The organism is Salinisphaera sp. PC39, assembly GCF_040361335.1.
Taxonomy (GTDB): Bacteria; Pseudomonadota; Gammaproteobacteria; order Nevskiales; family Salinisphaeraceae; genus APNM01.
The window spans coordinates 1-53,796 of record NZ_APNM01000021.1; the positions used below are offsets into that span (position 1 = coordinate 1).

Genomic DNA, 53,796 nt, shown 5'->3' on the forward strand with positions numbered 1-53,796 from the left:
CGATGTTATAGGTGCCGACCTTGTTGGCGACGTCGCCGTTGGCGGCGATGCGATCGGCGCCAACGATCACCTTGTCGACCTCGCCCGCCGCCATCAGCGAGCCCACGGTGCTGTCGGTGATCAGGCGGTAGGGGACGCCGATGCGGCCCAGTTCCCAGGCGGTGAGCCGGCCGCCCTGCAGCAGCGGCCGGGTCTCGCCGACCCAGACCGAGATCCGCTTGCCGCGTTCGTGGGCGCGGCGGATCACGCCCAGGGCCGTGCCCACCCCGGCGGTGGCGAGGCCGCCGGTGTTGCAGTGGGTGAGGATGCGGTCGCCGTCCGCGATCAGCGGCTCGCCGTGGTCGGCGATGGCATCGCACAGGGCCCGGTCCTCGTCGAACACGGCGTAGGCCTCGGCGATCGTGCGCTCGCGCCAGTCGTCGCCGGCCAGGCAGGCCCGCAACCGGTCCATGGCATGGGTCAGGTTGACCGCCGTGGGACGGGCCTCGCGCAGCCGTTCGACGGCCGTTTCCAGCTCGGCCCGGCTATCGCCGGCGGCCGCCCGCCGGGCCACCAGCAGGGCCGCGGCGATGGCGATCATGGGGGCGCCGCGCACGCGCAGGGCACGCACCTGCTCGATCAGGGTGTCAACGTCGTCGCAGGCCAGCCAGCGCTCCTCGCCGGGCAGCAGGGTCTGGTCTAGCAGGGACAGGCGCCCGCTCTCGATTCGCAGGCTGGTGGCGGTCAGGTCGCGCATATGCTCGTATCGATCATGGGACGGGTATTGTCCCGCCAACACCCCGCCATTCTCTATAACGCTGGACGTTATATAACGCGACACGTTATGGTTGGCCGATGATAAAGGATTTCGCCGGCAAGGAGACACGGAAGGTCTGGGACGGTCGGGTATCCACCAAGCTGCCGCGGGACATCCAGGCGGCCGCGCGGCGGAAGCTGCGCATGCTCCACAATGCGCAGAACCTGGACGACCTGCGGATTCCGCCGGCGAATCGGCTGGAGGCACTGAAAGGCCGCCGTAAAGGGCAATACAGCATCCGGATCAACGACCAGTGGCGCATCTGTTTCCGTTGGGACAACGGCGTGGCCCACGGTGTCGAGATCGTGGACTATCACTGAGGGACAGGCCGCCATGAGCGAACGACTGCCGAACATCCACCCGGGCGAGGTGCTCCTGGAGGAGTTCCTGCGGCCCATGGAACTGAGCCAGAACCGCCTGGCCCGGGACATTCACGTGCCGCCGCGGCGCATCAACGAGATCATCCACGGCCAGCGGGCGATCACGGCGGATACCGCGTTACGTCTGGGCCGCTACTTCGGCACCAGCGCCAAGTTCTGGCTGGGGCTGCAGGAAGACTACGAACTCGAGGAGGCGCGCCGTCGTCTCGGCGGGCGTATCGAATCCGAGATCGAGCCGTACGCCGCCTGACGCTAGGACGTAGGCCGGGATAAGCGAAGTGTTCCCGGCACCCCTGGCGATTCGCCGGAAACGGGCCTGGCGGCCTTTATTCCGGCCTACGTCTGGTCCGGATCGCTTACAGCCTGATCAAGAACGACCAAGCTTACGACGCCAGCCGGGTCAAGGCCGCTTGACCCGAGACATAGAATCTCTCCCCCTGGCCAGGGGGAGAGGGGATGAGAAAGAGCGGCGGTTAGCCGCCCCGTGATTGCAGGAAGGCCAACAGCTCGTCGGTCTTGGCCCGCATCAGGGCGGCGTCGCCGCGGGATTCGACATTGAGCCGGACCACGGGCTCGGTGTTGGACTTGCGCAGGTTGAAGCGCCAGTCGCCGAAGTCCAGGGACAGGCCGTCGACGTGCTCGACCGATTCGGCCGCCTTGCCGTAATGGGCCTCGACCGCGGCGAGGGCGGCGTCGGGGTCGGCGATCTCGCGGTTGATCTCGCCGGAGGCCGGGTACTTCGCCACGCGCTCCTCGACCAGCTCGGACAGCGGCTTGCCGGTCTCGCTCATGAGTTGGGCGATCACCAGCCAGGGCAGGTGGCCGTTGTCGCAGTAGGCGAAGTCCTTGAAGTAGTGGTGGGCACTCATCTCGCCGCCGTAGATCGCGTCCTCGGCGCGCATGCGCTCCTTCATGAAGGAATGGCCGGCCTTGGTCTGCACGGGCACGCCGCCGGCCTCGGTGACGATGTCGATGGTGTTCCAGGTCAGGCGCGGATCGTGCACGATCTTGGCGCCCGGGTGCATGGCCAGCAGCATGCGCGCGATCAGGCCGACGATGTAATAGCCCTCGATGAACTCGCCGCGCTCGTCGAACAGGAAGCAACGGTCGAAGTCGCCGTCCCAGGCCAGGCCCAGGTCGGCACCGCTGGCGCGCACCGCGTCGACGGTGGCGGCGCGGTTCTCCGGCAGCAGCGGGTTGGGGATGCCGTTGGGCAGCTCGCCGTCCGGCTCGTAGTTCACCCGCACCACCTCGAACGGCAGGCGCTTCTCCAGCTCTTCCATCACCAGCCCGGCGCAGCCGTTGCCGGGGTTGGCGACGATCTTGAGCGGCTTCATCTTCCCCGGTTCGATCCGCGCCATCAGGAAGTCGATGTAGCCGGGGCGGTGGTCCAGCGACCGGCGCTCGCCGGTACGGCCGGCCGCCGGGTAGCTGCCGTCGTGGACCATCTTTTCGATGTCGAACAGGCCCGAGTCGGCGGAGATCGGGCGCGCCCCCTCGCGCACGAACTTCATGCCGTTGTAATCGCGGGGGTTGTGGCTGGCGGTGACCATGATCCCGCCGTCGGCATCCTCGCTGAAGGTGGCGTAGTAGACCTCCTCGGTGCCGCACAGGCCGATGTCCAGGACGTCCGAGCCGCCCTCGGTCAACCCTTTCGCGAGGGCATCCGCCAGGGCCTCGCTGGACAGCCGCATGTCGCGCCCGACCACGACGCGGCGGGCGTCGAGCTGGGCCGCGAAGGCACGACCGATGCGGTAGGCCATGTCCTCGTCGAGCTCGTCCGGAACGCGCGCGCGGATGTCGTATGCCTTGAAGAAGGGATAATAGCTGCCCATCGGTCGTTATCCTTTGTCGGCGCGTCCGTAGACATCGTCGAGACGCACGATGTCGTCCTCGCCCAGGTAGCCGCCGGACTGGACCTCGATCAGTATCAGGTCGATGTTGCCGGGATTTTCCAGCCGGTGGGTCGTGCCCAGCGGGATGTAGGTCGACTGGTCCTCGGTCAGCAGCATCTCCTCGTCGCCGCGCGTGACCTTGGCCGTACCCTGCACCACCACCCAGTGCTCGGCGCGGTGGTGATGCATCTGCAGCGACAGCCGACCGCCGGGCGAGACGATGATCCGCTTGACCTGGAAACGGTCACCGCTGGCGATGGACTCGTAGCTGCCCCAGGGCCGGTAGACCTTGCGGTGCTCGCTGGCCTCGCTGCGTCCGGCCGCCTCCAGGCGCCGGACCAGGGTCTTGATCTCCTGCTCGCGGCCGCGGTCGGCGACCAGCACGGCATCGGTGGTCTCCACGATCACCTGATCGCGCACCCCGAGCGTGGCGATCAGGCGGCCGTCGCTGTAGACCACGCTGTCGCGCGTGTCCTCGAGCAACACGTCACCGCGGGCGACGTTGCCGTCGGCGTCCGCCGGCAGGACCTCGGCCAGTGCGGACCAACTGCCGAGATCGCTCCAGGTCGCGCTCAGCGGCACGACCGCGGCGTCCCGGGTCTTTTCCATCACGGCGTAGTCGATCGACTCCGAGCGGCAGGCGGCGAACGCCTCGGCGTCCAGGCGCAGGAAGTCGGCGTCGCGCGTCGCCCCCTCGTGGGCCGCCCGCGCCGCCTCCAGGATATCCGGGGCATGGGTCGCCAGCGCCGCCAGGTAGGCACCGGCGGGGAACAGGAACATGCCGCTGTTCCAATAATAGCCGCCCGCATCCAGATAGCTCCGAGCGGTCGCCTCGTCGGGTTTCTCCACGAATGCCTCGATCCGGCAGGTGTCCCCCGCCACCGGCGCGCCGGCACGGATGTAGCCGTAGCCGGTCTCGGGCCGGGTCGGCTCCACGCCGAAAGTCACCAGCAGTCCCTGTGCCGCCGCTTCCCGGCCCGCGGCCACGGCCGTCGCGAAGCGACCGGCATCGCCGATCACGTGATCCGAGGGCAGCACCAGCAGCATGGCGTCGTCGTCCCGCGCCAGGGCCTCGAGCGCGGCGACGGCGACGGCGGGGGCGGTATTGCGGGCGGCGGGCTCCAGGATCACCCGGCCGTCGACGCCGGCGCGGCGCATGTGCTCCGCGATCATGAAGCGATGGGCCTCGCGTCCGACGACCAGCGGATCGCCGACGCCCTCGATCCGGGTCGCCCTCTCGATCGCGCCCTGCAGCAGGCTTTCGCCGTCGGTGACCGCGAGAAACTGCTTGGGCCGGGCTTCGCGGGACAGCGGCCACAGGCGCGTCCCCGATCCGCCGGCCAGAAGAACCGGTACCAGCATCGGCATATCCGTTTTGAGTTGCGCAGATTGTGCGTATTTGTGCCCGAAAAGGCCAATATGCCGCGAGGCGCGGGCAAGCGGGACCGGTTCCCCGGCACGACCCGAGAGCGGGCCTGTAGGAAAATGCAGTCCACGGACGTGCGATTCAGGCCGTTCTCCGCGTGTTCCCCGGCCGTAACCGGCCGCTGCACCATGCGGTCGCCGACGCCGGACGAAGCGGTGCCGCGTGTTATATACTGGCCGGGCTTCGACGACGCGGCGGTGTACGCCCGGGATCGCGTGACGTTCGCGCCGGGGCGCCCGCACCGCAGCCACTTCTTACAAGGGAAGGGATGGACGTGACCCGGTCGCCGCTTACCCGCAGCCAGCGCGCCCTGTTGGCCCTGGCCTGCTCGCTCGCCGTCGCCGCGCCCGCGGCGGCGCAATCCCCGGACGCGATCCAGACGCTGCTGGAGCGGGGGCAATACGACAAGGCCGCGGAGACCAGCGCCGCGTACCTGGAGGATCATCCGGACGCCACCCGGGTCCGTTTCCAGCGCGGTCTCGCCCTGGCCGAGCTCGGTCGCCGCGAGGAGGCGATCGAGGCGTTCGGCGAACTCGCGCGCGCCTATCCACAGGCCCCCGAGCCGGCCAACAACCTCGCCGTGCTCTACGCGCAGCAGGGCGACTACGAGAAGGCCCGGCGCTGGCTCGAGGCGGCAATGGCCACCCATCCCGCCTACGCCACGGCCCACAAGAACCTGGGCGACGTCTATACCGCCCTGGCCGCCGCCGCCTACAGCAAGGCCCTGGACGAACAGGACCGCGCCGACCTGGGCGTGGAACTGGAATACGTGGGCGAGATGGGTGTCGAGCAGGACGACGGCGGCGACGGCACCCGGCTGGCCGCCTCGGACGGCGAGGGCCGCATGCGCTCGGTCCCGGCGCCCGAGCCGGCGCCGGAGCCGGCGCGTCCACCGCAACCCGAGCCGGCGCAGCCGGAGCCCGCCCCACAGCCCGCCTCGGAACCGGCTTCAGAGGATGGGGCTCCGGCCGGCGGCGGCGATGCCGCGACCCCGGCGCCCGCCGCACCGGATGACACCGACGCCGGTGGTGGTCCCGTGGGTCCCACCAGCGGTCGCGCGGGCGAGGTCATGCGCGCGGTGCGCGCCTGGGCCCGGGCCTGGGAAGCGCAGGACGTGGCCGGCTATCTCGACGCCTATGCCGAGAACTTCTACCCCGGCGACGGGCTGACGCTGGCCGAATGGCGCGCCCAGCGCCGGGACCGCGTGGGCTCACCGGCCGACATCGCGATCGAGATCTCCGAGCCGAGCGTGACCTTCCCGGAGCCCGGCCGCGCCGAGGTCGTGTTCCAGCAGGCCTATAGCTCCGAAACCTACAGCGACCGGGTCCGCAAGCGGCTGGTGCTGGAGCGCAAGGACGACGCCTGGCGCATCGTGCGGGAGATCTCCGAATAGTGGCGACGAGCATCGCCTTCCGGTCGCGACGGGCCGCGACCACGCTCGGCCGGGCCGCCGCGATCCTGTCGCTGCTGGCGGCACCCGCCTTCGCCGGCCCGCGCCTGAGCGCGAGCAGCGACGCCCTGCACGCCAACCCCGAGGACCGCCTGATCGCGGCCCTGGCCGACATGCGCCGGGGCGCGTTCGATGCCGCCCTCGACGACCTGGAACAACTGATCTCCCAGGAACCCGATTTCCGGCTCGCGCATTATCTCCAGGGGGAATTGCTACTGGCGCGGGCGGGGCGGCCGCTGGACGTGGCGGTGGCCCGCGGTGACAACGAGCGCAGCCGGGAGCTGGTCGACGAGGCCCTGGCGCGCTGGTCCCACCGCCTGTCGTCGCCTCCCCCCGGCGCCGTGCCCGACGCCGTGCTCCAGCTCGCGCCGCAGTTCGAGCATGTGGTGGTGGTGGACCTGCTCCGGCATCGCCTGTATCTGTGGCGCAACACCGGTCAGCGGCTGGAGCTCGTGGCCGATTTCTACGCCAGCATCGGCCGTGCCGGCGTCGGCAAGGAGAAGGAGGGCGACCTGCGCACGCCGGTGGGCGTCTATCGCGTCACCGAGTACAAGCCCGACAGCGAGCTGCCGGAGCTCTACGGCGACGGCGCCTTCCCCGTGAACTACCCCAACAGCCTGGACCAGATCCGCGGGCGGACCGGCTACGGCATCTGGGTGCACGGCGTCCCCCGCGACACCTACAGCCGGGCGCCGCGCGCCAGCGAGGGTTGCGTGGTGGTGGCCAACGAGGACCTGCAGATGCTGCGCCGCTACCTGCGCCCCGGCCGCACGCCCGTGGTGTTCTCCGACCGGCTGGAATGGCTGACCCCGGACGAGGCCGAGGCGCGGCGCCGGACGCTCATGGCGCGGCTCGACGCCTGGCGTTCGAGCTGGGAAAGCCTGGACACCGGCGCCTACCTGTCCTACTACGCCGATGACTTCATCTCCGCCACCGGCATGGACAAGGACGCGTTCGCGGCCTACAAGCGCGAGGTCAACGCCGACAAGACCCGTATCGACGTCAGCCTGGAGGACGTGAGCATCTACCGCTATCCGGGCGAGGACGACCTGGCCCTGATCAGCTTCCTGCAGCGTTATTCCAGCAACAACTTCCAGGCGGTGTCGCGCAAGCAGCAGTTCTGGCGCAAGGACCCGTCGTCCGGCTGGCAGATCGTGCACGAATCCCGGGTCGAGTAACCCTCGCCGGCGGCGATCCGCTGCGGCGGCTCCTCGCCCGAGGGTCGTTCGTCGGGCGGATTGCGCACGTGCCGGCTCAGCCAGGCCACCAGATCCCGCCACACCGCCGCACTCTCGGCATGGCTGGGCATGATGCCCGCGTGCGGCAGCTCCAGCGTGAGCACCGGAATCCCGCGGTTGAGGCCGGCGAAGTTGCCGAGCGAGCCGGGGTAGGCCCCGAGCCGGTGCAGGTCGAGATACCCCAGGCGGCGCGGCGGCGTCTTGGGCCCGTCGAAGTCGACCACGCCCAGCGGCGCGTGCACCGTGACGATCGCGTCCGGCCGGAACGCCTCGATCTGCGAGAACAGCCACTGGCTCTCGGGTTCCGACAGCGGCGCCTCCCCCGGATAGCGCCGCGGATCGCGACCCGTGCGCTCCACCCAGTATTCCTGCTGGTGCTCGTGCCAGTTGGGCGTCGGGAAATTGCGGTTGAGATCGATGCCGTTGGCGTTGGTGCGCACCGCCGGCCCGGCATTCAGCCCGTCGAGGTTCAGGCCCGGCACGACCCGCCAGTGGAACAACCCCGAGTGGTGGACATCGAGGGTCCGCATCCAGCGGAAGATCACCGAGAACGACGAGTACTCGTCGCCGTGGATACCGCCCAGCAGCAGGACGCGTCCCTGCGGCTCGCGGGGTGCCAGCGGCGGATATTCGCGCATCAGGATGGGCCGGCCCTGGACGGTACGGCCGCCGGCGGGCTCCAGGCCGGCCTCCAGGCAGTCGGCCATGCTCACGCTGCCCAGAACCCCCGCCAGCGCGCGGCAGCCGGCCGCGACCTCCGGTGCCGGCTCGGCGACCGCCACGGACGCGGCCAGCATCAGGCCCAGGACAGCGGGGCCCGGGCGGCGGATCACCGCGCGGTGCGCTCCTGCGCGATCAGGTATTCGGCCACGCCCAGCATGCGCTCCTGACCGCCGGCCATGGGTCCGGAGATCCAGTAGCGGCCGTTCACGCCCAGGCTGGGCACGGACATGACACCGTAGGCGCGCATGAGGGCGTCGGCGCGCTCGACCCGTTCCGCCACCTCGTCGCTGTCGAAGGCGGCATCGAAGGCCTCGCCCTCGACGCCATGCTCGACGAAGAAGGCCCGGATCGCCGCGCGATTCGTCAGGCGGCGGCCGTCTTCATGGATCGCGGCGAAGACCTCGCCGTGCAGCTCGTCGAGCACGCCCAGCCGCTCGGCGGTATAGAACAGCCGGGCGTAGATCGGACCGGGCCCGCCGAAGGTGACCGGCACGCGGCGCACCGTGGTACCGGCCGGCGGCTCCGCGGCCCAGGCCTCGAAAGCCGGCTCGAAGGCACGGCAATGCGGACACGAGTAGAGGAAGAATTCCACGACCTCGACGCTGTCGCCCGCGGCGGTGGGTGCGCGCTCGTCCAGGGCCCGGTAGTGCTCGCCGGGCAGGAAGCGGGCCGGAAACGACCCCTGGCCCAGCGCCGGCGCCGCGACCGCCGCCAGCAGGGCGAGCAGCAGGCCGCGCCGGGCGATCATTCCGTCTCCGCGCCGGACGCCGGCCGCAGGCCGTTCACGAAGCTGGACACGGCCTCGATATCGGCGTCGCTCAGGCCCTCGGCCACCCCGGTCATGATCGCCGCGTGCGCCGTCTCGGGCACGTCGCCGTCGCGATAGGCCTTGAGCCGGCTCGCGACGTACTCGGCGTGCTGGCCCGAGAGGCTGGGATAACCGGCGGCGGCGTTACCCTGCCCGGCCGGACCGTGGCAGCCCGCGCAGGCCGGCACCTCGTCCTCGGCGTCGCCGCCGAAGTAGAGCTTCTGGCCGGCCTCGACCAGGGACTCGTCGGCCACGCCGGGCTTGGGCTGCTGCCGCGCGAAGTACACGGCCAGGTCCTTCATGTCCTGCTCGCTGAGCGCGGCGGCCTGGCCCATCATGATGGCGTTGTCGCGCTGGCCGCTCTTGAAGAGCTGCAGTTGTTGCACGATGTAGCGCGCGTTCTGCCCGGCGAGACTGGGCCACTGGGGATTGCTGCTGTTGCCGTTGGGCCCGTGGCAGGAGGCGCACACCGCGGCCTTCTCCGCGCCGGCCTCGGGATCGCCATCGACCAGCGGCTCCGCGCCGAGGGTACCGGCGGCCGCCATCAGGCCGAGCAGAACAAACATGCGCTGAATCATGTCGCGTTAAACTCCGAGGGTCTGTAATCGGGTCGGCCATTCGCCACCGGCTTGCGGCCGGTGATCCGGCGCACCGTCGCGCGGGCCGTAATCCCATTCATTGTATAACAGGCTGACAGCGCCATGCAGGACGAACAGGCCCGCTCGGGTCGCCCGCTCGCGGGCGCGACATTCATCGCGTCGGCGCCACGCGCCGGCGCCTTCCCCCCGGACGACCGCCCGGAGGTGGCTTTCGCCGGCCGCTCCAACGCCGGCAAGTCGAGCGCCCTCAACACGCTCTGCGGGCAGCGCAAGCTGGCCCGGACCAGCAAGACGCCGGGCCGCACGCAGGCGATCAACTTCTTCGCCGCGGGCGACGGCCGCCTGGTCGATCTGCCCGGCTACGGCTTCGCCCGGGTGCCGCCCAAGGTCCGCGCCGCCTGGCAGGGGCTGGTCGAGGGCTACCTGGCGCGGCGGGCCGGCCTGCGTGGCGTGGTGCTGCTCATGGACGCCCGCCATCCCCTGACGACATTCGACCGCCAGCTCCTCGATTGGGGCGCGGCGCGCTCGCTGCCGTTCCACGTCCTGCTCACCAAGGCCGACAAGCTCGGGCACGGAGCGCGCACCGCCACGCTCCGGGACGTGGCGCGGGCATTGCCGGAACACGGGGTGCAACTATTCTCCGCGACCCATCGCATCGGCCTGGACGAGGCGCGGGCGCGCATCGAGGCCTGGCTCGAAGACAACGATTGTAAATAAGAATAATTCGTATTAACTTTGCCCATGGTCGTTCCGGCAAGAGGAGACAACCATGAGCTACGACATCGAGGCCTGGCTGGGAAAGGACGGCACCCCCCGCCTGCACATCATCGACGCGGATTCGGGCAGTGTCCGCCTGGCCTGGGGCGCCGGCGAGCGCGGCGGCGCGGACCCCGCGCTCAAGGGCCTGTTCCGGGAATTGCTGCTGCTGTCCGCCCTGCAACGGCTGGAGCGTCAGCGCTCGCGCTGACGCTACTACATATCAGATTCCAAAGAGGCCTCTGTATAACGTAGCGAGCGAAGGTAGGTCGGCTGCCGCCGGAGCACAGGAAGCGCAGTGTATGTGCGGGTACATGAGCCCTCTTTCGGAAAGAGGGAGCACCGCCGGCGGGCGAGATACCGAGCGCAGAGGGCCTGCTAACCCTTTCCCCCGTGGGCCGCGTTGCAGTCCAAGATCGTGCCAGACAAGGCGCGTGGCGCCGTGCCTTGGCTGAGTGCCAAGGCCAAGCCACGCAACGCCGGATGGCGCGATTTTGGGCGCAACCCGTTCGCCCCGAGAGGCGGAGCGGGGCCCCGCCGCGCAGCGGGGGGGTGCGACCCTCGGCGGGGCGACCTCCGCCCGTACCGGGGCAAACGTCCGCCCGCCGGCGGTCGCATCCCGGCTTGCGCCGGGACCCCTGCTCCGCGCCTCGTGCGGATGGGACGGCGGCCATTTTCCCGCAATCCTGCGTTGCCGCTCGCTCGCGTATGCCCGCTACGCCACGCTCCCGACGCCTTGTCTTGCGAAAAAATGGCCGCCGGTGCGGCGCACGCGGGAAAGGGTTAGCAGGCCCTTTAAAAAGAAGCCCCGGCGGTCGGGGGAGAACCGCCGGGGCAACGTTTCCGGTCTTGGGGGGAACCGGATGGTTACCGCTCAGGGAGAACAAGCGGGCAAGCGCTTGGCTTGCGTCATGTCAGACCGTGGCCGCCGGCGTTTGTTCCCGCCCGAATCGAAAAATTTTTTCCTATGATTTCATGTCCTTGCGCTGCGACGCGCAAAGAAAAGCCCCGGCGGTCGGGGGAGAACCGCCGGGGCACGTTTCCGGTCTTGGGGGAACCGGATTGTCGTTACCGCTCAGGGAGAAAAGCGGGTAAGCAGCGCTTACGTTTGGTATGACAGGCGTGTCCGGGGGGAGTTCCATGCCCGCGAAAAAAATTTTCGCGGGCATGAAAATCGGCGCTAGTGTCCCGTCTCATGAGTTTCTTGTCGCATGAGCGCGAGTCATCGGCGTGTCCGGTAAGGCGCCAAGCCGAGTCGTAGCAGGGACTGCGGCGAGGCTTGGCAACGCCGCCAGGCGCGGCGAGGGCCGCGCGCAATGCAAGGTACCCTGTGAGACGGGATACTAGTGGGCCTCCTGCCAGTTGTCGCCGATGCCGGCCTCGGCGATCAGCGGCACGTCCAGACTGGCGACCCCGCACATGCGCTCGGCGATGTCGCCCGCCAGGCTCTCGGCCTCGGCCGCCGGCACCTCGAAGATCAGTTCGTCGTGGACCTGCATGATCATGCGGGCGCTTTCCGGCAGCCAGCCGGCCAATTCGATCATTGCCTTCTTGATCAGGTCCGCGGCGGTGCCCTGCAGCGGGGCGTTGATCGCGGTGCGCTCGGCGTAGGAGCGGCGCTGATAGTTACGGGACTGGATTTCGGGCAGGTACAGCCGGCGCCCGAACAGGGTCTCGACGTAGCCCTGCTCGTGGGCCAGCCGGCGGGTATCGTCCATGAAGCGCCGCACCCCGGAGAAACGCTCGAAGAAGCGCTCGATGTAGGCTTCGGCCTCCTCCCGCGGGATGCCGAGCTGGCGGCCCAGGCCGAAGGCGGACATGCCGTACATGAGACCGAAGTTGATGGCCTTGGCCGCGCGCCGCTGGTCGGCCGTGACGTCGTCCAGCGGCGTGTCGAAGACCTCGGCCGCGGTCGCGCGATGGATGTCGCGGCCGGCGGCGAAGGCGTCGATCAGGCCGGGATCGCCGGACAGGTGCGCCATGATCCGCAGCTCGATCTGGGAGTAGTCCACCGCCAGCAGCCGGCAGCCTTCCGGGGCGACGAAGGCCTCGCGGATGCGGCGCCCGGCGGCGGTGCGCACGGGGATGTTCTGGAGGTTGGGATCGGACGAGGACAGGCGGCCGGTCGCCGCCACCGCCTGCTGGTAGGAGGTGTGCACACGGCCCGTGTCCGGGTTGACCATGCCGGGCAGCTTGTCGGCGTAGGTCGAACGCAGCTTGGCCATCTCCCGCCACTCCAGTATCAGGCGCGGCAGGGGATGGCGGTCGGCGAGCTCGGCGAGCACGTCCTCGGCGGTGGACGGCGCCCCCTTGGGGGTCTTGCGCAGCACCGGCAGTTCCAGCCGGGTGAACAGGATCTCCTGGAGCTGGTTGGGCGAGCCCAGGTTGAAGGGCCCGCCGGCCTCCTCGTAGGCGGATTTCTGCAGCTCGGCCATGCCCTCGCCCAGCTCGCGGCTGATGCGGCCGAGCAACTCGGTGTCGATGCGCACGCCGGTGCGCTCCATCCCGGCCAGCACCGGCATCAACGGCATCTCGATGTCGTGGAACAGGGCCTTGAGCGGCGCGTCGGCCGCCAGCCGCGGATACAGCACGTGGTGGAGCTGCAGCGTGATGTCCGCGTCCTCGGCGGCGTAGGGCACGGCCTCGTCCAGGCCCACCTGATTGAAGGTGATCTGCTTGGCGCCCTTGCCCGCCACGTCCTCGAACTTGATGGTGCCGCGATCGAGGTACTGCAGGGCCAGCGAGTCCATGTCGTGGCGCGAGGCGGTGCTGTTGAGCACGTACGACTCCAGCATGGTGTCGTAGTCGCAGCCCTTGAGCTCGATGCCGTGGCGCGCCAGTACGTTGAGGTCGTACTTGAGGTGCTGGCCGACCTTGGGGCGCTCGGGGTCCTCCAGGATCGGCCGCAGCGCGTCCAGGACCTCGTCGCGCGGCAGCTGGTCCGGCGCGCCGGGATAATCGTGCGCCACCGGCACGTACCAGGCCTCGCCCGCCGCGACCGCGAACGACAGCCCCACGAGGTTGGCGCGCATCGCCTCCAGGCTGTCGGTCTCGGTGTCCACGCAGATCAGCCCGGCGTCGCGCAGCTTCGCCAGCATGGCATCGAAGGCGTCGCGGTCGAGCACGGCGCGGTAGTCGGCGTTGTCGCGCTGGGCGTCGGCCTGCTCGCGGTCGATCTCGCGCAGCCAGTTCTGGAACTCGAAGCGGCGGTAAAGCTCGCGCAGGGCCTCGGTATCCGCCTCGCCGCGGTCGAGATCGGGCAGGCCCAGGTCCAGTTCCAGCCCGCAGCGGATGGTGGCCAGGTCCTTGTACAGCGGCAGTTGATCCAGGGTGTCGCGCAGGTACTCGCCCACCTTGCCGCCGATCTCGTCGGCGTGGTCGATCACGCCCTCCAGGTCGCCGTAGGCCTGCAGCCACTTGGCGGCGGTCTTGGGCCCGACCTTGGACACGCCCGGGATGTTGTCGCTGTTGTCGCCGACCAGGGCCAGGTAGTCGGGCACGCGTTCCGGCTCGACGCCGAACTTCTCCAGGACCCGCGCGGCGTCGGTGCGCTTGTCCTGCATGGTGTCCAGCAGCGCGACGCGGTCGTCCACGAGCTGGGCCATGTCCTTGTCGCCGGTGACGATCAGCACCGGCTCCTTCGCGCGGCGCGCGAGGGTGCCGATGACATCGTCGGCCTCCACGCCCTCCATCTGCACGAACGGCAGCCCCAGCGCCTTGACGATGTCGCGGATGCCCGCGAACTGGGCGGACAGCTCCTCGGGCACCGGCGGCCGGTTGGCCTTGTAGTCCGCGAACAGGTCATGGCGGAAGGTCTTGCCGCGGGCGTCGAAGATCACGGCGATGCGCTCGGGCTCGTACTCGCGCAGGAGCTTGCGCAGCATGTTGGCCATGCCGTAGATCGCCCCGGTGGGCTCGCCGGCGCTGTTCGACAACGGCGGCAGGGCGTGAAACGCCCTATAGAGCCACGACGACCCGTCGACCAGGATCAGCGGCTTTGCATTCTCGTCGCTCATAGAAGGAAGACTAACCACAGAGTCACAGGGATCACAGAGTGACAAGACTGGAATCCAAACCACAGAGACACTGAGGCACAGGGGGTTCGAAAAGGACAAACAACACTTTGTGCCTCTGTGCCTCTGTGGTTAATGGCTTCTTCCCTCCGTGTTCTCTGTGACTCTGTGGTTCATATCAAATACGTCGTTCGCCGCGCATCAGGTCGGCCAGGGTCTCGCGGGCCCGGACCTCGTGCGCGGCGGTGCCGTCCACCATGACCTCGGGCGGGCGCGGCCGGCTGTTGTAGTTGGAGGCCATCACGAAACCGTAGGCCCCCGCCGAGCGCACCGCCAGCAGGTCGCCCTCGGCCAGGGCCAGGTCGCGGTCGCGGCCGAGGAAGTCGCCGGTCTCGCACACCGGCCCGACCACGTCCCAGACCCGCGTCTCGCCGCCGGCGTCGCGCACCGGCACGATCGCCTGCCAGGCGTCGTACAGGGCCGGCCGCAGCAGGTCGTTCATGGCCGCGTCCACGATCGCGAAGTTCTTGTACGGCCCCGGCTTGAGCAGTTCCACTCGGGTCAACAGCACGCCGGCGTTACCCACGATCACGCGGCCGGGCTCGACCACCAGCTCCAGGTCGCGGTCGGCGACCAGCGTCCGGATCGCGCGCGCGTAGTCGGCCGGCGCCGGCGGGGTCTCGTCGCGGTAGGGAATGCCCAGGCCGCCGCCCACGTCCAGGTGGCGTATCCGGATGCCGCGCTCGGCGAGGCGGTCCACCAGCGCCAGCACCCGCGTCACCGCGTCTTCGAAGGGGCTGGTGCTGGTGAGCTGGGACCCGATGTGGCAGTCGACCCCGACCACCTCGAGATTGGGATACTCGTGGGCCTCGGCGTAGACCGCCTCGGCGCGCGCGATGTCGATGCCGAACTTGTTGTCCTTGAGGCCGGTGGCGATGTAGGGGTGGGTCTTCGCGTCGACGTCGGGATTCACCCGCAGCGACACCGGCGCTTTCCGGCCCAGCCGTTCGGCGACCGCGTCCAGGTGCGCCAGTTCGCGCTCGGATTCCACGTTGAAGCAACGGATGCCGACTTCGAGCGCCCGCGCCATCTCGTCGGCGCGCTTGCCCACCCCCGAGAACACCACCTTGCCGGGATCGCCGCCGGCGGCGAGGACCCGCTCCAACTCGCCCACCGAAACGATGTCGAAGCCGGCACCCAGGTCGGCCAGCAACCCGAGCACGCCCAGGTTGCTGTTGGCCTTGACCGCGTAGCAGATCAGGTGCGGCTGCGGCGCCAGGGCCTCACGGAACACCTGGAAATGCCGGCGGATGGTGGCCGCCGAGTACACGTAACACGGCGTGCCGAAACGGGCGGCGATGTCGGCCAGCGGCACGTCCTCGGCATGCAGGTCCGGCCCCCGGTAGCGGAAATGGTCCATCAGGCGCCGTCCCCGTCCTGTTGCGCCGGCCGTTCCTCGTCGGGCAGGTACAGCGGTCCCTTCTGGCCGCAGCCCGCGGCCGCGGTCAGCACACAGGCGAGCAGCGCCCAGCACGCGGCCCGTCGCATCATCGGTCGCCCTCCGGCGGTGGCATGGCCGCCCAGTTTAGCCCGTATCCGCGCCCCGGCGCAGGCCGGGCGTCACCCGAGCGCGGCGGCGTGGAACCGCAGATGCTCGTCGATGAAACTGGCGATGAAGAAGTAGCTATGGTCGTAGCCGGGCCGGTAGTTGAGGTCCAGGTCGAGCCCGCTCTCGGCGCAGGCCTCGGCCAGCCGCGCCGGCGCCAACTGCTCGGCCAGGAAGCCGTCGGCCTCGCCCTGGTCCACGCGGATCGGCGGCGCGGCGGCCGGATCGGCGGCCGCCGCCAGGACCGAGGCGTCGTACGCCCGCCAGGCCTCGCGGTCGTCGCCCAGGTAGGTCGAGAAGGCCTTCTCGCCCCAGGGCACGCTCGCCGGCGCGCAGATCGGGGCGAAGGCCGAGATCGAACGGTAGCGGTCCGGGTGGCGCAGGCCGATCACCAGGGCGCCGTGGCCGCCCATGGAGTGCCCGCTGATGGCGGCGCGTGCCGCGTCCACCGGCAACTCGGCGGCGACCAGGGCCGGTAACTCCTCGGCCACGTAGTCATACATGCGGTAATGATCCGCCCAGGGCGCGCGGGTGGCGTTGACGTAGAACCCCGCGCCGGTGCCCAGGTCGTAGGCGTCGTCGTCGGCCACGCCCGGACCGCGCGGACTGGTGTCCGGCGCCACCACCGCCAGCCCCAGCTCGGCCGCGGCGCGCTGGGCGCCGGCCTTGTTGACGAAGTTCTCGTCGGTACAGGTCAGCCCGGACAGCCAGTAGACCACCGGCACCGGCCCGGCCTCCGCCGCCGGCGGCAGGTAGACCGCGAAGGTCATGTCGCAGTCGCAGGCCCGCGAGGCGTGCCGGTAGCGCCGCTGCCAGCCGCCGAACGACTTGTGCTCGTCGATGCATTCGATGCTCATGGCGGTCCGGCTCCTAGAACGTGATCACCGAGCGGATGCTCTTGCCCTCGTGCATCAGGTCGAAGGCGTGGTTGATCTCCTCCAGGCCCATGGTGTGGGTCACGAAGTCGTCGATGTTGATCTCCCCGGCCATGTAGCGGTCGACATAGCCCGGCAGCTCGGTGCGGCCCTTGACCCCGCCGAAGGCGCTGCCGCGCCAGACCCGCCCGGTCACCAACTGGAACGGGCGCGTCGAAATAACCTCGCCGGCGCCGGCGACGCCGATGATGGTGGATTCGCCCCAGCCCTTGTGGCAGCACTCCAGGGCGGCGCGCATCACGTCGACGTTGCCGATGCACTCGAAGGAGTAGTCCACGCCGCCGTCCGTCAGGTCGATGATGACCTGCTGGATGGGATCGTCGTACTCCTTGGGGTTCACGCAGTCGGTGGCCCCGAGCTGGCGCGCGAACTCGAACTTGGACGGGTTCAGGTCGATCGCGATGATACGCTCGGCGCCGGCCATCACCGCGCCCTGGATCACCGACAGGCCGATGCCGCCCAGGCCGAACACCGCCACCGTCGAGCCCGGCTCCACCTTGGCGGTGTTGAGCACGGCGCCGATGCCGGTGGTGACGCCGCAGCCGAGCAGGCAGACCTTGTCCAGCGGCGCCTCGGGACTGACCTTGGCGAGCGCGATCTCGGGCACCACCGCGTACTCGGCGAAGGTCGAGGTTCCCATGTAGTGGTAGAGGGTCTCGCCGCGGCAGGACAGGCGCGAGGTGCCGTCCGGCATCAGGCCCTGGCCCTGGGTGTCGCGGATGGCACCACAGAGGTTGGTCTTGCCCGAGGCGCAGAACTTGCACTCGCCGCATTCCGGCGTGTACAGCGGGATCACGTGGTCGCCGGGCGCCAGGCCGGTGACGCCGGGACCCAGCTCCTCGACCACGGCGCCGCCCTCGTGGCCGAGCACGCGCGGGAAGAAGCCCTCCGGATCGGCGCCCGAGAGGGTGTAGGCGTCGGTGTGGCACACGCCGGTGGCCACCATGCGCACCAGTACCTCGCCGGCCTTGGGTCCCTCGATGTCGATCTCTTCGATGGTGAGGGGCTTGCCGGCCTCCCAGGCTACCGCCGCCTTCGCTTTCATGATCCGTCCTCCGGGCAATGTGGAACAGGAGACCGCAGTCTCGTGTCGTTCGTAGGCGCGCCAGCCTAACCCGTCCGGCATGCGCATGCACGGTTTGCGGCGGCGCGCGGGCTACCGCACAATCGCCGCCGAGCCAAAGGGTGGACGACCATGCTGGAAACCGTCGAGATCGATCCCGAGGGCGCCCATCGCGCCAGCGTCATCTGGCTGCACGGCCTGGGCGCGGACGGCAACGACTTCGTGCCGATCGTGCCCGAGCTGCAGTTGCCGGACAGTCTCGGTGTGCGTTTCGTGTTCCCGCACGCGCCGGTGCGCCCGGTGACCATCAACGGCGGCATGGCCATGCGTGCCTGGTACGACATCGCCGGCCTCGATCCCGGCAGCACCGAGGATGCCGAGGGCATCCGCGCCTCGGCGGCCGAGGTGACGGCCCTTGTCGACGCCGAGCGTGAACGCGGGGTGCCGGACAGCCGCATCGTGCTCGCCGGCTTCTCCCAGGGCGGCGCCATCGCGCTGCACACCGGCCTGCGCCATCCCGAACGGCTGGCCGGGATCATGGGCCTGTCGACCTACCTGCCGCTGCGCGACCGGCTGGCCGACGAGGCCGCGGACGCCAACCGCGCCACGCCGATCCTGATGGCCCACGGCAGCCTGGACCCGATGCTGCCGCAACAGCTCGGCGAGACGAGCCGCGATATCCTCCAGGAGGCCGGCCACGCCGTGGAATGGCACAGCTATCCCATGCAGCACCAGGTCTGCCTGGAGGAGATCCGCGATATCGCGGCCTGGCTGCGGCGGGTGCTGGCCGACGGGCCCGCGGCCGCCTGAGCCGGGAACCGGAAACGTCCCGGCGCCGTTCGTGGGATAGCCGCGAACCGGGCCAGCGGGAGACAGTATGCTCGATGAGCTCCGCCCACTGATCGAGACCTACGGCTATCTCGCCGTCGGCGTCGGCTGCTTCTTCGAGGGCGAGACCGCCGTGATCCTGGGCGCCTTCGCCGCCGTGCGCGACTACCTGACCATGCCGGGCATCGTGGCCGCGGCCTTCGTGGGCACGGTGATCGGCGACAACATCTGGTTCTGGTTGGGCCGCCGGCTGGGCCGACCTTTCCTGATGCGTCGCCGGCACTGGCGTCGCAAGTCGCGACGCGTGGAGCTGATGGCTCGCCGCCATTCCACCGTGACCATCCTCTCCGTGCGCTTTCTCTACGGACTGCGCAGCGTCACCCCGTTCGTGCTCGGCGCGTCGCGGGTGCATCCTCTCAAGTTCCTGCTGCTGGAAAGCCTGAGCGCGGCGGTCTGGGCCCTGCTCATGGGCTGGCTCGCCTGGCTGGTCGCGCTCGCCGCCCGCAGCGCCGCGACCGCCGAGAATCTGGAGTGGTACCTGGTGGCCGCGGTGCTGGCCGTCGCGGCGGCCATCTGGATCGGCTACTTCCTCATCGGCTGGCTGCGCACCCGCAACGCTCAGCGCTCGATCGAATAGGTGATGTCGCCGCCGGATTCGGTGCCGGATTCTGTGAGCAGGGTCCAGCGCCGGCTGATCTCGTAGCGCAGCTTGAGCACGTTCACCGGCTCGAACAGGCCGATGCCGTAGCTGACATACAGTTTCGGCGACAGGTACTTGCCGATCACGAACGAGGCCTGATCGCGCGGGCCGCCCGCCTCGCTCTCAACCCCCAGGGTGTCGAGGCCCAGCGTGTCCTGCAGCCGCCGGCCCAGGAAGTCGCCGCCCTTGAGTCCGAGCCCGATCGCGGCCTGCGCCAGCGCCGAGGACTCGCCCCCGGAGGTCTGCTCCAGCGGCCGGCCGAGCACCAGCCAGGACAACTGCGCCGTCTGCGACATCGCCGGCTCCGAGAACAGACGGAAATCCGGTTCCCGCAGGCTGCCGCGCGCCAGTACCCCCACGGTCACGTCCTCGCGCGGACGGCGCACCGCGCGCACGTCCAGGCCCGGATCGTCCACCGGACCGCCGGTGAACAACAGACGCCCGGTCTCGATCTTCAGACCCTGGCCGTAGGCCCGGTACTCGCCCTCCTCCACCTCCAGCTCGCCGACACCCGTGGCCAGCCGGCCGGGCTGCTGGCGGAGCGTCAGCGCGCCGCCGAGATCCGCCTTCAGACCGAAGGCCTCCACCCGGACTTTCTCGCCCAGCTCGATCCGGATCTCGGCGTCGAGCCGCAGCGGCGGCGCGGCCTCGCCTTCCGCCACGATGACCTGGTCGCGCGAGACCGGCACCGCGCCCGAGGCATCGATATCCCGCGGGGTGATCAACGCCTCCGGGATACGCACGAGACCGCGCACCTCGGCCCGGCGCCCGTCCAGGCGCAGCTCGAGGTCCGGGGAGACCGCCACCCGGCCGTCGCGGGTGTCGAAGACGCGGAAATCCTCGCCCGTCACCGAGAGCGCCAGCGACGGCGGCGGCGCCGGATAGAGCCGCCCGGACAGCGTCAACCGACCGTCACCGGACTGCGCGGTACCGCTCAGGGCGAGGCTGTCGCCGTCGCCCGCCAGACGCAGCTCGACCCCGGTCAGGGTCAACCCCGGCCGGGGCAGCGCCGCCCGTCCCTCGACCAGGGCCAGCTCGCCGTCGATCGCGGGTGTGCCGACGGTACCGGCCAGACGCAGGCTGCCGTCCACCCGGCCCGACAGGCTGTCCAGCTCGGGGCTCAGCGCCGCCAGCGGCGACAGATCGGGCAGGCGCACCGCGATCTCGCCGGCCAGGGTGCGCGCGTCGAGGCCGGTACCGGGCCCGAGACGGATGTCGGCGTACAGGCGGCCGGCCGGGCGCAGCCCAAAATCGAAGGCCACGGCGCCGCCGTCCGGGGTCAGGCGCACGCGACCGCCGCCGGGCTCGATGCCGAGGCTGGCCGTCTCCTCCTCGAACGCGGTCGCGCGCACCGTGACGGCGGTGGTCGCGAACGCGAGATCGAGCCGGGGCGCGCCGTCCCGGTAGCCGAAGTCACCCTCCGCGGACACGGTTCCCTCGACCTCGGCCCCGGGCGGCAGCACCAGTTCCGCCAAGGCCAGCGGCAACGCCTCCAGGTCGAAGCGGCCGTCGACCGTCCCGGCCGCGGCGGTCAAGGCGGCACAGGCGCGTGCGTTGTCGGCGGTCAGGCAACCCTGCTCCAGCCGGAACCGGCCCTGGCGATAGTCGAGTCCGGCCGGGTCGGCCAGGGTCCAGACCGGTCCGATGCCGGGCGCCAGGCGCAGCTCCGTCAGCCGGCCGCGCCAGACCGGGCGGCGCCAGTCGCCGGTCACGGTCAGGCGGCCCTCGCGCTCGCCGGTGGCGGCCGTGGCCGCGATCTCGACGCGGTGGTCGGCCGGGCGGCCGCCCCCGTCGAGGCGGATATCCCAGCGGCCGCCGGCGGCACGCACGGCCGCGGCATGCACCGTCACGGACGAGGCGCGCTCCCCGGACAGATCGATGTCGGCGTCCGCGCTCAGGGCATCGGCCGCCCATTCCCGGAAACGCAGGGCCTCGCCGTCCAGTTGCCCGCGCAGCGCCAGCGCCTCGACCCGGCCGCGTACCGTGCCCCGGCCCGACAGCGAGCCGGCGGCCCCCGGCACCAGATCGGCCAGGTCCGGGCTGTCCAGCGACCAGCGCAGATCCCAGCGGCCGCCGACGCGGCCGTCGGCGGTGAGGGTGCTGGCGCCGCTGGCCACTGCCAGGTCGCGTACCAGCAGGCCGCGACCGTCCCATTCGCCGGCGCCGCGCGCCCGCAGGTCGCGCCCGCGCAGGCGGCCCTCCACCGTCAGGCCGGCGATCCGCGCCCGCCAGACGTCGCCCTCGCGGCGGCCGCTGGCGGCCAGTGTCATATCCAGACGGCCCGGCCAGGCCGTATCGAGACGCCCGGGATCGAGGCCGCGCCCCCGGAGCCGGGCCTCGAACCGCGGCACGGGCCGCCACGCGATCTCGCCCGCGCCGGTCACCACCCCGTCCAGCAACTCGGCGCGAAGATCGGCCACGGCCAGATGCGCGCGATCGCCCCGCCCGCCGAGGGCCAGCCGGAACGCGCCCGTTTGCGCGTGCCGGCCGCGAGCATCGAGCTCGACCCGATAGGCGTCCGGGCGGCCGTCGAAACGCAGCTTGCCCGCCGGGCTGGTCACCGGGCCGGCGACCAGGCCGGTCCATGTCAGGGTGCCGTCCAGGAGTTCGTCGGCGAGGCGGATGTCACCGGTCACGCTGCCCGAGGGCGCCATGGCGGCCCGCAATTCGCCGCGCCAGTCGCCGGGTCCGCCCCGGACCGTGGCCGAGCCCTCGGGACTGGCGACCGCAGCCTCGCCCGTCAGCGGCCAACGCAATCCGGTCCATGCCAGCCGTAGGTCGGTGCCGTCGCCGGCCGTTGCCAGCGGACCGCTGGCCCGCAGGCGGGTACCGCTGTCGCGCTGCGCGAGCTCGGCCCGTTCCAGCACCAGGACGCCGTCGTTCCAGGTACCGGCGGCGTCCAGTTGCAGGCCCAGGGTCTCGGGCAGGCCCTCGGGCCGCTCGCCGAGCCAGGCGGCGGTGTCGGCCCCGCCGGCGTCGAGGACCAGTTCGAAGGCGGGCGCCGCGAATATCTCGCGCACGGTGGCCTCCAGGGTCGCCGAATAGGGCGGTGCCAGGCCGGCATCCAGGCGCAGGTGCTGACGGCTGCCGTCGATGCCGAGGCGACCGGCCAGCGGCGGCCGAGCGGTCGGCCGGAGCTGCCAGTCGGCATGCGCGGATACCGTGCCGTCGACGCCCCGGCCCAGTGCCAGGCCGAAGTCGGCGGTCAGCCGGGCGTCGCGCACGCGCCCGCCGTCCAGGGCCAGACCCGCCGCATCCAGGCGCAGCGCCGTCCAGCCCAGCATCGCGAGGCGGCGCGGCTCGGCAGCCGGCGCGCCGACGTATGCCAGATCGCGCGCCTCGACCCCGGCCACCACGAGCGGCAGCGGCAGCGTCGGCAACTCGAAGGCGGGCGGCGGCGTGGACGTTGCCTCCGCCGGCGTCCCCGACGCGGTGTATTCGAGTCCGTCCAGAACCAGCCGCGATACCATGATTTCGCCGGCGAGCAGGCGCGTCGGCCGCCAGTCGAGCGTCGCCCGCGCCAGGACCAGCCCGCCGTCGTCGCGGTCCACGCGCAGGCCGCGCACCGTGACCGGACCCACCAGCCGGCCCGAGACCGAGTCCACGGATACCGTCGCCGGCAGCATCGGCCGGGCCAGCCGCCACGCCCAGTGCAGGCCGCTCTCCGTCAACACCAGCCAGGCTATCGCCGCCGCCGGCAACAACAGGCTCCAGAGCAGACCGCGTACCGCCGCCCTCACAGGTCCGGTCCCAGGGTGAAATGGATGCGCACGCCGCCGTCGTCGCCGTCCAGCGGGTGGGCCAGGTCCAGCCGCACCGGGCCGATCGGTGAATACCAGCGAACGCCCACGCCCACGCCGCGCTTGAGGTCCATGTCCGGGTCGTCCGCGGCGTTGCCCATGTCGTAGAAGGCGGCCGCCCCCCAGTTGCCATGGACCCGCCAGTCGATCTCCGCGCTGGCCGTGAACAGGTAGCGGCCGCCGATCACCTCGTCCTCGTCGTTGCGCTCGCCCAGGGATTCGTAGTCGTAACCCCGCACGCTGCGGTCGCCGCCCGCGAAGAAGCGCTGCGAGGCGGGCAGCTCGGTGAGACGGTCGGCGAGGTTGGCGCCGATCTCGCTGCGCAGCAGCAGGCGCACCCGGGGCAGCAGCGGCACCACGCCGCGGCCCCGGAGCTGGGCCTGCAGGAACGTGACGTCCGAGACCGGTCCCTCGACGGAACCATGGAGGTCCGCGAACAGGCTCCAGCCGCTACGCGGCACCAGGGGGTCGTCCGCCCGCGTCCGGCTGGCGCTGATGCCCGGCGTGAGCAGGAAGGTCCGCTCGACATCGTCGGCGAAACGCGTGGTCTCGCGCTCGAAGTTCACGTAGGCACTGGCCTGCCAACCGCCAAGCGGCTTGTCGCGCGAGCCGCCGAGCACCAGCAGCTCGCTTTCGCCGTCGCCGGCCTCGTCCTGGTTGACGATCCCCTTGATCGCGTAGCGGTCGTCGCTGGTATTGGACACCGGGATCAGGTACTGACTGCTGAGACGGGTCTGCACGGCCGAGGCGCGCAGGTCGATCTCCGCGCGGTGGCCGCGCCGGTTCAGGCGTCGCCATTCCACGCCGGCCCGGCCGCGGGGGCCGGTGTCGGTGCCGAAGCCCGCGCCGATGGTGTAGCGGCGCTTGGGCCGCGGCTCGGCCACGATCACGATGGGCACGCGATGGTCCTCGCCGGCGCCCGCCTTGTCCACGTCGACCTCGACGCGGGCGAAGTAGCCGCTGTCGTTGAGCGCGTACTGGGCGTCGAGCAACTTCTGGGGATCGAAGGGCTGGCCCGGCCGGATGCCCACGTAGCGCTGCATCAGGCTGTCGCGGAGGATGTCCTGGCGCACCGTCACCTCGCCGAAGCGGTAACGCGGCCCGGAATCCAGGATCAGGCGGATCTCGGCCGAGGCGGCTTCCGGGTCCACCCGGATCTCGTGCTCGGCGAATTCCGCGTCCAGGTAGCCGCCGGCATAGGCCGCCTGCTGCAGCCGCGTCTTGGTGTCCTCGTAGCGGGCGTGCCGCAGCCGCTGGCCTTCGACCAGGCCGCCGCGTTCGATCGCGCGCCGGAAACGGGGATCGTCCGCGCCCGCGCCGGTCACGGCCACGGTCAGGTCCGTGATGGTGGTGGCGGGACCGGGATCGATCCGGTAACGGATGCGCCAGTCGCCCGGCCCGCCGTCGAGTTCCCCCTGGATGGCGGGCCGGTAGTAGCCGAAGGGCTGCAGCGACTTGCGGATCTCGCCGGGCGCGATGCGGTGGGCGCGGCGCACGCGCGCCGGCGCGGCTTCGGCCGGCAGCGAGGTCATGGTCAGAAAGGCTCGGGCGTTGTCCGCCAATTCGCCGCCGATACCCTCAAGATCGACACCGATACCCCATGCCGGCAGGGTCGCCAGCCACAGCGGCAGGCACCAGAGCCAACGAGTGGTCATGCGGTCAGCGGTCCAGGTTGTCGACTTCGAGCGGCGGCGGATCGTCCGCCGGTTCGAAGCCCAGCACCCGGCCGTAGAAGGCGAGCTCGGACGCGATCGCCGTGCGTACGTTGGCGGCGTCGCGGAAGCCGTGGCGTTCGCCCGGAAAGGCGATGTGCGCCACCGGCACACCGCGTTCGCGCAGGGCACCGGCCATGGCCTCGGCCTGATCGGGCGGTACCACCTTGTCCTTCTCCCCCTGCAGGAACAGCACCGGGCAGCTCACGCGATCGGCATGGTTCAGCGGTGAACGTTCCCGTAAAAGGTCTGGATCGTCGCCGATCAGGCGACGAAGATAACGCGATTCGAACTTGTGGGTGCTGGCCATCAACCGTTCCAGGTCGCCGATGCCATAGTAGCTGGCGCCCGCCGCCGCCAGGTCGGTGAAGGCGAGCACACAGAGCACGGTGTAGCCGCCGGCGCTGGAGCCGCTGATCACGACGCGATCGGGATCGATGTCGCCGCGCGCGGCCAGGTGACGCGCCCCGTGCACGCAGTCGGCGACGTCGGCCACGCCCCAGGCGCCGTAGAGCTTCTGCCGGTAGGCACGACCGTAGCCGGTGCTTCCGCGGTAATTGACGTCGAGCACCGCGAAACCGCGCGAGGTCCAGAACTGGATCCGTGGATCGAGCGCGGTGCCGGTGGCGCCCGTGGGACCGCCGTGGCACTTGATCAGCAGCGGGGGACGCTCGTCGGCCGGACCGGCATAGTCGGCGCTGCGCGGCGGGTAATACAGGGCATGGGCGGTATCGCCGTCGGCCGTGGGATAGCTCAGGGACTCGGGCGTGGAGACGGCCGCCGCCGGCAGGGAGCGGTCGGTCGAGGCCCGGAGACGCTGCAGGTCCGTGCCGTCGGCGGCGAGGGTGCACAGCGTCGGCGCCTCGGACGGGGAAGCGCCGATGAAGGCCAGACGGCCGCTTCCGACCCGCAACTGATCGAACTGGGTGAAGGGCAGGTCGAACGTCGCGAGTGCGCCGCTCGCGCGGTCCACCCGCACCAGGGACCAGCGCCCGTCGCGGGTCATGAGCGCGAACAGGGTGCCGTCGTCGTCGAAGGCGTAGGTGCTCTGCCCGAATACCCACTGCGGCAGGCCGAACTCCGTGGTCTCGCGGGTGACGGGCACCAGCGAGTCGCCCTCGACGCGCTGGATGTTCCACCAGCCGTCGCGGTCGGAGACCACGTGCAAGCCGCCGTCGGGCGCGAACACCGGCGCGAACAGGGACTCGCCGGGGCCGCCCGCGATACGCCGGGGCTTGTCGTGGTCGCCGTCCGCGTCCAGCGCGACCTGCCAGAGTTCGGTGGCGTCCCAGGGCATGTCCGGATGATCCCAGGCCAGCCAGACCAGCCGGTCGCCCGCGGGGGACAGGCGCGGGCTGGCATAGAAATCGCGCCCGCCGTGAATCTCGCGGACGACGCCGTCAGCGGCGATCGATACCAGGGAGGCCCGTGGCTCGCCCTCGCCGCCGGCATCCTCGCGCACCGCGAACAGCCGCTCCCGCGCCCGGTCGACCTGGAGGTCGGCGAAGGCGACGCCGGGTCGCGCCCCGGTCACGTCGAGGATGCGCCCGTCCCGCTCGCGGCGCCGGATCGCCTGGTCGGCCGCGTCCACGAACCAGAGCCGGCCGTCGGCCGCGGCGAACGCCCCGCCGCCGTATTCGTGCACCGTCGAGCGGACGTCGCGGCCCGGCAGCAGATCCGTGGCACCGCCGTCGCCGTCCGGGCACGCGACGGTACTGCGCCCGCCCTCGGCGGGCCGGCCCTCCAGCCAATACAGGTCGCCGCCGTCCAGCGCGACCTGGCCGAGTTTGCGGCCCGCGCCGGCGAGGGCGTCGGGGTCGACCGGCGAGGGCCAGGTGCCGTAGGGACGCGTTCGGGTCATACCTGCCTCCGGGTCAGGGTCCGGTCGACGGTGTGCAGCGCGACCCCGTCCGGACCGAAGCCGCGCTCGACCAGCCGCACCGAGTCCGCGTCCCGCAGCACCACCGTCGCCGCGCGGGTACCGTATTGACGGCCGCGGATGAAGATCGGCGACAAGGCGCGCTCCGTGACGGTATCGACCCCCGTGTCCGGGAGATCGCCGTCCGGCGCCTCGGTCTCGTCGTAGAGCAGCGCCTGCAAATCCCGAACCTCGATCTCGTCGTGGGCGAGGACGTCGCCGAGCAGGCGCTCGGCCCGGCGGGTCTTGGGCCAGACGTCGCCGAACACGCCGTTCGACAACGCGTGTACGCCCGGCGGCACCGCCAGGATGCCGCGGTCGTCGCGGTTGCCGACGTAATACAGGCCCTCGCGATCGCCGGCCAGCAGGTTGAAGGCGCCGTAATCGAAGCGTTTCGGCAGCAAGTCGTCGCAGAAGGCGCGGGCACCGGCCTCGCCGGCCAGGAAGTCGGCGACCAGGGCACCGCGCGAGAGCTGGCCGGCTCGTGGCGGATCGGGTTCGCGCACGTTGGTCACGGCGGCGAAGCGGCCGTCCGGGGTCACGCCGCACCAGGTACCGCCCGCGGAACCGTCGCGGCCGGCGAACACCCGCGGCGCGTCCGGCCAGGCGTGGGCCGCCTCGGTCGGGCGGGCATGGAATTCGTCACGGTTGGCCGCGACCACCAGATCGTAACGGGGGTGGGCGCGCCAGGCGAAAGCGATCAAGCACATGGTTCGGGTCACCGGCTGTTGTCGATCGTCCGCCGCCGGCGTTCCGGCCCGGACGATCCTGTCCTCCGGATGCCAGTCTAGAGCGCTTCGCGTCCGGTTACTAAACGCCCGGCCGTTATGCTGCAGCGCACAGTAACCTTGCGTACAATAGCGCGTTTATCCGAACGCGAAGGATGCGCACATGCCCGAGAACAGCCCGGCACAACACCATGTCGCCATCGTCGGCGGGGGCTTCGGCGGGCTGTTCGCGGCACAGGCCCTGGGACGCTCGGGTTACGACGTCACCCTGCTGGACAAGCGCAACTTCCACACGTTCCAGCCGCTGCTCTACCAGGTGGCCTCGGGCATGCTCACCACCGGCGATGTCTGCGTACCGCACCGGGTCCTGTTGCGCCGGCACAAGAATGTCCGGTGCCTGATGTCCACGGCGGTGGACGTGGATCCGGCGCGCCGCGTCCTGATCCACGAGCATGGCGAACTCGGTTACGACACCCTGATCGTGGCCACCGGCGTGAAGCATCACTACTTCGGCAACGACCACTGGGCCGAGAACGCCCCCGGCCTGAAGACCGTCGAGCACGCCCTGCGCATGCGCCGCGAGATCTTCTACGCCTTCGAACGCGCCGAAATGGAATCCGACCCCGAGGCGCGCCGGCGTTGGCTCACTTTCGTGGTGGTCGGCGGCGGCCCCACCGGCGTGGAACTGGCCGGCGCCATCGGCGAGCTGGCCCACCGCACCATGGTGGGCGATTTCCGCCGGATCGACTCGCGCGAGGCACGCATCCACTTGGTCGAGGGCGCCGACCGTATCCTGCCCGGCTATCCGCCGTCCCTGTCCCGGCGCGCCGAGCGCATGCTCAGCGAGCTGGGCGTGACGGTGCATACCCAGACCATGGTGGCGGACGTCGCCGAGGACCACGTGGTCATGCGGGGACCGGAGACCAGCGAACGCCTGGATGCCGAGACCGTGCTATGGGCGGCCGGCGTCCGCGCCTCGGCTTTCGGCGAGATCCTGGCGGCGCGCACCGACGCCGAGCTGGACCGCGGCGGCCGGGTCCGGGTCGAGCCCGACCTGTCGCTGCCGGGCCGGCCGGACATCTTCGTGATCGGCGACCTGGCGCGCTGCCGCGACGGCAAGGGCCGCGAGGTGCCGGGGCTGGCGCCCGCGGCGATCCAGCAGGGCGAGTACGTGGCGCGCCTGCTCAAGCGCCGCGCCCGCGGCCGGGACACCCGTCCATTCGTCTATACCGACAAGGGCACCATGGCGGTGATCGGCCGCAACCGTGCGGTGGCCGACCTCAACTGGTTCAAGATATCCGGCTTCGGCGCCTGGCTGCTGTGGATCTTCGTCCACATCTACGCCCTGATCGGCGGCGAGCGGCGCCTGCGCGTACTGACCCAGTGGATCTGGAAGTACTTCACCCGCCGCACCGGCGATCGCCTGATCACCGGCCGCCCGCCCAAGACCAAGCGTCTCCTCAAGGAACGCGGCATCGACCACGCCGCCTGAAGCCCGCATATCCCGTGGGTCTCACGGAATCTTCGGGCTTTTCAGGTGATCAGCCGTAGGGTGTAGGGGTAGCGGTAACGCTCGCCCTTGCTCGCGGCGACGGCGGCGAGGATGGTCACGATCAACCAGTAGATGCCGAGCGCGATAATCAGCAGGAAGCCGATCAGAACCGCCATCAGGGCGGCGCAGACCAGCGCCGCCAGGGTCATCGTGATCTGGAAGTTGACCGCCTCCCGGCCCTGGTCGTCCACGAAGGGATTGCCTTCGCGCTTGAGCAGCCAGAGCACCAGCGGTCCCAGGATGTTGCCGAAGGGCACGACCAGGCCCAGGAATCCCAGCAGGTGGCAACCGACCGCGAGGTTGCGCTGGGTCTCGTCGACGGCTTCGTCCGGATTCATGGCGCGCTCCCGATGTGACCGCGACCATTATGGCGTTGCCGACGCCGGGGGACCAGCGCCGCTCAGATGTCCATCGCCAGTTCCTTGATCTTGCGGGTCAGGGTATTGCGCCCCCAGCCCAGCAGGCGTGCCGCTTCCTGTCGGTGACCGCCCGAATGGGCCAGGGCGGTGCGGATCAGGACCCGCTCGAAGCGCGGCAATGCCTCGTCGAGAATGTGCTGCCCGCCCTCGGCGAGGGCGCGCTCGGCCCAGCGCGCGAGCTGCTGGTCCCATTCGACGGCCTGCGTCACGCTGGTGCCGCCCGAGGGCGCGGTGGGATCGGCGGCCTCCCCCGGATCGCGGCCCCGCAGTTCCGCCGGCAGGTCTTCGATCAGGACCTCGGCCCCCGGCGCCATCACGGTGAGCCAGCGGCACAGGTTCTCCAACTGCCGGACGTTGCCGGGCCAGTCCAGGGTCGCGAGGTAATCCGTGACGTCCGGATGCAGCCGCTTGCCGTCCATCTGCAGCTCGCGCGCGGCCCGCGCCAGGAAGTGCCGCAACAATAGCGGCACGTCCTCGCGGCGCTCGCGCAGCGGCGGCACCCGCAGCCGGATGACGTTCAACCGGTGGTAGAGATCCTCGCGGAATTCGCCCTTGGCCACCGCCGATTCCAGGTCCTGGTTGGTGGCGGCGATGATGCGCACGTTCACCGTCAAGGGCGTGGTGCCGCCGACCCGATAGAACTGACCGTCCGACAACACCCGCAGCAGGCGGGTCTGCAATTCCGGCGGCATGTCGCCGATCTCGTCCAGGAACAGGGTGCCGCCGTCGGCCTGCTCGAACCGGCCGCGACGCTGGGCCTGGGCACCGGTGAACGCGCCCTTTTCGTGACCGAAGAACTCCGATTCCATCAGGTCCTTGGGGATGGCGGCGGTGTTCACCGCGATGAACGGCTTGCTGGCCCGCGGGCTGTGCTCGTGCAGCGCGCGCGCCACCAGTTCCTTGCCGGTGCCGGACTCGCCCGTGATCAGGACGGTGATGTGCGAGGCCGACAGGCGCCCGATCGCGCGGAAAACCTCCTGCATCGCCGGCGCCTCGCCGATGATGGCGGTGCCGGCCTCGCCGTTCCCCGACTCCGAGCGGCGCTCGCCGCGCAGGTGGGCGGCGCGCCGCACGAGGTCCACCGCTTCGTCGAGGTCGAAGGGCTTGGGCAGGTACTCGAAGGCGCCGCCGCGATAGGCGGCGACCGCGCTGTCCAGGTCGGAATGCGCGGTCATGATGATGATGGGCAGCTTGGGGTGTGCGTCGCAGACGCGGTCCAGGAGGTCGAGCCCGGAGATGCCGGGCATGCGTATGTCGGTCAGCAGGACGTCGGGGGCCGACTCCTCCAGGGCGTCCAGCAGTTCCGCGCCGCCGGGAAAGCTGCGGGCCTGGATGCCGGCGCCGGTCAGGGCACGCTCCAGAACCCAGCGTATGGACGTGTCGTCGTCGACGACCCACGCCGTCAGTTCAGCCATTGTCAGATTCCTCGCTCTCGCCGCCGTCGAGGGGCAGAAATACCGAAAATCGCGTCTCGCCCGGCTTGCTGTCGCACTCGATCAACCCGCCGTGCAGGTGCACCAGGTACTGCGCGATCGGCAGACCCATGCCGGTACCGTCGGCACGCGAGGTGACCATGGGGTGGAATATCTTGGGCAGCAGTTCCTCGGGGATGCCGGGACCGTCGTCGATCACGTCGACCCGGATGACCAACCGGTGCTGGCGGCCGCCGATGGTGAACAGGCGCTGGCTCCGGGTACACAGCGTGACGTGGCCGGAACCGTCTACCGCTTGACCGGCGTTGCCCACCAGATTGAAGAAGACCTGGATCATCTGCTCGCGGTCGGCCCGGATCTCGGGCAGGCTCGGGTCGTAGTCGCGGAGCAGGTGGACGCCCTGGGGCAGGTCGGCTTCCAGGAGCTGGCGCACGTGTTCCAGCGCCTCGTGGATATTCAGCGGCGCCTTTTGCGGCGGGCGCCGCGGCCCGAGCATCCCGTCGACCAGATTCTGTAGCCGGTCGGCCTCGCGGATGATGATATCGGTGTACTCGTGCGCGGCGGGATCGGCGAATTCGCGGGCCAACAATTGCGCCGCCCCGCGCAGCCCGCCCAGGGGATTCTTGATCTCGTGCGCCAGCCCCCGGAGCATCTCGCGGTTGGCGAGATTCTGCGCCCGCATCTGGTCCTCGCGCGAAATCCGGAGCTGCCGGTCCAGGGAAAGCAGTTCCAGCAGCAGTGCCGGATCGCCGTTGCGGTTGGTGAACGGCGTGGCGCTGCAATCGACGGTGATCGGTTCGCCGCCCGAATGCTTGAGCTTGAGCTCACGCTTGGTATAGGCGGCGCCGTCGGCCAGGGCCTGTTGGAAATGACGCTGCTGGCCGGCGAGATGCGGCAACACCTTGTCGAGGCGCTCGCCGCGACAGTGCCGCGCACTCACCCCGAACAGGATTTCACTGGCCGGATTGATATAGCCGACGCACAGGTCGCGGTCCAGGCAGACCACGGCCGTGGTCATGTTGTCGAGAACGGTGTCGGGGCGCACCCCGTTCTGTGGCGGACGACGGTTCATACCTTTTTTCGGTGCAAGAGTCGCGCCAGCGATTGTAGCGCGTCACGCACCATATTGGTGCAAACGAGTCGTCAGGGGTTGCCGCCGGCTCCGGGTCTGGGGGCCGCGGGCGCACCCTGTACGCCCCCGCTGCCGGGGGCGGTCGGTGCGCCCGAATCCGACTCGGAGGTCGGCGACAGGCTGGAAGGCGGCCGCATGTAGAAGGTCACGGCCTCGCTGCGGGCGATCTCCTCGCCGCCCTCGCGTATGGCCACGCTCACGCGATGCTCGCCGCGCGGCACGCCCTGGAGCTGGACGCTCGGGCGGCGTGTCGGATCGAGGGCGGGCCGACCGTCCAGGTAATAGATCAGGACCCGGCCGCTGGCGAGTTCGCCGGACAATCCCACCGACACCGGCACCAGGCCGCGGGGATCGCGGAAGGTCTCGTCCGCGCGCGGACGTTCGATGCGTACCCCGACGGCGGCCGCCCCGGACGAACTCTCGCCCTCGTTTCCGGCGGTTCCGCGGATGCTGTCCATCCGCTGCAGCTCCGGCAGCCGGACCCGCTCGGCCTCGCCCCGGGAACGATCGCTGTAGTGGACCACGCCGTCCTCGTCGACCCAGCGGTAGACGTCCTGGGCATGAGCCTGGGCGGCCATCAGGACGAGCAGGAGCAGAAGCATGTAGGGGGGCATCCGCATGACCCCAACATAGCGCCGCCGTCCGGCTCGGACAAGCGTTTCGGGCATAAAAAAGGCGCCCCTCTCGGGGCGCCTCGGCGAGCGCGACCTGGGTCGCCTCAGATCGAGTAGTACATGTCGAACTCGACCGGGTGCGTGGTCATATGCAGACGCAGCACCTCCTCGGTCTTGAGGTCGATGTAGCCGTCGATCAGGTCGTCGCTGAACACGTCGCCGGCCTTGAGGAACTCGCGGTCGGCGGACAGGGCGTCCAGGGCTTCCTTGAGGGACTGGGCCACGGTCGGGATGGCCTTCTCTTCCTCGGGCGGCAGGTCGTACAGATCCTTGTCCATGGCCTCGCCCGGATGGATCTTGTTCTTGATGCCGTCCAGGCCGGCCATCATCATCGCCGCGAAGGCGAGATAGGGGTTGGCCGTGGAGTCGGGGAAGCGGACCTCGATCCGGCGCGCCTTCGGGCTGGCGACCCACGGGATCCGGATCGACGCCGAGCGGTTGCGCGCGGAGTAGGCCAGCAGCACCGGCGCCTCGAAGCCCTTGACCAGACGCTTGTAGCTGTTGGTCGAGGCGTTGGCGAAGGCGTTGATCGCCTTGGCGTGCTTGATGATGCCGCCGATGTAGTACAGCGCGGTCTCGGACAGGCCGCCGTACTCGTCACCCGCGAACAGGTTCTTGCCGTCCTTGGACAGCGACTGGTGGACGTGCATGCCGGACCCGTTGTCGCCGACCAGCGGCTTGGGCATGAAGGTGGCGGTCTTGCCGAAGCTGTGGGCCACGTTGTGCACGCAGTACTTGTAGACCAGCATCTCGTCAGCCTTCTTCACCAGCGTGTTGAAGCGGGCGCCGATCTCGCCCTGGCCGGCCGTGCCCACCTCGTGGTGATGCACCTCGGTGACCAGACCCATCTCTTCCATCGCCAGGCACATGGCCGAGCGCAGGTCCTGGAAGGCGTCCACCGGCGGCACCGGGAAATAGCCGCCCTTGATGCCCGGACGATGGCCCAGGTTGCCGCCCTCGTACAGGCGCTCGGAGTTCCAGTAGGCCTCCTCGGAGTCGACCGCGTAGCCGGCGCCGCGCATCTCGGTGTGCCAGTTCACCGAATCGAAGATGAAGAACTCGTTCTCCGGACCGAAGAAGGCGGTGTCGGCCACGCCCGTGGAGGCGAGGTAGGCCTCGGCGCGCTTGGCGATGGTGCGCGGATCGCGCTCGTAGCCCTGCAGCGTGTTCGGCTCCAGGACGTCGCAGCGCAGGATCAGGGTGGGCTCCTCGAAGAAGGGATCCATCACCGCCGTTTCGGTGTCCGGCATCAGGATCATGTCGGACTCGTTGATGCCCTTCCAACCGTCGATGGAGGAACCGTCGAACATCTTGCCCTCTTCGAGGGCCTCCTCGTCGATCGCGTGGGCGGGCAGCGTGACGTGCTGCTCCTTGCCGCGCGTGTCGCAGAAACGCAAGTCCACGAACTTGACGTCCCGCTCTTTGATCATCTTCAGTACGTCGGATTTCGACATGGTCCCTCCTGATCGGAAACTGTTTTCGGGTGCGCCGGGTCACGCCCCGGCGATGCGGGCACTATAAAGGCAGATTCCGTGCCAAACCATCACGTCACGGTCTATCAGGCCTTTATGCGTCATTCCCGGGCATGCACCGCCACGATGCGCACCAAAATGGAACAGCAGCAACGCTGTTGCACCATCCGGGGTCAAGGCTGCCGGACGAGGGCCACCGCATTATACGGCCCCGCGGCGGTCCGCTATACTGCGGCGGCTCTCGCACGCCCCAATCCGGTAGCGAATCCCATGGACTTCCAGGAACTCATCCTGACATTGCAGCGCTTCTGGGCCGAACGCGGCTGCGTCGTCGTCCAGCCGTTGGACATGGAAGTCGGCGCGGGTACCTTCCACCCCGCCACCTTCCTGCGCTCGATCGGCCCCGAACCCTGGCGCGCGGCCTACGTGCAGCCGTCGCGGCGGCCCACGGACGGCCGCTACGGCGAGAACCCCAACCGGCTCCAGCATTATTATCAATTTCAGGTGCTGCTCAAGCCGTCGCCGGCGGATATCCAGGAACAGTACCTGGCATCCCTGGCGGCCCTCGGCTTCGATCCGGCGGTGCACGATATCCGTTTCGTGGAGGATAACTGGGAGTCGCCCACGCTGGGGGCCTGGGGGCTCGGCTGGGAAGTCTGGCTCAACGGCATGGAGATCACCCAGTTCACCTACTTCCAGCAGGTGGGCGGCCTCGACTGCCGCCCGGTCTCGGGAGAGATCACCTACGGTCTGGAACGCATCGCCATGTACATCCAGGAGGTCGAGAGCGTCTACGACCTGGTCTGGAACCGCGACTCCGGCGTGACCTACGGCGACGTGTTCCATCAGAACGAGGTGGAGCAATCCACCTACAACTTCGAGATCGCGGACACGGACGCCCTGTTCGACCGCTTCGACCGGCTGGAGGCCGAGTGCCGCGTCCTGGTCGAACGGGCCCTGCCGCTACCGGCCTTCGAACGCATGCTGGATTGCTCCCATACCTTCAATCTCCTGGACGCCCGGCACGCCATATCGGTGACCGAGCGTCAGGGCTACATCCTGCGGGTACGCGGCCTGGCACGGGCCGTGGCCGAGGCGTACTACGCCTCGCGCGAGGCGCTCGGCTTCCCGCTCGGCAAGCGCGAGGCGGCATGACGGCGGCGACCCTGCTACTCGAGATCGGCACCGAGGAGTTGCCGCCGAAGGCGCTGGACCGCCTGGCGCGGGCCCTGGCGGACGGCGTGGCCTCCGGTCTGGACGAGGCCGGCGTGGATCGCGGCAAGGCACGGGCCCTGTCGAGCCCGCGGCGGCTCGCGGTCCTGGTGGAAGCGGTGGCGGAAGCGGCCGCCGACCGGCGGATCGAACGGCTCGGCCCGCCGGTCGCTTCCGCCTACGACGCCGACGGCAATCCGACCAAGGCCGCCGAGGGCTTCGCCCGATCCTGCGGTGTCGATATCGCCGAGCTGGAAACCCGCGACACGGACAAGGGCGAGCGCCTCGCCTATGCCGGCACCGAGGCCGGCCGGGCGCTGTCCGAGCTGCTGCCCGAGATCGCCGCGGGCGCGGCGCGTGCCCTGCCCGTGCCCAAGCGGATGCGTTGGGGCGATTCCGAGACCACGTTCGTGCGTCCCGTGCACTGGGTCACGGCGCTGCACGGCGACCGGGTGATCGAGTTGACTCTGTTCGACTGCCGCGCCGGACGCGTCACCCGCGGACACCGCTTCCATCATCCCGAGCCGATCGAGCTGCCCAACGCCGACGATTACATCGAACGCCTGCGGAATCCGGGTTACGTGCTGGTCGATCCCGAAGCACGGCGCGAGGCCGTGCGCGAGCAGGTCGCGGCCCGCGCCGGCGAAGCCGGCGGCCGTGCGCTGGTCGACGACGACCTACTGGCCGAGGTCTGCGCCCTGGTGGAATGGCCGGTGGCCCTGGCCGGACGCTTCGAGGATCGTTTCCTGGCCCTGCCGCGCGAGGTCCTGATCTCGACCCTCGAGGGGCATCAACGCTATTTCCCGGTCGAGGACGACAACGGCTCGCTGCTACCGGCGTTCGTCACGGTCGCGAACATCGAAAGCCGCGAGCCGCAGCGGGTGATCGCCGGCAACGAGCGGGTGGTCCGCCCGCGGCTCGCGGATGCGCTCTTCTTCTGGGAACAGGATCGTCGCCAGGGCCTCGCCAAGCTGGCCGACGGCCTGGCCCGAGTCACCTTCCAGCGCGATCTGGGTTCCCTGGCCGCCAAGAGCGAACGCGTGGCCGAGTTGGCCGGGCGCCTGGCGGGCGCCGCGAGCGCCGATGCCGACGCGGTCGCCCGTGCCGCCACGCTCGCCAAGGCCGATCTGCTGACCGAAATGGTCGGTGAGTTCCCGGAGCTGCAGGGCACCATGGGGCGTTACTACGCGCTCGAGGCCGGCGAACCCGAGAACGTGGCAATCGCGCTGGAAGAACAATACCTGCCGCGCGCGGCCGGCGGACCCATCCCGGCGACGCCGGCGGGGCGGGCCCTGGCCCTGGCGGACAAGCTGGACACGCTCGCGGGTATTTTCGCCCTGGGCAAACGGCCGAGCGGCGAGAAGGATCCGTTCGCCCTGCGCCGCGCCGCGCTCGGCGTATTGCGGATCAGTATCGAGGGCGGTCTGTCTTTCGGCCTCCGAGACACCCTGGCACACGCGGTGGCGACCCAACCCGTCACGGTGGACGCGGATACGGTCGTGGCCGAGCTCGTCGATTTCCACCGCGACCGGCTTCGCGCCTACTATGCCGAGCGCGGCATCGGCGCCGAGGCATTCGAGGCGGTGGCGGCACACGGCCTGGACGATCCCCGCGATTTCGATCGCCGGCTACAGGCGATCCGTACTTTCATGGCCGAATCCGCCGCCCGGACCCTGTGCGCGGCGCACAAGCGCGTGCGCAATATCCTGAAGGACCGGGCCGACGAAGCGGCTCCGGTGGTGCCCGATCTCCTGGTCGAGCCGGCCGAGCGCGCGCTGCACGCGGATGTGGAGCGCCTGGCGCCCGAGCTGCAGGCCCGCAGTGACGCCGGTGAGTACACCGAGGCCCTGCGCCGCCTGGCCGAGCTGGGGCCCGCGGTCGATGCCTTTTTCGACGATGTCCTGGTCATGGCCGAGGACGACAAGATCCGCGAGAACCGGCTGGCCCTGCTTGCCGCCCTGGACACCCAGTGCCGCGCGGTCGCCGACATCTCGCGATTGCCCGTGGAATCCTGACCGGGGGCCGGCATGCGTCTGATCGTCCTCGACCGCGACGGCGTCATCAACCACGACGACCCGGACCACATCCGCAGCGCCAAGGCGTGGCGCCCGATCGACGGCAGCCTGGAGGCGATCGCACGCTTCACCCATGCCGGCTGGCGGGTGGTGGTGGCGAGCAACCAGTCGGGGATCGGACGCGGCCTGTTCGGGTATGGCGAATTGTTCGCCATCCACGACAAGATGCTGCGCATGGCGGCGGAGCTGGGCGGCCGCATCGACGGCGTCTTCTTCTGTCCCCACGCCCCGGACGCGGATTGTGCCTGCCGCAAGCCCGAGCCCGGTCTCTATCACCAGATCGCGGAACGCCTGGGCACGGACCTGAAAGGCGTACCGGCGGTGGGGGACTCCTGGCGCGATCTCCAGGCGGCGCGTGCCGGCGGCGCCACGCCGGTGCTCGTACGCACCGGCAACGGCCGCGACACGGAAACAGAGCACCGGGCCGAGCTGGCGGACATCGCGATCCACGACGATCTGGCGGCCGCGGCGGCGGCGATCCTGGGTAGCTGATGGACGTATCGGTCTGGGAACTGCTCTGGACCCAGGCCTGGAGCGGCTCGCCGATCTACCTGATGGCGGCGTTCATGCAGGGCCTGTGGCTACACCGGTCCGGCTTCGCACCGGGCTCGGCAGCGGCGGGCGCGCTGGTGAGCACGGTTCTCGCGATCCTGCTGGGCGTCGTGCTCTGGGGGCGCGTCTTCGCGGGCCTGGGCGCCGGCATCATGGCCTGGGATGTCCTCAACATCCCCGCCGCGGTCGCTTCGATCCTGGTCTATCCCGTAACCGCGCCGCTGATCCGGCACGGCTTCGAGAGATAATATAACTAACTGATTTTATTGGTTATTAAACGTCCAGATTGGACACCTGGAGCGCATTCCTCTCGATGAATTCGCGGCGCGGCTCGACATGGTCGCCCATCAGCGTGGTGAATATCTGATCCGCGGCCACCGCATCATCGATCTTGACCTGCATCAGACGCCGGCTATCCGGGTCCATGGTGGTTTCCCAGAGCTGCTCCGGGTTCATTTCCCCCAGACCCTTGTAGCGCTGGATGTGCTGGCCGCGCTTGGCCTCCTCCAACAGCCATTCATAGGCCTGCTCGAAGCTCTCCACGGGCTGGGTACGCTCGCCGCGCTTGATCTCCGCCCCGTCGCCGAACAATTCGAGCAATTCCTGGCCGAGCCCGGCCATGCGCTGATATTCGCGGCCGTTGAAGAAATCCTCGTGCCAAACGAATATATGCGGGATACCATGGCTGCGGCGGGTCACCTGGAGATGCATCGGATGCTCCCCGTCGGCCGGGTTGATCTGCACCTCGTACTGATGACGGTTGTCCCCGAGGGCGTCGAGGCGCGCCTGTAGCTGACTCGCCCAATCCCGCATGCCTTCGGCGTCGGCGAAACGCTCGGGGGTGACCTGCGGCAGATAGCTCATCTGACGCAAGCTGGTCTCGTCGTAACGCCGTGCGAGTCGGTGGATATCGGCCAGCATCGCCGAATAGTCGCGCGCCAGCCGCTCCAGGGCCTCGGCGCTGATCGGCGGTGCGTCGGCGTCCACCCGCAGTTCGGCCTTGTCGAGGGCGATACGCAGCAGGTAGTCGTTGAGTTCACGGTCGTCCTTGACGTAGTACTCCTGCTTCCCGCTCTTGACCTTGTAAAGCGGCGGCTGGGCGATATAGACGTTGCCGGCCTCGATCAAGGGGAACATCTGGCGGTAGAAAAACGTGAGAAGCAGCGTACGGATGTGGGAGCCGTCCACGTCCGCGTCGGTCATGATAATGATCCGGTGGTAGCGCAGCTTCTCCGGGTCGAACTCGTCGCGCCCGATGCCGCAGCCGAGCGCGGTGATCAGCGTTCCCACCTCGACCGACGACAGCATCTTGTCGAAACGCGCCTTCTCCACGTTCAGGATCTTGCCCTTCAACGGCAGGATCGCCTGGTAATGGCGATCCCGGCCCTGCTTCGCGGAACCGCCGGCGGAGTCGCCCTCCACCAGGAACAGCTCCGACTTGGCCGGATCCTTCTCCTGGCAGTCGGCCAGCTTGCCGGGGAGCCCGGCGATATCCAGCGCCCCCTTGCGGCGTGTCATCTCGCGGGCGCGACGGGCGGCGTCCCGGGCGCGGGCGGCATCCACCACCTTCGCCGCGATCACGCGCGATTCGCGCGGGTGCTCCAGCAGGAACTCGGACAGTTTCTCGCTGGTGACCGATTCCACCACGCCCTTGACCTCGGAGGACACCAGCTTGTCCTTGGTCTGCGAGGAGAACTTAGGGTCCGGCACCTTGACCGAGACCACCGCGGTCAACCCTTCGCGCGCATCGTCACCCGACGGACTGACCTTTTCCTTCTTGGCCAGACCCTCGCTTTCGATATAGCCGTTGATGGTGCGGGTCAGCGCGGCCCGGAAGCCCGCCAGGTGCGTGCCGCCGTCGCGCTGGGGAATGTTGTTGGTATAGCAGAACACGGACTCCTGATAGGAGTCGTTCCACTGCATCGCGACCTCGACCACGATGCCTTCACGCTCGAACGAGAAGTAGCAGACGGATTCGTGGAGAGGGGTCTTGTTCTCATTGAGGTGCTCGACGAAGGCGCGGATACCGCCCTCGTACTCGAACACAACGTCGCGTTCGCTCGCCTCTTCGGTCAGGCGGATGCGCACACCGGAATTCAGGAAGGACAGCTCGCGCAATCGCTTGGCGAGCGTGTCGTAATTGAATTCGATGTTGCTGAAGGTTTCCGGACTCGGGTGGAAGTGGATATGCGTGCCGCTCACCCCGGTTTCGCCGACAACCTCCAGCGGCCCGAGGGGTTCGCCCATGCTGTAGCGTTGGCTGTAAACCTTGCCGTCGCGGTGGATGGTCAATTCGAGCTTGTCGGACAACGCATTGACCACGGAGACGCCCACGCCGTGCAGGCCGCCCGACACCTTGTACGAGTTGTCGTCGAACTTGCCGCCGGCATGCAGCATGGTCATGATCACCTCGGCCGCCGACTTGCCCTCTTCTTCGTGCATGTCGACCGGAATCCCGCGACCGTCGTCCGAGACGGTGACGCTCTGGTCCGAGTGGATCGTGACCTGGATTTCCTGACAGTGACCGGCCAGCGCCTCGTCGATGGCGTTGTCGACGACCTCGAACACCATGTGGTGCAGGCCGGTGCCGTCGTCGGTATCGCCGATGTACATACCCGGCCGTTTGCGCACGGCCTCGAGGCCCTTCAGGACCTTGATGCTCTTGGAATCGTAGCCCTTGGAATCCGCCATGAAGCTTGCCCGTCGCGGAGGAAGGAGAGCCGGCTGGCGCCGTGGTGGCGTGCCGGATTTATAAAAGGGAAATTATAGCACGAGCGTGTTCACGCCCCGCGTCGCACCCGACCATGTTCCACGTGGAACATCGCGCACTCGCCCGTCCCCTCCGGCACCAGGGCCTCATCCAGAAACGTCAGGAAGCATTGCCCCCGCAGCCGCCCGATGGCCCGCATGACCGCCGCACGGTAAGTACCCCCCAGCTCGGCGGCCAGATCGTCGATCAACAACACCGGCCGAATGCCGCGGCGACGATCGAGCAACGCCGCCTGGGCAAGCAGCAGCGCGGCCGTCAGAACCTTCTGCTGACCGCGCGAAACCCAATCCCGGGCCGTCATGCTGGCGACCCGCACCCGCAGATCCGCTCGATGCGGGCCGTGCTGGGTAAAACCCATCCTGCGGTCCCGTTCCAGGCTGTGCAGAAGCGCCGAGCCGTAATCCTCGTCCAGCGGCCATCCCGGATGATAATCGAGCACCACCTCGCCCTCGCCCAGGATCTCGCCGACCATCTCGGGCAATACCCGTTCGAGTGCATGCAGGTAACTCCGGCGGCAGGCATCCACATCCTTCGCCGCGTGCACGAGCTCGCTGTCCCAGACAATCACGTCGGTCTTGGGCAATCCGCGACGAAGGGCGCCGTTGCGCTGCCGCAGGGCACGACGATATCGCCGCCAGGCCGGAAAGAAGCCATGTTCCACGTGGAACACTCCCCAATCGAGATAGCGTCGCCGGTGCCGTGGCCCCTCTTCGAGGAGACGATGAATGTTCGGGTCGATGACCTGTACCGGCAAGGCACTGACCAGATCGAGGAGCGGGACATCCTCGCGCCCGTCCAGACGGAGACGGGTATTGCCGGGTTTGCGCTCGATGCCGATGCGCAGCGGCCGGCGATCCTCGGACACCACCTCCGCATTCAGATTGAATGCGTCCGCGCCACGTCGTATCAGCCGGTTCGGCGGGGTTTGACGAAAGGAACGGGCCCGTCCCAGGAAGTAGATCGCTTCGAGCAAACTCGTCTTGCCCGAGGCATTCTCGCCGATGATGAGGTTCAGCCCCGATGCCGGATCGATCCGGCATCGCTCCCAGCAACGGAAGTTCCGGATATCGACCCGGCGCAGGTACATGCGTCGCGGCGGGCGGCCTTTCCCGCCTAGAGACGCATCGGCATGACGACGTACTGACTGCTCTCGTCGCCCTTCTCGCGCAACAGGCCGCTGCTGTCCGGGCCGGTCAGCTCGAGGGTGAACTGATCAGCCTCCATCACGGAAAGCGCATCCACCAGGTAGTTCACGTTGAAGCCGATCTCGATCGGCGCATCCCCGTACTCCACTTCGATCTCGTCCTCGGCCTCTTCCTGATCCGGATTCTGGGCCTGGAGTCGCAGGCGGTTTTCGTCCAGAGAGAGACGCACGCCCTTGAACTTCTCGTTGGAGAGGATGGCGGTCCGGGTCAGGGCCTGACGCACGGCTTCCCGGTCGCCGGTCAGGAGCTTGTCCCCGGCGTCCGGGATCACCCGTTGGTAATCCGGGAAGCGACCGTCGATAAGCTTGCTGGTGAACCGTATATCCGGCAGGTGTACCTGGATGTGGTTATCCGACAGGGTCAGGCGGACCTCGTCGTCGCTGGCAGCCAGCATCCGTTGCAGCTCGACGATCGCCTTGCGCGGCACGATCACCTGCCGCGTCTCGGACAGACCGGTTTCGCACTCGACATCCGCCAGTGCCAGACGATGGCCGTCGGTGGCCACGGCACGGACCCCGTTGCTGCCGATCACCAGGAGCAGACCGTTCAGGTAATAACGGACATCCTGGTGCGCCATGGCGAATTGCGTTCGTTCCAGCAAACGCTTGAGCGCATTCTGCGGCAGGGCCACGCTGTCGCCGGCCGTGATCTCGTCCAGGAACGGGAACTCCGTCGCCGGCAACGACGACAACACGAAGCGGCTGCGTCCGGAGGCGATGCGGACACGTTGCTCGCGAACCTCCAGCTCGATATCCGCCGATTCCGGCAGACCGCGGCAGATATCCAGGAGCTTTCGCGCCGGCACCGTGATCGCCCCCGGCTGCTGAACCTGGACGGCCACGTGCGTCACCAGCTCCAGCTCGAGGTCCGTGGCCGTGATCGATAGGGTGTCGTTCTCCGCCTTGAGCAGCAGATTCGACAGGATGGGCATGGTCTGCCGGCGCTCGACCACGCCGATAACGGCCTGGAGGGCGCCGAGCAGGTCGTTGCGCTGCGTCTGCAGTTTCATTCTGATCCCCTTGTCACACGCTCCGTCCGCGATCCCTTACGATAAACCTATAAGAATAAAAGACAGTCGTAGTCGTAACAGGCCGCTGCGTTTTCTGGTGAAAAGACACTAAATCCCTTTAAAAACAAGGCATTGGGATAACAACAACCCTGTTGTCGAATCCTGTAGGGGCGGTCGGTATCCTGTGGATTACATGTGGGCCGATAGCCGGCGGCGCAATCCGCGCCGAGTTGTAACCGGCCTGAACACCGTTTGTCCACAGGTTGTTCTCCGGGGTTCCGCTCATCGCGTCAGCGTCCGGAACAGGTTGGTGTAATCCTCGTCGATGCGGGCGTCCGTCTCGCGCAGCGACTTCACCTTGCGGCAGGCATGCAGGACCGTCGTGTGGTCGCGGCCGCCGAAGGCCTCGCCGATCTCCGGCAGGCTGTGGTTGGTCAACTCCTTGGCCAGGGCCATGGCCACTTGGCGCGGGCGTGCCACCGACCGGGTCCGCTTCTTGGCGTTCAGGTCGTTGAGCCTGATCTTGTAATACTCGGCGACCGTCTTCTGGATGTTCTCCAGGGTCACGAGCCGATCGTAGACGGCGAGCATGTCCTGCAACGCCTGTTTGGCGAAATCGATGGTGATCGGCGCGCCCGAGAACTTGGCGGTCGCGGTCAGCCGGTGCAGGGCGGACTCCAGGTCACGGACATTGGAGCGCACCCGCTTGGCGACGAAGAAGGCCACTTCCTGCGGCAGCATCACCTCGTGCTGCTCCGCCTTGGAGAGCAGGATCGCCACGCGCGTTTCCAGTTCGGGCGGTTCCACCGCCACCGACAGGCCCCAGGCGAACCGGGACTTGAGGCGATCCTCCAGGCCCTCGACCTCCTTGGGGAATCGGTCGCAGGTCAGGATGATCCGCTGCTTGCTTTCCAGCAGGGCGTTGAACGTGTGGAAGAACTCCTCCTGGGACCGATCCTTGCCCGCGAAGAACTGGATATCATCGATCAGCAGGGCGTCCACCGAGCGATAGTGGCCCTTGAAGTCGTCCATCCGGTTGTGGCGGATGGCCGTGATCAGCTCGTTGACGAAATGCTCCGAGCGCACGTAGACGACCTTGGCGCGGGGATTGCCGTCGAGCAGCCGGTTGCCGATGCCGTGCATCAGGTGGGTTTTGCCGAGGCCCACGCCGCCGTAGATCAGCAGCGGGTTGTAGGCCAGGTTCTCGGTACTCGCCGCCTGTTCGGCCGCGGCCCGCGCGATCTGGTTGGACTTGCCCTCGACGAAGGTTTCGAAGGTATAGCGCGGGTCCAGGTTGCTGCGGTAGCCGCCGAGCCGGCGGCCTTCCTCGCGGCGGGGCTGTCCGCCGCCGCCGACGGTGACCCGGACCTGCGCGGCACTGCCGATTTCTCCGAGGGTACTCTCGATCAGCGGGCGGAACTGCTGGTCGACCTGGTCGCGCACGACCTCGTTCGGTGCGAACAGATCCAGGCCGCGCTCGGTGACTACCGCCTGGAGAGGACGCAGCCAGAGATTGACGTCCTTCTCCGCCAGTCGCCCCTCCAGTTGGGACAGGCATTCCTGCCACAACGCATCCGCCAAGGCATGACCTCCGCCGCGTGGAAAATCCGGTGCTTCACCCCGTGTTCGGCGACGCCATTGCGGCATCGCCATGCGACACTACAACAGTTGCGGCGAGTTATCCACAACCGTCCCTCATTAGTTGCAAAGCGGCAAGGCAGCCGGCTAAAATCCGCGCCCTTCCAATTACCGAGGTCGGCGGAGCCCGCCTGACGGCGCCGGAAACGCGATGAAGAGAACTTTTCAACCGAGCAACCTGCGACGCAAGCGGACCCACGGCTTTCGCGCCCGCATGTCCACCAAGGGCGGCCGTGGCGTTGTCGCCAGCCGCCGCGCCAAGGGGCGCAAGCGGCTCACGCCATAAGGCGGGGCCTGCACGGGCCCCACGTGCGGCGTGACGGAGCGGGATTCCCGGGAACCGCGCGGCTGCGCCGCGCCGCGGATTTCCACCGTGTGTTCGCGCAGGGCCGCCGCCGCGCCGACGGCTGCTTCGTGGTAATCGCCGCCGCCAACGGCGGTACCATGCCACGTCTCGGCCTCGCGATCGCCAAGCGGCGGCTGGGCCGGGCCGTCGACCGCAATCGCATCAAGCGCATCGTGCGCGAGAGTTTTCGCCATCATGCCGCCGAATTGCCGGCGGTCGACATTGTCGTGCTGGCCCGCTCCGGGCTCGCGGAACGCGACAATGCGCGCTTGTTCGACAGTCTCGCCGGGCACTGGCGGCGACTGGCCACCGATGCCACCAGAGGGTAGCCCCGGTTATGGATCGCGACCATGGATAACGTCCGCTTCGCCCTGCTCTGCGCACTGGGTGTCATCGGCTTCTTCCTCTGGCAGGCCTGGCAGGCGGATTACGCCGAGCCGGCCCCGCGGGAGCAGGTTGCGGAGCGCGGCGAGCTGGCATCCGCCGCCGCCGACGATGTCCCCAGTATCGATGCCGCGCCCGGCGAAGGTAGCGGCGAAGACACGCAAGCGCAGGACGATACCCGTCCCGAGATGGGGCCGGCCACAGACGGCGATACCCTGCCCGGCGGCGAGCGCATCCGCGTCGTCACCGACAAGTTCGTGGCCGAGATCGATACCCGCGGCGGCGATCTGCGCCGCCTCGAATTGCGTGGCGTGCCGGTATCACAGGATCGGCCCGACAACGACCTGCGGTTGCTCAACGACCGCATACCCAACTTCTTCATCGCCCAGAACGGGCTGATCGGGGCCGAGCATGCGGCCCCCAATCACAACGACGATTTCGAGAGCGCCCGCGACGAGTACCGGCTCGCCGAGGGCGAAGAGCGGCTCGAGGTCCCGCTGACCTGGACCGACGATGCCGGCCGCCGCGTGACCAAGACCTACGTGTTCACGCGCGGCAGCTACGAGATCGGTCTGCGTCACGAGGTCACCAACGGCTCGGATTCGGACTGGACCGTCAGCCCGTATGCCCGTCTCTGGCGCACGCCTTACGAGCACAGTGAGGACGCGCCGTTCGCCCAGAGCTTCATGGGCGTGGCCTGGTACCAGGCCAAGCAGGACGAGAAGGGCGAATACCGTTTCGAGAAGCTCGATTTCGGCGACGTGGCCGAGCAGCCGCTGAAGGCCCAGCAGACCGGCGGCTGGATCGCGATGATGCAGCACTATTTCCTGGGTGCCCTGGTGCCGGCCCCGGATACCACGGTCAGCTATTTCGCCCGTCCCAAGAACATCCCGGGGTCGCGGCTGTCGGGCTACGAGAGCGGCTATGTCGGCGGCCGTACCCGCATCGCCGCCGGCGAGACCGCGGTCCTGGAATCCGACCTGTTCCTGGGGCCCAAGCTGCGCGACCAACTCGACGCCGCCGCCCGGGGTCTGCCGCTGACCGTCGACTACGGCCTGTTGACCGTGATCGCCGAGCCCCTGTTCTGGGTCCTGGACGCGCTGCACTCGCTGGTCGGCAACTGGGGCTGGGCGATCGTGCTGCTCACGGTCCTGATCAAGCTCGCGTTCTACAAGCTCTCCGAAACGCAGTTCCGCGCGATGGCGCGCATGCGCAAGTTCGCGCCGCGCATCCAGCAGCTCAAGGAACAGTACGGCGACGACCGCCAGAAGCTGCAGTCCAAGATGATGGATCTGTACAAGAAGGAGGGCTTCAATCCCCTGGGCGGCTGCTGGCCGCTGCTGGTCCAGATGCCGGTATTCATCGCCCTGTACTGGGTGCTGCGGGAGTCGGTGGAACTGCGCCACGCCGACTTCATGCTCTGGATCAACGACCTGTCGAGCCCGGACCCCTTCTACATCCTGCCGGTGGCCTTCGGCATCACCATGTTCGCGCAGCAGAAGCTGTCGTCGTCGAGCATGACCATGGACCCGATGCAGCAGCGCATGATGCAGATCATGCCGGTCGCGCTGGCGGTCTTCTTCGCCTTCTTCCCGGCGGGTCTGGTGCTGTACTGGTTCACCAACAACCTGTTGTCGATCGCCCAGCAGTGGTACATCTACCGCAAGCTCGACAACGAAGGCCTGAGCCACAAGTCGGCTTCGAGCTGACCCGCCTTCGGCCCTTTCGGCAGTGACCGGACAGGTCGACACCATCGCCGCCATCGCCACGCCGCCCGGTCGCGGCGGCATCGGCGTGGTCCGGATCTCCGGGCCCGGCGCGGCCGGAATCGCGACCGCGATCGTCGGCGCCCCACCCGCGCCCCGCACGGCGGGGCTCCGGACCTTCCGCGACAGTGCCGGCAATCCCATCGATCGCGGCATCGTCCTGTTTTTCCCCGGTCCGCACTCGTATACCGGCGAGGACGTTCTGGAGTTGCAGGGACATGGCGGTCCGGCGGTGCTGGACGCGGTCCTGCAGGCGGCGCTCGCCGCCGGCGCGCGCCCGGCCCGGCCCGGCGAATTCACCGAGCGCGCGTTTCTCAATGACCGTCTGGATTTGGCCCAGGCCGAGGCGGTGGCGGACCTGATCGAGGCGGACACCGACGCGGCGGCATCCGCGGCGCTGCGGTCCCTGGAAGGCGCATTCTCGGCGCGGGTCCACGCCCTGGCCGATTCGCTCACCGAACTGCGGGTCTATGTCGAGGCCGCCATCGATTTCTCCGACGAGGACATCGATTTCCTGAGCGAGGGCGGCGTCCTGGAACGGTTGGACGGGGTACGCGAAGCCCTGTCGGCACTGCGTCGCGAGGCCGGCCGCGGTGCCGCGCTGCGCGAGGGTCTGCGCGTGGCGATAGCGGGCGCGCCCAACGTGGGAAAATCCAGTTTGCTCAACCGCCTGGCCGGTCGCGATACCGCCATCGTCACCGCCATCGCCGGTACCACCCGCGACGTGCTTCGCGAGGCGATCAGCCTCGACGGCCTGCCCCTGCACGTGGCCGATACCGCCGGTCTCAGGGAGACCGGCGATCCCGTGGAAGTGGAGGGGGTGCGTCGGGCGCGCGCGGAGATCACGGACGCCGATCGCATCCTGCTCGTCGTGGACGACCGGATCGGGCCGACGGCCGAGGACCGGCGCCTGCTAAACGACCTGGCGGCGGAACGGGTGATCCTGATCCGGAACAAGTGCGATCTCAGCGGGGCGTCGCCGGGGCGCGACGACAGCGGCGATCTGCGCTTGTCCGCCACCACGGGCGCCGGATTCGAGACCCTGGTGGAACGGCTCAAGGACTGCGCCGGCTATCGTTCGGCCGAGGCCGGCGGTTTCAGCGCCAGGCGGCGTCATCTGGACGCGCTGGATCGTGCCGGCGCGGCACTCGACTCCGGGCGTGAGCGGCTCGTGGCGGAGCAGGCGGGCGAATTGCTGGCGGAAGAGCTGCGTCTGGCCCAGGAGGCACTGGGAACGATCACGGGAACAGTGAGCAGCGACGACCTGCTGGGCGAGATATTCGCCTCCTTCTGCATCGGCAAGTGACCCCGTCGCGTCCAGGTCAGTCGCTGCTTGCCGCACGCAAACGAATCTCGAACAGCCGCGGCCACCACTTCCCGGTGAGGAACAGGCGGTCGGTCTCCGGGTCGTGGGCGATACCGTTGAGCACGTCCACGCGATAGCCGGCGGGCAGCGCCGAACGCAGTCTGCGGGCATCGATAATGCCGATGACCCGGCCGTCGTCCGGATCGATGCGCGCGATCAGGTCCGTGGTCCAGACGTTGGCCCAGATCTCGCCGTCTATGTATTCCAGTTCGTTGAGCCGGGGCACCGGCTGTCCGCGGTGGGTCACGGCGAGGGTCCCGATGCGGCTGTAGTCGTCCGGGTCGAGAAAGCGCAGCACGTCGCTGCCGTCGCTCATGATCAGGCGCTCGCCGTCGTACGCCAGGCCCCAGCCTTCGCCCTCGTACTCGAACGTGGCGATGCGTTCGAGGTTCGCACGGTCATAGACGAAGCCTTGCCCCGCCTTCCAGGTGAGCTGGATCAGGCGCTCGCCGACCAGGGCCAGGCCCTCCGCGAAATAATCGTCGGCGAGACGGCGCTCGGCCAGGACCTCGCCGGTTTCCGGGTCCACCCGGCGCAGCGCGGATTCGCCATAGCGCCCGACGCTCTCGTAGAACACGCCGTCGGCGAACAGCAGGCCCTGGGTGAAAGCGCGCGGATCGTGCGGATGGGCCGCGGCGATCTCGGCCACGTGGCGCGGCGCCGCGGCGGCGGTTGCCGCCAGCAGGCAGGCCGTGACCAGGCACGCTGCGCGTGCCGCCACCCGCTTCAGGCCGCCGCGCATGCCGTCACCAGGGCGGCGAACAGTCGTGTCTGCTCGTGCCGCAGCAGCAGGTATTCCGGATGCCATTGCACCCCCATGACGGGACCGCCGTCGGTGGCCTCGATCGCCTGGACGATGTTGTCGCGGTCGCGCGCGACCGCCCGCAAACCGCGGCCGAGACCGCGCACCGCCTGCCGATGCAGGCTGTTCACCCGGATGCGGCGCGTGCCCAGGATCGCCGCCAACCGGCTGCCACGCCGGATCGCGACCGGCCGCCGGGCGCGCAATGTCGCCCGGTAGGGCGGATGACGGCGGCGCGTGCGGATATCCGCGTGCAAGGTGCCGCCATGCACCACGTTCAGGAGTTGGGCGCCGCGGCAGATGCCCAGGATCGGCAGGCCGCGTGCCAGTGCCGCGTCCAGTACGCGCAACTCGAAGGCGTCGCGCGCCGGGTCCAGTCGCCGCGCGGGATTCTGCGGGGCCTGATACAGGGCCGGACTGATGTCGTCGCCGCCGCCGATGATCACGGCATCGAGCGGCGCCGGCGGCGTCGGCCGTGTCGCGGTCAGGCGCACCGGCCGCCCTCCGGCGCGCCGTATCGCATGGGCCGCGCACCACCAGCCCGGGCTCCAGACGCCGGCCGGTCCGGTGATCCCCACCAGCGGCCGGTCCCGACTCACGTCCACGCCTCCGCCGCGCTCGCCCAGTCCCCGAGCAGACCGCCCAGGGCACCGTCGAGGTGCTCGCGGTAGGCGGCACAGGCCCGGTCCAGTCGTTCGCGGTCCGCGGCCAGCCGCTCCACCGCGAGCCAGTAGCCCCAGGGCTCGGCCAGGCGCCAGTCCGGGCGCTCGATCTCGCAGTTCGGCAGACGATAGTGCAGCGTCGGCCGGGCCGAGACGAGCTCGTCGTCCACCGCCGCGGCGACCCGTTCCGGCGCCAGGTGGGCGCACAGCGGCAGCAGGTCCAGGGCCCGGTTGCGGGAGGGGTTGTACGCCAGGTAGTCGTCCACCAGACCCTCGATGTCCGGGGCGTAGTCGGGCCGGATCAACCGTGCCACGTAATCCCGCGGCCAGGGCTGGATGTAGGGAAAGATGCGCCGGGAAAGGTCGACGTTCGACTCCCGGCGCAGCCAGTCGAACAGCACCGCATAGGCGCGCAGGTAGGCGAGCACGGTGGCCGCGTCCAGGGCCGGCAGCTCGGGGTTCAGGTGCAGGCCGAAGGCGTAGATCGGCGATTCCGCGGTGCCCTTGGCGCCGGCCTCGCGCAGGCCCGCGATCAACGGCTCCAGCTCGCCGAGCCGGGACACCGGCACCGGCGGCGACACGATCTCGAAGGGCACCACCCGCTTGGCCACCGCCGCCAGCATGTCCTCGGACAGGCGTTCGAGCTCGCCGGGGGCGTCGTCGCCGTCGTCACCGCGCCGGCCCAGGCGCTTCAGATAGGCGTAGTCCAGTTCGATGCGGAACTCGCCCAGGGCGGTGTTGCGTACCGACTGCTCGTAGGGCGTGTGCGGATGGATCTCGCCGCCCAGACTGCGGCGCACGATCTCGCCGATGCGCTCGATCCCCAGGCCGGTGAACTCCAGCTCGACACCCACGCAGCGTTCCCCGCCCGCATGGCCGCGGACGGCGGGCGGCAACAGCAGCCGCGGCGCCGAGCGACGGCGACGCCGTTGATGTAGCCATGAGCGGATCATGCCGGGAAGCATGCCAGGGTGGGATTGGTCCGGCCACTGCCCGCCGGACCACACTTTAGGGTATTTCTCTTGCGGCGACCGTACCGGTACTATCCGATGCGGCATATACCGGGCCGCGTGGTCCGCAAACAGAGGTGTTCCATGAGCCAGTCGGAGGAGGCACGGCTAGCCCCTGCCCGGAACGGTGACGTCGATGCCGAGGAGACTCGGGAGTGGCTTGACGCGCTGGAAGCGGTACTCGAGCACGAGGGACCGGAGCGGGCCCATTTCCTGCTCGAGGCGCTGATCGAGAAATCCCGTCGCTCGGGCGCCTATATTCCTTTCTCGCCGTATACGGCCTACGTCAACACCATCCCGTCGGAGGCCGAGGCGCGTTCGCCCGGCGATCCCGCCATCGAGTGGCGCATCCGATCGATCATCCGCTGGAACGCCATGGCCATGGTGGTCCAGGCCAATCGCCACCACGAGGGGGTCGGCGGGCACATCGCCAGCTTCGCGTCGGCGGCGACGCTGTACGATGTCGGCTTCAACCACTTCTTCCATGCCCCGAGCGAGGATCACGACGGCGACCTGGTCTATATCCAGGGCCACTCCGCGCCGGGTATCTACGCCCGCTCCTACCTGGAGGGGCGTCTCGACGAAAAGCAGCTCTACAACTTCCGCGCCGAGGTGGGCGGCAAGGGCCTGTCGTCCTATCCGCACGCCTGGCTGATGCCGGATTACTGGCAGTTCGCCACCGTGTCCATGGGCATCGGCCCGATCTCCGCCATCTACCAGGCGCGTTTCATGCGCTATCTGGAGAACCGCGGCGTGCGTCCCACAGACGGCCGTAAGGTCTGGTGCTTCTGCGGCGACGGCGAGATGGACGAGCCGGAATCGCTGGGCGCGATCGACGTCGCCTCGCGCGAGAAACTGGATAACCTCGTCTTCGTGGTCAACTGCAACCTGCAGCGCCTGGACGGACCCGTGCGGGGCGACTCCAAGATCATCCAGGAACTCGAGGGCGCCTTCCGCGGCGCCGGCTGGAACGTGATCAAGGTGATCTGGGGCGCGCTCTGGGACGGCCTGCTCGCCCAGGACCACGACGGCCTGCTGGTCAAGCGCATGAACGAATGCGTGGACGGCGAGTACCAGGCGTTCAAGGCCAAGGGCGGGGCCTACACGCGCAAGCATTTCTTCGGCAAGTATCCCGAGCTGGAGCGGATGGTGGCCTCGCTCTCGGACGAGGACATCTCGCGCCTGAACCGCGGCGGCCACGATCCGCACAAGATCTATGCCGCCTACCACCGCGCCGTGAACCTCAACAACGGCCGTCCGACCGTGATCCTGGCCAAGACCGTCAAGGGCTACGGCATGGGCGAGGCCGGCGAGGGCCAGAACATCACCCATCAGCAGAAGAAGATGGGCGAGGAGGCGCTCAAGGAATTCCGCGACCGTTTCGAGATCCCGGTGGACGACGACAAGATCGGCGAGGCGCCGTTCTACAAGCCGCCGGAGGACTCCGAGGAGATCCAGTACCTCAAGGCCCGCCGCGAGGAGCTGGGCGGCTACCTGCCGAAGCGCCGCCAGGACTGGGAGAGCCTGACGATCCCGGAACTCAAGGCCTTTGACCGGCTGCTGGCGGACTCCGGCGACCGCGAGTACTCGACCACCATGGCCTTCGTGCGCATCCTGCAGATGCTGACGCGGGACAAGAACATCGGCGAGCGCGTCGTGCCGATCGTGCCCGACGAGGCCCGCACCTTCGGCATGGAGGGCCTGTTCCGGTCGTTGGGCATCTACTCGCCCGTGGGCCAGCTCTTCGAGCCCGAGGACTCGGACCAACTCGCCTACTACAAGGAGGCGATCAACGGCCAGATCCTGGAGGAAGGCATCACCGAGGCCGGCTCCATGTCCTCGTTCATCGCCGCCGGCACGTCCTACTACAACCACGGGGTCGCCATGATCCCGTTCTACAGCTTCTACTCGATGTTCGGCCACCAACGGGTGGGCGACCTCTGCTGGGCCGCCGGCGACATGCGTACCCGCGGCTTCCTCATGGCCGGCACCGCCGGGCGCACCACCCTCAACGGCGAGGGCCTGCAGCACCAGGACGGACACAGCCTGCTGCTGATGCACACCATCCCCAACTGCCGGGCCTACGACCCCACCTTCGCCTACGAACTGGCGGTGATCGTGCAGGACGGCCTGCGGCGCATGTACGCCGAGCACGAGGATGTCTACTACTACATCACCATGATGAACGAGAACTACGCCCACCCGGCGATGCCGGAGGGCGCGGCCGAGGGCATCGTCCGCGGCATGTACCGGTTCTCGGAAGGCGACGGCCGGCTCAAGAAGCGGGTGCAGTTGCTCGGCTCGGGCACCATCCTGCGCGAGTCGATCGCGGCGGTGGACCTGCTGGCCGAGGACTGGAAGGTGGCCGCCGACGTCTGGAGCGTGCCCAGTTTCGGCGAGCTGCGCCGCGACGGTCTTTCGGCCGAACGCTGGAACACCCTGCACCCGGAGGCCGAGCCGCGGGTGTCCTACGTCGCGCAGTGCCTGGGCGACGCGCAGGGCCCGGTGATCGCCGCCACCGACTACATGCGGGCCTACGCCGACCTGATCCGGGCCTTCGTGCCGGCGCCCTACTACACCCTGGGCACCGACGGCTTCGGCCGCTCCGACACCCGCGAGAGCCTGCGCGACTTCTTCGAGGTCGACCGCTACTGGATCACGGTCGCGGCCCTCAAGGCCCTGGCCGACGCCGGCGAGATCAAGCCGAAGACGGTTTCCGAGGCGATCGAGAAATACGGCATCGATCCGGAGAAGCCGGAGCCGCTGTATGTTTGATTTGATTGATCAACCACAGAGACACAGGGCACACAGAGTGAATCGTATTAGTGCTCTGTGCCCTCTGTGCCTCTGTGGTTAGAAAATAAGGCGATCTTATGACGACTGAGATCAAGGTACCGGACATAGGCGACTTCGACGCGGTCGAGGTGATCGAGGTGCTGGTGT

The 53,796-nt window shown here is 69.0% G+C and carries 45 protein-coding genes; 18 read left to right on the forward strand and 27 right to left on the reverse strand.

Going from position 1 to position 53,796, the window contains the following annotated elements:
* On the reverse strand, positions 1-736 hold a 736-nt coding region (locus tag PC39_RS15535; RefSeq protein WP_353254327.1), incomplete at its 3' end, for an S-methyl-5-thioribose-1-phosphate isomerase.
* 98 nt (positions 737-834) lie between these two features.
* Here PC39_RS15535 and PC39_RS15540 point away from each other — a divergent pair.
* Entirely contained in the window at positions 835-1,116 is a 282-nt protein-coding gene (locus PC39_RS15540; protein WP_353254328.1) for a type II toxin-antitoxin system RelE/ParE family toxin, read from the forward strand.
* 13 nt (positions 1,117-1,129) lie between these two features.
* Positions 1,130-1,426 carry a HigA family addiction module antitoxin gene (locus PC39_RS15545; RefSeq protein ID WP_353254329.1) on the forward strand — a complete coding sequence of 99 codons (297 nt, stop codon included), beginning with the start codon at positions 1,130-1,132 and terminating at the stop codon, positions 1,424-1,426.
* 223 nt (positions 1,427-1,649) lie between these two features.
* On the opposite strand, the gene PC39_RS15550 is transcribed toward PC39_RS15545, so the two are convergent.
* Together PC39_RS15550 and PC39_RS15555 are read right to left on the reverse strand one after the other, a co-directional pair.
* The gene (locus PC39_RS15550; RefSeq protein ID WP_353254330.1) at positions 1,650-3,011 is read right to left on the reverse strand and encodes a phosphohexomutase domain-containing protein; all 1,362 of its coding nucleotides are present in this window, start codon (positions 3,009-3,011) and stop codon (positions 1,650-1,652) included.
* 6 nt (positions 3,012-3,017) lie between these two features.
* Positions 3,018-4,433 carry a mannose-1-phosphate guanylyltransferase/mannose-6-phosphate isomerase gene (locus PC39_RS15555; protein WP_353254331.1) on the reverse strand — a complete coding sequence of 472 codons (1,416 nt, stop codon included), beginning with the start codon at positions 4,431-4,433 and terminating at the stop codon, positions 3,018-3,020.
* A 332-nt stretch (positions 4,434-4,765) separates the two neighbouring features.
* Here PC39_RS15555 and PC39_RS15560 point away from each other — a divergent pair, with 332 nt between their 5' ends.
* Both PC39_RS15560 and PC39_RS15565 read left to right on the forward strand, forming a co-directional pair.
* A complete protein-coding gene (locus tag PC39_RS15560; protein ID WP_353254332.1) occupies positions 4,766-5,890 on the forward strand; it encodes a L,D-transpeptidase Cds6 family protein in 1,125 nt (374 codons plus the stop codon).
* Positions 5,890-7,125, forward strand: a complete 1,236-nt coding sequence (locus tag PC39_RS15565; RefSeq protein WP_353254333.1) for a L,D-transpeptidase Cds6 family protein — start codon at positions 5,890-5,892, stop codon at positions 7,123-7,125. The genes PC39_RS15560 and PC39_RS15565 overlap by 1 nt, the downstream gene beginning before the upstream one ends.
* Here PC39_RS15565 and PC39_RS15570 read toward each other — a convergent pair.
* Genes PC39_RS15570 through PC39_RS15580 form a run of 3 tightly spaced genes read right to left on the reverse strand, consistent with a single transcriptional unit; the run spans position 7,023 to position 9,282 of the window.
* Entirely contained in the window at positions 7,023-8,018 is a 996-nt protein-coding gene (locus tag PC39_RS15570; RefSeq protein WP_353254334.1) for a M14 family murein peptide amidase A, read from the reverse strand. The genes PC39_RS15565 and PC39_RS15570 overlap by 103 nt on opposite strands.
* On the reverse strand, positions 8,015-8,656 hold the full coding sequence (locus PC39_RS15575) for a thiol:disulfide interchange protein DsbA/DsbL (RefSeq protein WP_353254335.1): 642 nt from the start codon (positions 8,654-8,656) through the stop codon (positions 8,015-8,017). Before PC39_RS15575 ends, PC39_RS15570 begins: the two co-directional genes overlap by 4 nt.
* Positions 8,653-9,282 (reverse strand): c-type cytochrome, encoded by a 630-nt coding sequence (locus PC39_RS15580; protein ID WP_353254336.1) that lies wholly within the window; start codon positions 9,280-9,282, stop codon positions 8,653-8,655. The genes PC39_RS15575 and PC39_RS15580 overlap by 4 nt, the downstream gene beginning before the upstream one ends.
* A gap of 135 nt (positions 9,283-9,417) precedes the next feature.
* Here PC39_RS15580 and yihA point away from each other — a divergent pair, with 135 nt between their 5' ends.
* A complete protein-coding gene (gene yihA / locus PC39_RS15585) occupies positions 9,418-10,032 on the forward strand; it encodes a ribosome biogenesis GTP-binding protein YihA/YsxC (protein WP_353254337.1) in 615 nt (204 codons plus the stop codon).
* Between the two features lie 52 nt (positions 10,033-10,084).
* Entirely contained in the window at positions 10,085-10,282 is a 198-nt protein-coding gene (locus tag PC39_RS15590; RefSeq protein ID WP_353254338.1) for a hypothetical protein, read from the forward strand.
* Between the two features lie 1,132 nt (positions 10,283-11,414).
* Here PC39_RS15590 and polA read toward each other — a convergent pair.
* The 5 genes from polA to PC39_RS15615 form a co-directional block, all read right to left on the reverse strand.
* The gene (gene polA / locus PC39_RS15595; protein ID WP_353254339.1) at positions 11,415-14,087 is read right to left on the reverse strand and encodes a DNA polymerase I; all 2,673 of its coding nucleotides are present in this window, start codon (positions 14,085-14,087) and stop codon (positions 11,415-11,417) included.
* A gap of 175 nt (positions 14,088-14,262) precedes the next feature.
* Positions 14,263-15,504: a diaminopimelate decarboxylase gene (gene lysA, locus PC39_RS15600; protein WP_353254340.1), complete on the reverse strand. Its 1,242-nt coding sequence runs from the start codon at positions 15,502-15,504 to the stop codon at positions 14,263-14,265.
* On the reverse strand, positions 15,504-15,635 hold the full coding sequence (gene lptM, locus PC39_RS15605; RefSeq protein WP_353254341.1) for an LPS translocon maturation chaperone LptM: 132 nt from the start codon (positions 15,633-15,635) through the stop codon (positions 15,504-15,506). The genes lysA and lptM overlap by 1 nt, the downstream gene beginning before the upstream one ends.
* Positions 15,636-15,704: 69 nt before the next feature.
* The gene (gene fghA, locus PC39_RS15610; protein ID WP_353254342.1) at positions 15,705-16,547 is read right to left on the reverse strand and encodes an S-formylglutathione hydrolase; all 843 of its coding nucleotides are present in this window, start codon (positions 16,545-16,547) and stop codon (positions 15,705-15,707) included.
* 13 nt (positions 16,548-16,560) lie between these two features.
* On the reverse strand, positions 16,561-17,670 hold the full coding sequence (locus PC39_RS15615) for an S-(hydroxymethyl)glutathione dehydrogenase/class III alcohol dehydrogenase (protein ID WP_353254343.1): 1,110 nt from the start codon (positions 17,668-17,670) through the stop codon (positions 16,561-16,563).
* Positions 17,671-17,820: 150 nt separating this feature from the next.
* On the opposite strand from PC39_RS15615, the gene PC39_RS15620 reads away from it, so the two are divergent.
* Both PC39_RS15620 and PC39_RS15625 read left to right on the forward strand, forming a co-directional pair.
* Complete coding sequence (locus PC39_RS15620) at positions 17,821-18,498, forward strand: alpha/beta hydrolase (protein ID WP_353254344.1); 678 nt, start codon at positions 17,821-17,823, stop codon at positions 18,496-18,498.
* A gap of 67 nt (positions 18,499-18,565) precedes the next feature.
* Entirely contained in the window at positions 18,566-19,153 is a 588-nt protein-coding gene (locus PC39_RS15625; protein ID WP_353254345.1) for a DedA family protein, read from the forward strand.
* Here PC39_RS15625 and PC39_RS15630 read toward each other — a convergent pair.
* From PC39_RS15630 to PC39_RS15645, 4 genes are read right to left on the reverse strand one after another with little or no spacing between them, the layout of a single operon-like run.
* Positions 19,135-22,956, reverse strand: a complete 3,822-nt coding sequence (locus tag PC39_RS15630; RefSeq protein WP_353254346.1) for a translocation/assembly module TamB domain-containing protein — start codon at positions 22,954-22,956, stop codon at positions 19,135-19,137. The genes PC39_RS15625 and PC39_RS15630 overlap by 19 nt on opposite strands.
* Positions 22,953-24,671 carry an autotransporter assembly complex protein TamA gene (locus PC39_RS15635; RefSeq protein ID WP_353254347.1) on the reverse strand — a complete coding sequence of 573 codons (1,719 nt, stop codon included), beginning with the start codon at positions 24,669-24,671 and terminating at the stop codon, positions 22,953-22,955. Before PC39_RS15635 ends, PC39_RS15630 begins: the two co-directional genes overlap by 4 nt.
* Positions 24,672-24,675: 4 nt before the next feature.
* Positions 24,676-26,589, reverse strand: a complete 1,914-nt coding sequence (locus PC39_RS15640; protein WP_353254348.1) for a S9 family peptidase — start codon at positions 26,587-26,589, stop codon at positions 24,676-24,678.
* A complete protein-coding gene (locus PC39_RS15645) occupies positions 26,586-27,356 on the reverse strand; it encodes an NRDE family protein (protein ID WP_353254349.1) in 771 nt (256 codons plus the stop codon). Before PC39_RS15645 ends, PC39_RS15640 begins: the two co-directional genes overlap by 4 nt.
* 181 nt (positions 27,357-27,537) lie before the next feature.
* Here PC39_RS15645 and PC39_RS15650 point away from each other — a divergent pair, with 181 nt between their 5' ends.
* Positions 27,538-28,866 (forward strand): NAD(P)/FAD-dependent oxidoreductase, encoded by a 1,329-nt coding sequence (locus tag PC39_RS15650; RefSeq protein ID WP_353254350.1) that lies wholly within the window; start codon positions 27,538-27,540, stop codon positions 28,864-28,866.
* A gap of 41 nt (positions 28,867-28,907) precedes the next feature.
* Here the strand turns inward: PC39_RS15650 and PC39_RS15655 are convergent, their stop codons facing one another.
* The 5 genes from PC39_RS15655 to glnA all read right to left on the reverse strand — a co-directional run bounded on the left by PC39_RS15655 (position 28,908) and on the right by glnA (position 34,038).
* Complete coding sequence (locus PC39_RS15655) at positions 28,908-29,264, reverse strand: DUF4870 domain-containing protein (RefSeq protein ID WP_353254351.1); 357 nt, start codon at positions 29,262-29,264, stop codon at positions 28,908-28,910.
* A gap of 62 nt (positions 29,265-29,326) precedes the next feature.
* Positions 29,327-30,760 (reverse strand): nitrogen regulation protein NR(I), encoded by a 1,434-nt coding sequence (gene glnG, locus PC39_RS15660; protein WP_353254352.1) that lies wholly within the window; start codon positions 30,758-30,760, stop codon positions 29,327-29,329.
* The gene (gene glnL / locus PC39_RS15665; protein ID WP_353254353.1) at positions 30,753-31,850 is read right to left on the reverse strand and encodes a nitrogen regulation protein NR(II); all 1,098 of its coding nucleotides are present in this window, start codon (positions 31,848-31,850) and stop codon (positions 30,753-30,755) included. Before glnL ends, glnG begins: the two co-directional genes overlap by 8 nt.
* A 71-nt stretch (positions 31,851-31,921) precedes the next feature.
* On the reverse strand, positions 31,922-32,512 hold the full coding sequence (locus PC39_RS15670; RefSeq protein ID WP_353254354.1) for a DUF4124 domain-containing protein: 591 nt from the start codon (positions 32,510-32,512) through the stop codon (positions 31,922-31,924).
* A 116-nt stretch (positions 32,513-32,628) separates the two neighbouring features.
* Positions 32,629-34,038 carry a glutamate--ammonia ligase gene (gene glnA / locus PC39_RS15675; RefSeq protein WP_353254355.1) on the reverse strand — a complete coding sequence of 470 codons (1,410 nt, stop codon included), beginning with the start codon at positions 34,036-34,038 and terminating at the stop codon, positions 32,629-32,631.
* Between the two features lie 288 nt (positions 34,039-34,326).
* Between glnA and glyQ the strand changes: the two genes are divergently transcribed.
* Genes glyQ through PC39_RS15695 form a run of 4 tightly spaced genes read left to right on the forward strand, consistent with a single transcriptional unit; the run spans position 34,327 to position 38,143 of the window.
* On the forward strand, positions 34,327-35,211 hold the full coding sequence (glyQ, locus tag PC39_RS15680) for a glycine--tRNA ligase subunit alpha (protein WP_353254356.1): 885 nt from the start codon (positions 34,327-34,329) through the stop codon (positions 35,209-35,211).
* Complete coding sequence (glyS, locus tag PC39_RS15685; protein WP_353254357.1) at positions 35,208-37,283, forward strand: glycine--tRNA ligase subunit beta; 2,076 nt, start codon at positions 35,208-35,210, stop codon at positions 37,281-37,283. Before glyQ ends, glyS begins: the two co-directional genes overlap by 4 nt.
* 12 nt (positions 37,284-37,295) lie before the next feature.
* On the forward strand, positions 37,296-37,835 hold the full coding sequence (gene gmhB, locus PC39_RS15690; RefSeq protein ID WP_353254358.1) for a D-glycero-beta-D-manno-heptose 1,7-bisphosphate 7-phosphatase: 540 nt from the start codon (positions 37,296-37,298) through the stop codon (positions 37,833-37,835).
* Positions 37,835-38,143, forward strand: coding sequence for a hypothetical protein (locus tag PC39_RS15695; protein WP_353254359.1), 309 nt, complete (start codon positions 37,835-37,837; stop codon positions 38,141-38,143). Before gmhB ends, PC39_RS15695 begins: the two co-directional genes overlap by 1 nt.
* Positions 38,144-38,168: 25 nt before the next feature.
* Here the strand turns inward: PC39_RS15695 and gyrB are convergent, their stop codons facing one another.
* The 4 genes from gyrB to dnaA all read right to left on the reverse strand — a co-directional run bounded on the left by gyrB (position 38,169) and on the right by dnaA (position 44,460).
* Positions 38,169-40,586, reverse strand: a complete 2,418-nt coding sequence (gyrB, locus tag PC39_RS15700; RefSeq protein WP_353254360.1) for a DNA topoisomerase (ATP-hydrolyzing) subunit B — start codon at positions 40,584-40,586, stop codon at positions 38,169-38,171.
* A gap of 89 nt (positions 40,587-40,675) precedes the next feature.
* The gene (gene recF, locus PC39_RS15705; protein WP_353254361.1) at positions 40,676-41,752 is read right to left on the reverse strand and encodes a DNA replication/repair protein RecF; all 1,077 of its coding nucleotides are present in this window, start codon (positions 41,750-41,752) and stop codon (positions 40,676-40,678) included.
* A 26-nt stretch (positions 41,753-41,778) separates the two neighbouring features.
* Complete coding sequence (gene dnaN, locus PC39_RS15710) at positions 41,779-42,879, reverse strand: DNA polymerase III subunit beta (RefSeq protein WP_353254362.1); 1,101 nt, start codon at positions 42,877-42,879, stop codon at positions 41,779-41,781.
* A 282-nt stretch (positions 42,880-43,161) separates the two neighbouring features.
* A complete protein-coding gene (gene dnaA / locus PC39_RS15715; protein WP_353254363.1) occupies positions 43,162-44,460 on the reverse strand; it encodes a chromosomal replication initiator protein DnaA in 1,299 nt (432 codons plus the stop codon).
* Between the two features lie 208 nt (positions 44,461-44,668).
* Between dnaA and rpmH the strand changes: the two genes are divergently transcribed.
* The 4 genes from rpmH to mnmE are packed head-to-tail and all read left to right on the forward strand — an operon-like array spanning position 44,669 to position 48,319.
* Complete coding sequence (rpmH, locus tag PC39_RS15720; RefSeq protein WP_353254364.1) at positions 44,669-44,803, forward strand: 50S ribosomal protein L34; 135 nt, start codon at positions 44,669-44,671, stop codon at positions 44,801-44,803.
* Positions 44,804-44,826: 23 nt separating this feature from the next.
* A complete protein-coding gene (gene rnpA / locus PC39_RS15725) occupies positions 44,827-45,192 on the forward strand; it encodes a ribonuclease P protein component (protein WP_353254365.1) in 366 nt (121 codons plus the stop codon).
* Between the two features lie 21 nt (positions 45,193-45,213).
* On the forward strand, positions 45,214-46,956 hold the full coding sequence (gene yidC, locus PC39_RS15730; protein ID WP_353254366.1) for a membrane protein insertase YidC: 1,743 nt from the start codon (positions 45,214-45,216) through the stop codon (positions 46,954-46,956).
* 22 nt (positions 46,957-46,978) lie between these two features.
* The gene (gene mnmE / locus PC39_RS15735; RefSeq protein ID WP_353254367.1) at positions 46,979-48,319 is read left to right on the forward strand and encodes a tRNA uridine-5-carboxymethylaminomethyl(34) synthesis GTPase MnmE; all 1,341 of its coding nucleotides are present in this window, start codon (positions 46,979-46,981) and stop codon (positions 48,317-48,319) included.
* Between the two features lie 16 nt (positions 48,320-48,335).
* Here the strand turns inward: mnmE and PC39_RS15740 are convergent, their stop codons facing one another.
* From PC39_RS15740 to PC39_RS15750, 3 genes are read right to left on the reverse strand one after another with little or no spacing between them, the layout of a single operon-like run.
* On the reverse strand, positions 48,336-49,121 hold the full coding sequence (locus PC39_RS15740; RefSeq protein ID WP_353254368.1) for a glutaminyl-peptide cyclotransferase: 786 nt from the start codon (positions 49,119-49,121) through the stop codon (positions 48,336-48,338).
* Positions 49,106-49,780, reverse strand: a complete 675-nt coding sequence (locus PC39_RS15745; RefSeq protein ID WP_353254369.1) for a gamma-glutamyl-gamma-aminobutyrate hydrolase family protein — start codon at positions 49,778-49,780, stop codon at positions 49,106-49,108. The genes PC39_RS15740 and PC39_RS15745 overlap by 16 nt, the downstream gene beginning before the upstream one ends.
* A complete protein-coding gene (locus PC39_RS15750) occupies positions 49,777-50,697 on the reverse strand; it encodes an amidoligase family protein (RefSeq protein WP_353254370.1) in 921 nt (306 codons plus the stop codon). The genes PC39_RS15745 and PC39_RS15750 overlap by 4 nt, the downstream gene beginning before the upstream one ends.
* A gap of 240 nt (positions 50,698-50,937) precedes the next feature.
* Between PC39_RS15750 and aceE the strand changes: the two genes are divergently transcribed.
* The gene (gene aceE / locus PC39_RS15755; RefSeq protein ID WP_353254371.1) at positions 50,938-53,628 is read left to right on the forward strand and encodes a pyruvate dehydrogenase (acetyl-transferring), homodimeric type; all 2,691 of its coding nucleotides are present in this window, start codon (positions 50,938-50,940) and stop codon (positions 53,626-53,628) included.
* Positions 53,629-53,796 lie beyond the last annotated feature (168 nt).

Coding starts and splice junctions, on each gene's coding strand:
- PC39_RS15540 (WP_353254328.1), top strand. CDS start 835: ATGATAAAGGATTTCGCCGGCAAGGAGACACGGAAGGTCTGGGACGGT.
- PC39_RS15545 (WP_353254329.1), top strand. CDS start 1,130: ATGAGCGAACGACTGCCGAACATCCACCCGGGCGAGGTGCTCCTGGAG.
- PC39_RS15550 (WP_353254330.1), bottom strand. CDS start 3,011: ATGGGCAGCTATTATCCCTTCTTCAAGGCATACGACATCCGCGCGCGC.
- PC39_RS15555 (WP_353254331.1), bottom strand. CDS start 4,433: ATGCTGGTACCGGTTCTTCTGGCCGGCGGATCGGGGACGCGCCTGTGG.
- PC39_RS15560 (WP_353254332.1), top strand. CDS start 4,766: ATGGACGTGACCCGGTCGCCGCTTACCCGCAGCCAGCGCGCCCTGTTG.
- PC39_RS15575 (WP_353254335.1), bottom strand. CDS start 8,656: ATGATCGCCCGGCGCGGCCTGCTGCTCGCCCTGCTGGCGGCGGTCGCG.
- PC39_RS15580 (WP_353254336.1), bottom strand. CDS start 9,282: ATGTTTGTTCTGCTCGGCCTGATGGCGGCCGCCGGTACCCTCGGCGCG.
- yihA (WP_353254337.1), top strand. CDS start 9,418: ATGCAGGACGAACAGGCCCGCTCGGGTCGCCCGCTCGCGGGCGCGACA.
- PC39_RS15590 (WP_353254338.1), top strand. CDS start 10,085: ATGAGCTACGACATCGAGGCCTGGCTGGGAAAGGACGGCACCCCCCGC.
- polA (WP_353254339.1), bottom strand. CDS start 14,087: ATGAGCGACGAGAATGCAAAGCCGCTGATCCTGGTCGACGGGTCGTCG.
- lysA (WP_353254340.1), bottom strand. CDS start 15,504: ATGGACCATTTCCGCTACCGGGGGCCGGACCTGCATGCCGAGGACGTG.
- lptM (WP_353254341.1), bottom strand. CDS start 15,635: ATGATGCGACGGGCCGCGTGCTGGGCGCTGCTCGCCTGTGTGCTGACC.
- fghA (WP_353254342.1), bottom strand. CDS start 16,547: ATGAGCATCGAATGCATCGACGAGCACAAGTCGTTCGGCGGCTGGCAG.
- PC39_RS15615 (WP_353254343.1), bottom strand. CDS start 17,670: ATGAAAGCGAAGGCGGCGGTAGCCTGGGAGGCCGGCAAGCCCCTCACC.
- PC39_RS15620 (WP_353254344.1), top strand. CDS start 17,821: ATGCTGGAAACCGTCGAGATCGATCCCGAGGGCGCCCATCGCGCCAGC.
- PC39_RS15625 (WP_353254345.1), top strand. CDS start 18,566: ATGCTCGATGAGCTCCGCCCACTGATCGAGACCTACGGCTATCTCGCC.
- PC39_RS15635 (WP_353254347.1), bottom strand. CDS start 24,671: ATGACCACTCGTTGGCTCTGGTGCCTGCCGCTGTGGCTGGCGACCCTG.
- PC39_RS15640 (WP_353254348.1), bottom strand. CDS start 26,589: ATGACCCGAACGCGTCCCTACGGCACCTGGCCCTCGCCGGTCGACCCC.
- PC39_RS15645 (WP_353254349.1), bottom strand. CDS start 27,356: ATGTGCTTGATCGCTTTCGCCTGGCGCGCCCACCCCCGTTACGATCTG.
- PC39_RS15650 (WP_353254350.1), top strand. CDS start 27,538: ATGCCCGAGAACAGCCCGGCACAACACCATGTCGCCATCGTCGGCGGG.
- PC39_RS15655 (WP_353254351.1), bottom strand. CDS start 29,264: ATGAATCCGGACGAAGCCGTCGACGAGACCCAGCGCAACCTCGCGGTC.
- glnG (WP_353254352.1), bottom strand. CDS start 30,760: ATGGCTGAACTGACGGCGTGGGTCGTCGACGACGACACGTCCATACGC.
- glnL (WP_353254353.1), bottom strand. CDS start 31,850: ATGAACCGTCGTCCGCCACAGAACGGGGTGCGCCCCGACACCGTTCTC.
- PC39_RS15670 (WP_353254354.1), bottom strand. CDS start 32,512: ATGCTTCTGCTCCTGCTCGTCCTGATGGCCGCCCAGGCTCATGCCCAG.
- glnA (WP_353254355.1), bottom strand. CDS start 34,038: ATGTCGAAATCCGACGTACTGAAGATGATCAAAGAGCGGGACGTCAAG.
- glyQ (WP_353254356.1), top strand. CDS start 34,327: ATGGACTTCCAGGAACTCATCCTGACATTGCAGCGCTTCTGGGCCGAA.
- glyS (WP_353254357.1), top strand. CDS start 35,208: ATGACGGCGGCGACCCTGCTACTCGAGATCGGCACCGAGGAGTTGCCG.
- gmhB (WP_353254358.1), top strand. CDS start 37,296: ATGCGTCTGATCGTCCTCGACCGCGACGGCGTCATCAACCACGACGAC.
- PC39_RS15695 (WP_353254359.1), top strand. CDS start 37,835: ATGGACGTATCGGTCTGGGAACTGCTCTGGACCCAGGCCTGGAGCGGC.
- gyrB (WP_353254360.1), bottom strand. CDS start 40,586: ATGGCGGATTCCAAGGGCTACGATTCCAAGAGCATCAAGGTCCTGAAG.
- recF (WP_353254361.1), bottom strand. CDS start 41,752: ATGTACCTGCGCCGGGTCGATATCCGGAACTTCCGTTGCTGGGAGCGA.
- dnaN (WP_353254362.1), bottom strand. CDS start 42,879: ATGAAACTGCAGACGCAGCGCAACGACCTGCTCGGCGCCCTCCAGGCC.
- rpmH (WP_353254364.1), top strand. CDS start 44,669: ATGAAGAGAACTTTTCAACCGAGCAACCTGCGACGCAAGCGGACCCAC.
- yidC (WP_353254366.1), top strand. CDS start 45,214: ATGGATAACGTCCGCTTCGCCCTGCTCTGCGCACTGGGTGTCATCGGC.
- PC39_RS15740 (WP_353254368.1), bottom strand. CDS start 49,121: ATGCGCGGCGGCCTGAAGCGGGTGGCGGCACGCGCAGCGTGCCTGGTC.
- aceE (WP_353254371.1), top strand. CDS start 50,938: ATGAGCCAGTCGGAGGAGGCACGGCTAGCCCCTGCCCGGAACGGTGAC.